Annotated in this window: 48 protein-coding genes, 2 tRNA genes, 1 other RNA gene, 2 riboswitches and 1 other annotated feature; of the genes, 44 read left to right on the top strand and 7 right to left on the bottom strand. The window is 45.1% G+C overall.

Going from position 1 to position 54,231, the window contains the following annotated elements:
- The 6 genes from QVP40_RS11885 to QVP40_RS11910 all read left to right on the top strand — a co-directional run.
- Positions 1-228, top strand: a 228-nt coding sequence (locus tag QVP40_RS11885; RefSeq protein WP_288200547.1) for a hypothetical protein, incomplete at its 5' end; no start/stop codon positions are given.
- Entirely contained in the window at positions 225-2,210 is a 1,986-nt protein-coding gene (locus QVP40_RS11890; protein ID WP_022068612.1) for an ABC transporter permease, read from the top strand. The genes QVP40_RS11885 and QVP40_RS11890, both read left to right, overlap by 4 nt.
- A 98-nt stretch (positions 2,211-2,308) precedes the next feature.
- Positions 2,309-2,537, top strand: a binding site (T-box leader).
- A 54-nt stretch (positions 2,538-2,591) separates the two neighbouring features.
- Positions 2,592-3,617, top strand: a complete 1,026-nt coding sequence (locus QVP40_RS11895) for a bile acid:sodium symporter family protein (protein WP_022068613.1) — start codon at positions 2,592-2,594, stop codon at positions 3,615-3,617.
- A gap of 95 nt (positions 3,618-3,712) precedes the next feature.
- A riboswitch (glycine riboswitch) is annotated at positions 3,713-3,787 on the top strand.
- A gap of 9 nt (positions 3,788-3,796) precedes the next feature.
- A riboswitch (glycine riboswitch) is annotated at positions 3,797-3,898 on the top strand.
- Between the two features lie 106 nt (positions 3,899-4,004).
- Positions 4,005-5,423: an alanine/glycine:cation symporter family protein gene (locus QVP40_RS11900; protein WP_022068614.1), complete on the top strand. Its 1,419-nt coding sequence runs from the start codon at positions 4,005-4,007 to the stop codon at positions 5,421-5,423.
- A 490-nt stretch (positions 5,424-5,913) separates the two neighbouring features.
- Complete coding sequence (locus QVP40_RS11905) at positions 5,914-6,639, top strand: DNA alkylation repair protein (RefSeq protein ID WP_022068615.1); 726 nt, start codon at positions 5,914-5,916, stop codon at positions 6,637-6,639.
- Positions 6,640-6,641: 2 nt separating this feature from the next.
- Positions 6,642-7,469, top strand: coding sequence for a TrmH family RNA methyltransferase (locus tag QVP40_RS11910; protein ID WP_022068616.1), 828 nt, complete (start codon positions 6,642-6,644; stop codon positions 7,467-7,469).
- 102 nt (positions 7,470-7,571) lie between these two features.
- Here QVP40_RS11910 and QVP40_RS11915 read toward each other — a convergent pair whose 3' ends face one another.
- Complete coding sequence (locus tag QVP40_RS11915) at positions 7,572-8,444, bottom strand: phosphoribosylaminoimidazolesuccinocarboxamide synthase (RefSeq protein ID WP_022068617.1); 873 nt, start codon at positions 8,442-8,444, stop codon at positions 7,572-7,574.
- A 206-nt stretch (positions 8,445-8,650) separates the two neighbouring features.
- Here QVP40_RS11915 and QVP40_RS11920 point away from each other — a divergent pair, with 206 nt between their 5' ends.
- From QVP40_RS11920 to QVP40_RS11935, 4 genes are all read left to right on the top strand, one after another.
- Positions 8,651-9,430: a 4Fe-4S binding protein gene (locus QVP40_RS11920; protein WP_022068618.1), complete on the top strand. Its 780-nt coding sequence runs from the start codon at positions 8,651-8,653 to the stop codon at positions 9,428-9,430.
- Positions 9,427-10,185, top strand: coding sequence for a TraX family protein (locus QVP40_RS11925; protein WP_022068619.1), 759 nt, complete (start codon positions 9,427-9,429; stop codon positions 10,183-10,185). Before QVP40_RS11920 ends, QVP40_RS11925 begins: the two co-directional genes overlap by 4 nt.
- Before the next feature lie 117 nt (positions 10,186-10,302).
- Entirely contained in the window at positions 10,303-10,917 is a 615-nt protein-coding gene (locus QVP40_RS11930) for a response regulator transcription factor (RefSeq protein ID WP_288200548.1), read from the top strand.
- Positions 10,914-11,186: a hypothetical protein gene (locus tag QVP40_RS11935; RefSeq protein ID WP_022068621.1), complete on the top strand. Its 273-nt coding sequence runs from the start codon at positions 10,914-10,916 to the stop codon at positions 11,184-11,186. The genes QVP40_RS11930 and QVP40_RS11935 overlap by 4 nt, the downstream gene beginning before the upstream one ends.
- 163 nt (positions 11,187-11,349) lie before the next feature.
- On the opposite strand, the gene QVP40_RS11940 is transcribed toward QVP40_RS11935, so the two are convergent.
- The gene (locus tag QVP40_RS11940; RefSeq protein ID WP_022068622.1) at positions 11,350-11,919 is read right to left on the bottom strand and encodes a TetR/AcrR family transcriptional regulator; all 570 of its coding nucleotides are present in this window, start codon (positions 11,917-11,919) and stop codon (positions 11,350-11,352) included.
- Positions 11,920-12,169: 250 nt separating this feature from the next.
- On the opposite strand from QVP40_RS11940, the gene QVP40_RS11945 reads away from it, so the two are divergent.
- The 5 genes from QVP40_RS11945 to QVP40_RS11965 are packed head-to-tail and all read left to right on the top strand — an operon-like array spanning position 12,170 to position 18,940.
- On the top strand, positions 12,170-13,888 hold the full coding sequence (locus QVP40_RS11945) for an NAD(P)/FAD-dependent oxidoreductase (RefSeq protein ID WP_022068623.1): 1,719 nt from the start codon (positions 12,170-12,172) through the stop codon (positions 13,886-13,888).
- Positions 13,885-15,159: an NAD(P)/FAD-dependent oxidoreductase gene (locus QVP40_RS11950; RefSeq protein WP_022068624.1), complete on the top strand. Its 1,275-nt coding sequence runs from the start codon at positions 13,885-13,887 to the stop codon at positions 15,157-15,159. Before QVP40_RS11945 ends, QVP40_RS11950 begins: the two co-directional genes overlap by 4 nt.
- Complete coding sequence (locus QVP40_RS11955) at positions 15,156-15,635, top strand: DUF1667 domain-containing protein (protein ID WP_022068625.1); 480 nt, start codon at positions 15,156-15,158, stop codon at positions 15,633-15,635. Before QVP40_RS11950 ends, QVP40_RS11955 begins: the two co-directional genes overlap by 4 nt.
- Entirely contained in the window at positions 15,628-17,373 is a 1,746-nt protein-coding gene (locus QVP40_RS11960) for an FAD-binding oxidoreductase (RefSeq protein ID WP_022068626.1), read from the top strand. Before QVP40_RS11955 ends, QVP40_RS11960 begins: the two co-directional genes overlap by 8 nt.
- 22 nt (positions 17,374-17,395) lie before the next feature.
- Positions 17,396-18,940, top strand: coding sequence for an FGGY-family carbohydrate kinase (locus QVP40_RS11965; RefSeq protein WP_022068627.1), 1,545 nt, complete (start codon positions 17,396-17,398; stop codon positions 18,938-18,940).
- A 287-nt stretch (positions 18,941-19,227) separates the two neighbouring features.
- Here the strand turns inward: QVP40_RS11965 and QVP40_RS11970 are convergent, their stop codons facing one another.
- On the bottom strand, positions 19,228-20,106 hold the full coding sequence (locus tag QVP40_RS11970) for an aldose 1-epimerase family protein (RefSeq protein ID WP_022068628.1): 879 nt from the start codon (positions 20,104-20,106) through the stop codon (positions 19,228-19,230).
- A 259-nt stretch (positions 20,107-20,365) separates the two neighbouring features.
- On the opposite strand from QVP40_RS11970, the gene QVP40_RS11975 reads away from it, so the two are divergent.
- Together QVP40_RS11975 and eno are read left to right on the top strand one after the other, a co-directional pair.
- Positions 20,366-20,551 carry a helix-turn-helix domain-containing protein gene (locus QVP40_RS11975; RefSeq protein ID WP_147599087.1) on the top strand — a complete coding sequence of 62 codons (186 nt, stop codon included), beginning with the start codon at positions 20,366-20,368 and terminating at the stop codon, positions 20,549-20,551.
- 701 nt (positions 20,552-21,252) lie between these two features.
- Positions 21,253-22,593: a phosphopyruvate hydratase gene (gene eno / locus QVP40_RS11980; protein ID WP_022068629.1), complete on the top strand. Its 1,341-nt coding sequence runs from the start codon at positions 21,253-21,255 to the stop codon at positions 22,591-22,593.
- 173 nt (positions 22,594-22,766) lie between these two features.
- Here eno and QVP40_RS11985 read toward each other — a convergent pair whose 3' ends face one another.
- Positions 22,767-24,755 carry a hypothetical protein gene (locus QVP40_RS11985; protein WP_022068630.1) on the bottom strand — a complete coding sequence of 663 codons (1,989 nt, stop codon included), beginning with the start codon at positions 24,753-24,755 and terminating at the stop codon, positions 22,767-22,769.
- Positions 24,756-24,920: 165 nt separating this feature from the next.
- On the opposite strand from QVP40_RS11985, the gene secG reads away from it, so the two are divergent.
- From secG to rnpB, 22 genes are all read left to right on the top strand, one after another.
- Positions 24,921-25,157, top strand: a complete 237-nt coding sequence (secG, locus tag QVP40_RS11990) for a preprotein translocase subunit SecG (protein ID WP_022068631.1) — start codon at positions 24,921-24,923, stop codon at positions 25,155-25,157.
- A gap of 118 nt (positions 25,158-25,275) precedes the next feature.
- Positions 25,276-27,306, top strand: a complete 2,031-nt coding sequence (rnr, locus tag QVP40_RS11995; RefSeq protein WP_022068632.1) for a ribonuclease R — start codon at positions 25,276-25,278, stop codon at positions 27,304-27,306.
- A gap of 3 nt (positions 27,307-27,309) precedes the next feature.
- Positions 27,310-27,780 (top strand): SsrA-binding protein SmpB, encoded by a 471-nt coding sequence (gene smpB, locus QVP40_RS12000; RefSeq protein WP_022068633.1) that lies wholly within the window; start codon positions 27,310-27,312, stop codon positions 27,778-27,780.
- Between the two features lie 244 nt (positions 27,781-28,024).
- On the top strand, positions 28,025-28,960 hold the full coding sequence (locus tag QVP40_RS12005) for a hypothetical protein (protein WP_022068635.1): 936 nt from the start codon (positions 28,025-28,027) through the stop codon (positions 28,958-28,960).
- A gap of 39 nt (positions 28,961-28,999) precedes the next feature.
- Complete coding sequence (gene pyrH, locus QVP40_RS12010; protein ID WP_022068636.1) at positions 29,000-29,695, top strand: UMP kinase; 696 nt, start codon at positions 29,000-29,002, stop codon at positions 29,693-29,695.
- 56 nt (positions 29,696-29,751) lie between these two features.
- Positions 29,752-30,303, top strand: a complete 552-nt coding sequence (gene frr / locus QVP40_RS12015) for a ribosome recycling factor (protein ID WP_022068637.1) — start codon at positions 29,752-29,754, stop codon at positions 30,301-30,303.
- Positions 30,304-30,382: 79 nt separating this feature from the next.
- On the top strand, positions 30,383-31,090 hold the full coding sequence (locus tag QVP40_RS12020) for an isoprenyl transferase (protein WP_022068638.1): 708 nt from the start codon (positions 30,383-30,385) through the stop codon (positions 31,088-31,090).
- A 3-nt stretch (positions 31,091-31,093) separates the two neighbouring features.
- Positions 31,094-31,888: a phosphatidate cytidylyltransferase gene (locus QVP40_RS12025; RefSeq protein WP_022068639.1), complete on the top strand. Its 795-nt coding sequence runs from the start codon at positions 31,094-31,096 to the stop codon at positions 31,886-31,888.
- Between the two features lie 34 nt (positions 31,889-31,922).
- Positions 31,923-33,065, top strand: a complete 1,143-nt coding sequence (locus tag QVP40_RS12030; protein WP_022068640.1) for a 1-deoxy-D-xylulose-5-phosphate reductoisomerase — start codon at positions 31,923-31,925, stop codon at positions 33,063-33,065.
- Position 33,066: 1 nt separating this feature from the next.
- Positions 33,067-34,353: an RIP metalloprotease RseP gene (gene rseP / locus QVP40_RS12035; protein WP_022068641.1), complete on the top strand. Its 1,287-nt coding sequence runs from the start codon at positions 33,067-33,069 to the stop codon at positions 34,351-34,353.
- A gap of 56 nt (positions 34,354-34,409) precedes the next feature.
- Positions 34,410-35,762 (top strand): phosphodiester glycosidase family protein, encoded by a 1,353-nt coding sequence (locus tag QVP40_RS12040; RefSeq protein WP_022068642.1) that lies wholly within the window; start codon positions 34,410-34,412, stop codon positions 35,760-35,762.
- A 63-nt stretch (positions 35,763-35,825) separates the two neighbouring features.
- Entirely contained in the window at positions 35,826-37,112 is a 1,287-nt protein-coding gene (locus tag QVP40_RS12045; RefSeq protein ID WP_022068643.1) for a peptidoglycan-binding protein, read from the top strand.
- Positions 37,113-37,248: 136 nt separating this feature from the next.
- Positions 37,249-37,333, top strand: a tRNA-Leu gene (locus tag QVP40_RS12050).
- A 106-nt stretch (positions 37,334-37,439) separates the two neighbouring features.
- Positions 37,440-37,524: transfer RNA gene (locus tag QVP40_RS12055), tRNA-Leu, on the top strand.
- A 310-nt stretch (positions 37,525-37,834) separates the two neighbouring features.
- Positions 37,835-38,341, top strand: coding sequence for a Uma2 family endonuclease (locus QVP40_RS12060; protein WP_022068644.1), 507 nt, complete (start codon positions 37,835-37,837; stop codon positions 38,339-38,341).
- Between the two features lie 240 nt (positions 38,342-38,581).
- A complete protein-coding gene (locus tag QVP40_RS12065; protein WP_022068645.1) occupies positions 38,582-39,589 on the top strand; it encodes a deoxyguanosinetriphosphate triphosphohydrolase in 1,008 nt (335 codons plus the stop codon).
- Between the two features lie 19 nt (positions 39,590-39,608).
- Positions 39,609-41,405 (top strand): DNA primase, encoded by a 1,797-nt coding sequence (gene dnaG / locus QVP40_RS12070; RefSeq protein ID WP_022068646.1) that lies wholly within the window; start codon positions 39,609-39,611, stop codon positions 41,403-41,405.
- Positions 41,406-41,444: 39 nt separating this feature from the next.
- Positions 41,445-42,569: an RNA polymerase sigma factor RpoD gene (gene rpoD, locus QVP40_RS12075; protein WP_022068647.1), complete on the top strand. Its 1,125-nt coding sequence runs from the start codon at positions 41,445-41,447 to the stop codon at positions 42,567-42,569.
- 10 nt (positions 42,570-42,579) lie between these two features.
- Complete coding sequence (locus QVP40_RS12080) at positions 42,580-43,278, top strand: tRNA (adenine(22)-N(1))-methyltransferase (RefSeq protein ID WP_022068648.1); 699 nt, start codon at positions 42,580-42,582, stop codon at positions 43,276-43,278.
- The gene (locus tag QVP40_RS12085; protein WP_022068649.1) at positions 43,268-44,050 is read left to right on the top strand and encodes a Nif3-like dinuclear metal center hexameric protein; all 783 of its coding nucleotides are present in this window, start codon (positions 43,268-43,270) and stop codon (positions 44,048-44,050) included. Before QVP40_RS12080 ends, QVP40_RS12085 begins: the two co-directional genes overlap by 11 nt.
- 60 nt (positions 44,051-44,110) lie before the next feature.
- Positions 44,111-45,778 (top strand): nucleoside kinase, encoded by a 1,668-nt coding sequence (locus QVP40_RS12090; RefSeq protein WP_022068650.1) that lies wholly within the window; start codon positions 44,111-44,113, stop codon positions 45,776-45,778.
- 48 nt (positions 45,779-45,826) lie between these two features.
- Positions 45,827-46,177: RNase P RNA component class A (gene rnpB, locus QVP40_RS12095), an RNA gene on the top strand.
- Positions 46,178-46,293: 116 nt separating this feature from the next.
- On the opposite strand, the gene QVP40_RS12100 is transcribed toward rnpB, so the two are convergent.
- The 3 genes from QVP40_RS12100 to QVP40_RS12110 form a co-directional block, all read right to left on the bottom strand.
- Positions 46,294-46,731 (bottom strand): aspartate carbamoyltransferase regulatory subunit, encoded by a 438-nt coding sequence (locus QVP40_RS12100; RefSeq protein ID WP_022068651.1) that lies wholly within the window; start codon positions 46,729-46,731, stop codon positions 46,294-46,296.
- Positions 46,725-47,648, bottom strand: a complete 924-nt coding sequence (gene pyrB, locus QVP40_RS12105) for an aspartate carbamoyltransferase (RefSeq protein WP_022068652.1) — start codon at positions 47,646-47,648, stop codon at positions 46,725-46,727. The genes QVP40_RS12100 and pyrB overlap by 7 nt, the downstream gene beginning before the upstream one ends.
- 85 nt (positions 47,649-47,733) lie before the next feature.
- Entirely contained in the window at positions 47,734-48,120 is a 387-nt protein-coding gene (locus tag QVP40_RS12110) for a putative ABC transporter permease (RefSeq protein WP_022068653.1), read from the bottom strand.
- A 185-nt stretch (positions 48,121-48,305) separates the two neighbouring features.
- Between QVP40_RS12110 and pheA the strand changes: the two genes are divergently transcribed.
- From pheA to QVP40_RS12135, 5 genes are all read left to right on the top strand, one after another.
- Positions 48,306-49,454, top strand: coding sequence for a prephenate dehydratase (pheA, locus tag QVP40_RS12115; protein ID WP_022068654.1), 1,149 nt, complete (start codon positions 48,306-48,308; stop codon positions 49,452-49,454).
- A complete protein-coding gene (locus tag QVP40_RS12120) occupies positions 49,455-50,765 on the top strand; it encodes an ATP-binding protein (RefSeq protein ID WP_022068655.1) in 1,311 nt (436 codons plus the stop codon).
- Positions 50,762-51,328 carry a Ppx/GppA phosphatase family protein gene (locus QVP40_RS12125; protein WP_022068656.1) on the top strand — a complete coding sequence of 189 codons (567 nt, stop codon included), beginning with the start codon at positions 50,762-50,764 and terminating at the stop codon, positions 51,326-51,328. The genes QVP40_RS12120 and QVP40_RS12125 overlap by 4 nt, the downstream gene beginning before the upstream one ends.
- Before the next feature lie 88 nt (positions 51,329-51,416).
- Complete coding sequence (locus QVP40_RS12130; protein ID WP_022068657.1) at positions 51,417-52,307, top strand: HD domain-containing protein; 891 nt, start codon at positions 51,417-51,419, stop codon at positions 52,305-52,307.
- A 45-nt stretch (positions 52,308-52,352) separates the two neighbouring features.
- The coding region (locus QVP40_RS12135) for an RNA degradosome polyphosphate kinase (protein ID WP_288200550.1) at positions 52,353-54,231 on the top strand (1,879 nt) is incomplete at its 3' end.

Here is a 54,231-nt window from a genome sequence, read left to right on the forward strand (position 1 = left end):
CTATTTTCAAGGCATAAGGGGATAGGGGTACAGTTTACCGACGAGCCTACAGGAAATCTTGACAGCAGATCCGGAAGGGAAGTGATAGAGCTTCTTATGGCTGCCAACCGAAAAGCCGGTCAGACGCTGATCCTGATCACTCACGATGAAAATATTGCGCTGCAGGCAGACCGGATCCTTACGATCAGTGACGGAAGGATCATTAGAGATGAGGTGATCCGGGGATGAATATTTTGTGTGCACTGGCCTACAGCCAGATTAAAAGGAAAAAATCCAGAACTGTGATCACCATTGCCGCAATCAGCCTATCCACAGCTCTTCTTACTGCAGTGATCAATTTTGCAGTAAGCGGAAATACTATGGTCCGGGGATTCCTGGGGGAGGATTATGGAGAGTTTGAAGGAGCCTATACCCTGCTTCTGCTGATTCCGGCGGCGATTCTGGGCGCTTTGATCATTGCAATGTCTGTGATTGTGATCTCCAATGTTTTCCGAATGAGCGCCAATGAACGGGTGGCTCAGTTTGGCACCCTGAAATGTGTGGGGGCAACAAAGGAGCAGATATATAAAACCATCATGTATGAATGTCTGATCTTGTGTACTGTGGCAATTCCTCTGGGAGTTGTGCTGGGATATCTTTTAAGCTTTGTGGGAGTTGGAATTTCAAATCAGTTTATGGAAGAGATGAACACTCTGGTAAGAATAATGATCAAGCAGGTAAATTTCAGCCTGTCCTTTGTTTTTTCTCCGGCAGCTCTTCTGGTATCTGTTCTGATCTCAGGTGTTACGGTGTTTTTTGCGGCTATGCTTCCGGCAAAAAGGGCCATGAAAATCTCTGCTCTTGACTGTCTCAGAAACGGCGGGGAAACAAAAGATAAAATGAATGTTCATACAAAAATACAGATTAACGGAAAAACAAGGATTGAATATCAGCTTGCACATAAAAATGTGGCATCCGATCGAAAACAGATGAAGTCTGCGGTTATGGCCCTGGCTGTCAGTATGATTTTATTTGTTTCCATGAGCGGTCTGAAGGAGATTGCAGACGGGATCCGGGAATATATGACTTTTGATTACGGATATTCAGTGATTGCCGATTATACAGCAAACCGTAAATATACCACCAATCCGAAAACCGGACGGAGGGAAGAACATGCACAGCTGATCAGCTCAGAGCTTGCGGAAGAAATTTCAGCCAGGCTTTCCGAGTATGAAGGGACAGAAGTATATGGAAGCGGAGTGGATTACGCAACCTATGATGCGCCTTTAAGTGCTGAGGATCTCACTTCGGAAATGCAGAAGGCGCTGGAAGAAGAAATTACAGAAGAACACGGAGAGATGCTTCTGGATGTGGAGAGGATCATACTGGATGAAAAACATTACAGAAAACTGTGTAAACAGGCCGGTGTGGAGTATGGCGGAATTTTGCTGCTGAATGATTATAAGTATAATGACCGCGGAACAGAAAAACATATTGAGCCGTTTCCGGCATCCATTACTTCTCTGAAGCTGGAAAAAGCAGACGGAAGCAGTCAGGACATAAAAATTGATGCTGTTTTAAGTTTGAAGGAGATTCCCAAACAGCTTCTTTACCCTAATACAAATCCGGTTCGTATTGTTGTTCCCAGCGGGGAGGTAAGAGGATATACCTGGATGACAACGCCTGAGGATGAAAACGGATATATGGAGTACGCCAGACAGGTTCTGGAAACTTATTTTCCGCAGAATGGCATGGACTACGGGGAAGCGGGATATGTCAGCCGGGTATATGGAGCTGAGGACTATTCAAAATTTATGAACATTGCCATTGTACTGGCATCCTTTTTTTTCTATGCGTTTGTATTCCTGCTGGGACTGATTGGGATTTTGAATGTGATCAGCGCAGTCAGTTTTCAGATCAAAACAAGGGCAAGGGAGCTGGCTGTACTGCAGAGCGTGGGAATGACTTCGGAATCTCTGGAAAAGATGTTAAATACAGAGAGTATTCTCTGTTCAGGAAAGGCGCTGGCTATAGGGCTTCCTGTGGGAATGCTGATCGTCATGGTTATAGGATACTGCGTAAAAATGGTTTTCCCCATCAGGTTTCATATGCCCTGGGGTGCGGTGCTGATTACTGTTGCAGTGTCTTTTGGTGTGATCTGGGGAACGGTGAAGGTTTCACTGAGTACATTAAAAAAACAGAACGTTGTAGAAGTAATACGCACTCTTTAAGGGAATCTTTCCACAGAAATAATAATAAAAAGTTCTTGACTTTTGAAAAAATAGGATTATAATATCTATCATAATAACAAATTAATGTGATAAAGCACCAAAATCCAATGAAGAGAACAAGTCTGTGTTCCGTAATGGTATTTCAGAGAGTCTGCGTCCGGTGAAAGCAGATATACCAGGGAGGATGGATATCATCTCGAAGGAGCTGACTGAAACAACAGTAAGTCATGCCGGAATCCCCCGTTACAGGGAAAACGTATGAAAGTACGTGAGAGCTGCAGTCAATGCAGAAACAGGGTGGTACCGCGGATTCTATTCGTCCCTTCCGGCAGTAGCCGGAGGGGATTTTTTGGTGCTTGCGCAAAGAATGGAGGAAGCATTATGAAAACGTTACAAAAAGCAGGCAAATTTTTATCAGATTATACTTCTGCGGTAGTGATTGCAATCGCAGTAGTTACTTTTCTGGTTCCGCAGCTGATGGGCTGGGTCAATTATCAGCTGTTTACAGATATGGTTGGAAATAAGTTTACCAGTCAGTCTATGATTATCGGTATTATCATGTTCAGCATGGGTCTGACACTGACAGCAGAGGATTTTAAGATCCTGGCGCAGCGTCCTCTTGATATCTGTATCGGTGCGGCAGCGCAGTATCTGATCATGCCGTTTCTTGCTTTTGGGATCAGCAGAGTACTGCAGCTTCCGGATGCCATCGCTCTGGGGCTGATCCTGGTAGGCTGCTGCCCAGGTGGTGTTTCCTCCAACATTATGTCTTATCTCTGCGGAGGAGATGTGGCATTTTCTGTAGGAATGACAACAGTATCCACACTGTTATCCCCGATTATGACTCCGCTTCTTGTTTCTTTCCTTGCAAGCGGAACAAAGATCAACGTAGAAGGTCTTCCCATGTTTGTTTCCATTATTGAGACTGTGATTCTTCCGGTGGGACTGGGATTTCTGTTAAATCGTTTCCTTGGAAAGAAAAAAGCTTTTCAGGAGATTCAGAAGGTAATGCCCGGCGTTGCCGTTCTGGGACTTGCCTGTGTGGTAGGCGGAGTTATTTCTTCTCAGGGCTCCAACTTCTTTACCTCCGGTGTGGTGATCTTTGTGGCAGTTCTTCTTCACAATGGTCTGGGATATCTTCTGGGATATGGAGCAGGTAAGCTTACTGGAATGAATACCTCCAAAAAGAGAACGATTTCTATTGAAGTGGGAATGCAGAATGCAGGTCTTGCTACCAATCTTGCTACTACAACAGCGCAGTTTGCAAGCGCTCCGCAGTCAGCTGTGATCTGTGCTGTATCCTGTGTATGGCATTCGATTTCAGGAACTCTGATCGCAGGATTCTTTGCCAGCTTTGACAGAAAAAAAGAAAAGGTTCAGAGTGAGAATACAGCAGCAGAATGTTAAGCGGAAATCACATTGCGAAGGAATATAAAATAAAAAAACTATTGACGAATCAAAAGATTAACGTTATACTATAGCGCAGCAACAGCAATAACGAGATGAAGTCTGCAGGAAAGAGGCTTTTGGCCCGCCGAAGGAGTAAAACTCTCAGGTACCCGTATTTCGGGCAGAAACTGCAGATGGATCGTTTCTCTGGAGACATCTGTTTCTAAAACAGAGGCCGAAGGTGCAAATGACGCAGAAGACGTCTTGAATCTCTCAGGCAAAAGGACAGAGTATGCTATCTTAAAGCAGAACATTTTTCTATATGTCTTTTTATCTCTTTTCAGAAATGATCTTAATTTTAATCCCAAGGCTGTAAAATTTTATACAGAAGGAGCATTTTTTACCATGTGGAGTATGATGAATCAAATACTTGTAGCTGTAGATGATTTTGTCTGGGGCGTACCTCTGATGATCCTGATCATGTCTGGCGGCGTACTTCTTACTGTCCGTCTGGGCCTTCTTCAGATCCGGCGCCTGCCTCTGGCATTAAAATGGATGTTCAAAAATGAAGAGGGCGGAAGTGGTGAAATATCCAGCTTTGCAGCTCTCTGTACTGCGCTGAGCGCTACCATTGGAACAGGGAATATCGTAGGAGTGGCAACTGCAGTGTGCACGGGAGGCCCGGGAGCCCTTTTCTGGATGATCCTGGCTGCTTTTTTTGGAATGGCAACCAAATACGCAGAAGGACTTCTGGCAGTGAAATACCGGGTTGTGGCGGCAGACGGTCACAGCCTTGGCGGTCCTTTTTACTATATTGAACGGGGAATGGGTGCCAAATGGAAATGGCTTGGAAAGATGTTTGCATTTTTCGGTGTATGTGTAGGCCTTTTCGGAATCGGAACCTTCAGTCAGGTAAATGGTATTTCCAGCGCGATCCAGAACTTTTTTGATCCGGAGAAAGCAAACTGCGTCACCATTCCGTTTCTGGGCGAGTACTCCTGGGCAGTTGTGATTTCTTCACTGATCCTGGCATTTTGTGTGGCTGCGATTCTGATCGGCGGACTTCAGAGAATTGCTACAGTCAGCCAGATTATTGTACCCTTTATGGCAGTTATTTATTTTGGATTCAGTATCGCATTGATTTTATTTCATATCAGAGAAGTTCCGGCAGCAGTTGTGACAGTGGTAAACGGCGCTTTTAATCCGGCAGCGGTAACAGGAGGCGTTGTTGGAAGTATGATCGTGGCAATGCAGAAGGGTGTTGCCAGAGGTATTTTTTCCAATGAGGCGGGACTTGGAAGCGCTCCTATCGCGGCAGCGGCAGCGCAGACAAAAGAGCCGGTGCGTCAGGGACTTGTAAGTATGACAGGTACTTTTATTGATACCATTGTGATCTGCACAATGACAGGACTTTCCATTGTGCTGACAGGAGCCTGGCAGGTAGAAGGTCTGGAAGGCGTACAGGTAACTACCTATGCATTTCAGCATGGACTTCCCATTCACCCGCAGGTGGCTTCCTTTGTACTGATGGTGTGTCTGGTATTCTTTGCGTTTACTACGATTCTGGGATGGGATTATTACAGTGAACGATGCCTGGAATATCTTACAAAGGGAAACAGAAAAACAATCCTTGCATATCGCTGGCTTTATATTTTTGCCGTATTTATCGGCCCTTATATGACGGTAAGCGCGGTATGGACCATTGCGGATATCTTCAATGGTCTGATGGCAATCCCGAATATGATCGCCATGTTTGCTTTAAGCGGCGTAGTGGTAAAGGAAACAAAGAGCTTTTTTAAAGCCCAGAAACATAAGAGAGACTGATACGTCTCTGTGACGGCAGATATAGGAGTTGGACGAGACTGTTCCTGCTTTTATATCTGCCTTTTCTGATACAAAATACTTTGAGCAGGACAAAGAACATGGTATAATAGGAACACTTAATGAATCCGGGACAAAAAATCCAGAGAGAGGATAAGCCTGGAGATTGAACAAGGCTGAGTAATGTGAACATTGAGTCTTATATCCATGGTATGATAAAAACATTCCATGCTCCGGACAGAAAAAGCAGGATGAATCCAGCGAGAGGGCATGCCTGGAGATTGAACAAGGCTGAGTAATGCGAACATTGAGTCTTATATCCATGGTATGATAAAAACATTTCATGCTCCGGGACAGAAAACGCAGGATGAATTCAGTGAAAATCCATAGCCGGATATTTAAGAGTTCTGAATTATGCCATTTTTCGGAACATGAGCAGACGCAGCAGGAAAATCACACTTCAGCTTCAGAAAAGTACAGAAAGAGGGAGATTATGGAGAAACATCTGACAGAAAAGATAAGAAAAGAGCTTCTGGAAATGCAGGACCTTCCTTACCGGGATTTCCACGCAAAGCTGATGCCCACTGTGGATAAGGAAACTGTGATCGGGATCCGGGTTCCGGTTCTGCGAAAATATGCCAGAACACTGGCAAAGGAAGAGGACATCAGCAGCTTTTTTAACGACCTGCCTCATAAGTATTTTGAGGAAAATAATGTTCATGCTTTTCTGATCCAGCAGATAAAGGATTTTGAAAGGTGCGTGGAGGAAGTTGAAAAATTTCTTCCATATATAAATAACTGGGCTACCTGTGATATGATGTCTCCTAAGATATTTAAAAAGCATAAAGAGCAGCTTCTGGTATCGGTGCGGCGCTGGATTTCATCGGATGAAACCTATACGGTCCGCTATGGAATCGGGATGCTGATGCAGCACTTTCTGGATGAAGATTTCAGGGAAGAGTACCTGGAGCTTGCTGCAGGTATCCGCTCTCAGGAGTACTATGTGAATATGATGATCGCCTGGTATTTTGCCACAGCTCTTGCAAAGCAGTATGAAAAAGCGCTGCCCTATATAGAGGCGAAAAGGCTGGATGACTGGACTCACAACAAGGCCATTCAGAAATCCTGCGAAAGTTACCGGATCACGCCGGAACAAAAATCTTATCTGAGAACTCTGAAGGTAAAAAAAGCCCGGTCACAAAAAAATACAGAGGAATAGTTATGAACAGGATAATAGAGATCAAAGATTTTCAGAGCCCGGAGCTGGATGTTTATGCAAGGCTTTCGGAGGTGCAGCTTTTAAGAGCCTGTGAGCCAAAGCCCGGATTTTTTATTGCGGAAAGCCCGAGAGTGATCGAGAGAGCCATTCAGGCAGGATACTGCCCGGTTTCTTTTCTGGCAGAAAAAAGGGAGTTAAAAGGTCCGGCGGGAGAGCTTACAGAAAAATTTCCGGACATTCCGGTTTATACAGCCACACAGGAGCTTCTGACACAGCTGACCGGCTTTGCCCTTACCAGAGGAATGCTGTGCGCCATGAAAAGAAAAGAGCTCCTGTCTCCGGAAACAATCTGCGCAGACGCACAGCGCATTGTCATTCTTGAAGATGTGGTAAATCCCACAAATGTGGGAGCAATCTTCCGGTCAGCGGCAGCCCTGAATATGGATGCGGTTCTTCTGACTGCAGGATGCAGCGATCCCCTGTACCGGAGAGCTGCCAGAGTCAGTATGGGAACTGTGTTTCAGATTCCCTGGACCAGATTTGGAAAAAAGGACTGGCCGGAAAAGGGGATGGGCTGTTTAGCCGGTATGGGATTTAAAACAGTTTCCATGGCTCTTTGCGAGGATTCGGTCAGTATTGATTCTCCGGAACTGCAGGCAGAAAAAAAGCTGGCAGTGATCCTTGGCACAGAGGGAGAGGGTCTGGCTGCCGGTACTATTGCCGGCTGCGATTATACAGTACGTATTCCCATGGCTCATCAGGTGGATTCTCTGAATGTGGCAGCTGCCAGCGCGGTAGCTTTCTGGGAGCTTGGAAAAAGAACAAAATAAAATGCAGCAGGTTTCACAGATCCAGGAGAAGCCTGCATAAGAAAAACACTGTACAGACACTCAGTAAAAGAGCTGCTGCACAGTGTTTTTTCGTCAGAAGATTTATTTCAGTTTTTCGCCTGTAAGCATTTCATATGCCTGAAGATATTTGTCGATAGTCTTGTCAACGATCTCCTGAGGAAGAGTCCAGTCATGGCCGTCATTTTCTTTCAGCCAGTCGCGGGCAAACTGCTTGTCAAAGGAAGGCTGACCGTGTCCCGGTTCATATCCGTCAGCAGGCCAGAAACGGGAGCTGTCCGGTGTAAGCATTTCATCACCGATCACCATGTTTCCGTTTTCGTCAAGACCAAATTCAAATTTTGTATCTGCAATGATGATTCCTTTGCTGAGTGCGTATTCTGCGCATTTTTTGTACAGAGCAATGGTGTTGTCACGAAGCTTTTCAGCAAGCTCGCGGCCTTTTCCGGGGAAGTATTTTTCCAGATGATCAACGCTCTGTTCAAAGGAGATGTTTTCGTCATGATCTCCGATCTCAGCTTTTGTGGATGGTGTGTAGATTGGTTCAGGAAGCTTGTCAGATTCTTTCAGGCCCTCCGGCAGTTTAATGCCGCAGACTGTGCCGTTTTCCTGATAGCTTGCCCAGCCGCTGCCGGTAATGTAGCCGCGGACAATACATTCGATAGGAAGCATGTTCAGCTTTTTGCACATCATGGATTTTCCGTCATATTTTTCATTCTGGAAAAATTCCGGCATATCTTTTACATCTACAGAAATCATGTGGTTTGGCAGAATATCTTCTGTCATATCAAACCAGAATTTAGACATCTGTGTAAGGACAGTGCCTTTTTTGGTAACCTCGTTGTTCAGAATTACGTCAAAGCAGCTGATGCGGTCAGTTGCAACCATGATCAGGCTGTCGCCGTTATCGTAGATCTCGCGTACCTTACCTTCTTTGATCGGTTTTAAATTCTGCATGTGTTCACACCTCATCATTAGATTTTTGTTTTTCGTTTCCCTGTAAAAAGTAGCACTGTTTGACAGTTTCTGTCAAGAGCAATTTCAAAACTTCTTTCGGGTTCTTTTAAAAATACAAAGTGAACAGTCAAATTCAACAGGATTCCGATTGAACGGGGAATTTGTTTGCAGTATAATAATATTCGACAAAAAATAAGGAGGACACCATGATGGCAGTGTATGAGATCACATTCAGCCCCACAGGGGGAACCGATAAAGTAACAGAACTTCTGACGGAAGCAATGGACGGCGAAAAAAGAAGGATAAGTCTTTTGCCGGAAAAGGAAGATTACAGCAGACATGTATTTAAAAGCGGGGATATCTGTTTTATTGCAGTTCCTTCTTTTGGGGGAAGAGTTCCTCAGGAGGCTGCAAAAAGGCTTGGAATGATGAAAGGAAATCAGGCCCGGGCGGTTCTGGTATGCGTTTACGGAAACAGGGCGTATGAGGACACGCTGATTGAATTAAAAGATGTGGCTGATAAGGCAGGATTTGTCCCGGCAGCGGCAGTGGCAGCCATTGCAGAACATTCCATTATGCATAAATTTGCAGCGGGAAGACCAGATGAAACAGATCAGAAAGAACTCCGGGAGTTTGGAAAAAGGGTCAGAGAATATCTGGAACATCAGGAAAAAACAGGAGAGCTCAGTGTTCCGGGAAATCATCCTTACAAAGAGCTGGGGACGATTCCTTTTATTCCGAAGCCGGGAAAAGCATGCAATTCCTGCGGACGGTGCGCGGCGCTCTGTCCGGTGGGCGCTATTGACCTGAATAATGTAAAGAAGGTGGATGAAGAGAAATGTATCTCCTGTATGCGATGTATTGCGGTCTGTCCGAAACATGCACGCAGCCTGAATAAAGTGGTTCTTTTTGCAGCAGAAAAGAAAATGGCAAAGCTGTTTGAAACAAGAAAAGAAAATGAGCTGTTTCTGGGGGAAGCTGAATGACGGACAGCAGAAATCTTACAGAAAAAAGAGAAATGAACCGGGACACGATTAAATATATTGCCATGATCACCATGCTTTTGAACCATGTTTCCTTTATTTTTCTGGAACCAGGGACTGTATTGGCTGAGATATTAACAGCCGTGGGATATTTTACTGCGCCTGTGATGTGTTATTTCCTGGTGGAGGGAATGACTTATACAAGATCTCCGAAAAAATATGGACAGAGGCTGCTCTTGTTTGCTGTGATCTCGGAGATTCCCTATTGTCTGGCCATGACAGAGGAAGGAATCATAGGCTTTGCGGGAATGGATATGCTGTTTACGCTGTTTTTATGTTTTCTGATCATAAAAGCCATGAGAGAGATCATCAATCCTCTAAGCAGAAATCTTGCTCTGGCAGGGCTGATTCTTCTGTCTCTGTTCTGTGACTGGGCAGTTCTTGCGCCTGCGTTTACCATTCTTTTTGTGAATGCAGGCAGGGATCACAGAAAGCTTAAAAGGGCATTCCTGACAGGAACTCTGGTATTCGGGGCATTCAATTTCCTGGGCGGCTTTGGAAGATTTTCTATGGACATAAATATACTCTGTACGATTCTGAGTATGGCAGGACCGGCTACGGCAGGTATCTGTATCCTGCGGTTTTATAACGGTAAAAGGGCAGAAACACACAGGAATTTTTCCAAGTGGTTTTTTTACTGGTTTTATCCGGTACATCTTCTGATACTGGGACTTGTGAGAGTGCTTTTGTTTGTCTGACAAAAATAAGCTGGATCTGGAAGGATTTATATCTGCCGGGTAAGGCTTTGTTTCCGGTTTGATGTAAATAACGGACGGACATAAAATTTGATAAACAGATATTAAAAAGAAAAAGGAATGGACAGAAAAATGAAAATACTTGTAGTGGAGGATGACCTTGCATTAAGCGCAGGCCTGTGCTTTGAGCTGGATGCCGGCGGCTATCTGACTGTAGCGGCATATACAGTCAGAAAGGCAGTCCAGCTTTTGGAAAATGAAGAATTTGCTCTTGTGCTTCTTGATGTAAATCTGCCGGACGGAAATGGATTTGAACTGTGCAGGGAAATCAAAAATAAGAAACCGCAGCTTCCGGTGATCTTTCTGACAGCAAATGATCTGGAGGAAGATGTGCTGAACGGATTTGATCTGGGGGCAGAGGATTATGTGACAAAGCCTTTTAATATGAACATTCTTCTTGACTTTAAGACGCTGACTGCAGTCAGGGGAAAGGAACGGCTGCCTGTTACACCAAATGAATATAAGCTTTTGAAGGTTCTGACAGAAAACGCGGGGAACATTCTGCCACGAAAAAACCTCCTGGAACAGCTCTGGGATGCAGGAGGAAATTTCATTGACGATCATACTCTGACTGTGACCATGAACCGTCTTCGGGGAAAAATTGAGGATGAAGCTCATACTTATATAAAAACTGTGCGCGGTATGGGATATATATGGACAGGAGGGGCGCAATGAAAGAAAAAAAGATCACTGCAGTGCGGGTGGGAGTGCTTCTCCTGGCTGCACTTTTTTTGGTTCTATTATGCAGGGATCACCCTGATCGTGTCTTATGTTCTCAGCTCTTTTGCAGTGGGAGTTGTGATCCGGGCTATGGTGGAGGGCGGTTTTACTACTTTCCGTTTTACCCTTCTGCCTTTACTTATCTGCACGCCTCTGCTTTTGATCTTTGCAGTTCTGATTCCCTGTTGCTGCTTCAGAAATCTGGAAAAACAGAGCATTGTTGAGAGGCTGAGGATGGAATAAGAAAACAAAGGTTTTATATGGAACTGCTGCTGTACAGGAAATATTGTTAAAAGAAAAGAGCGCTTCACATATACCGGTTCCTCAATGGTCGAAACTGAACTCAGACCATTGAGGCTTACAGGAAAAATGTGATCAGCGCTCTTTTTATTTTTTCGGAAAGAACTGTTCAATATAAGCGGCGGTCTGACTGATAAATTTTTCTGTATCAAGGTGATCGTTCTGTATTGTTTGATGCATGGAAAGACCGTCAGAAAGAAGGAGAAGAAGCCAGGAAAAATATTCGCCTGAAACCTTGTCTGTACGCTCTGAAATTTTTTTGGCGATCAGAGAAGCGAAACACTGATAGCGGCGTATCAGATGAGTTCTTATTTCCTCATTGCCGATCATAGCATCATAAAAAAGAGGCAGGCGGAGTTTGACACCGGCTACGTCGCGTTCCAGAACATAACGGACAAGACGGTGAAGGGAAGTATCTTTATCTGCATTATCCGTCCACTGACAAAGCTCTGTCCACTGCTCGTCCAGATATTTGTCTGTGATCGCAAATAACAGTTCATTTTTGTTTTTAAAATGATAGTAGAGAGTTCCCTTGGATATTCCTGCTTCAGATGCAAGCTGAGAAAGAGAAATCTCAGAAAAGGGTTTTTCTTCCAGAAGTTTTTCGGCGGTACTGACGATCAGACTGCGGACATCTTCTTTTCTGGGTGCGGCCATTAAGTTACCTCCTGAAAATAGTTGATTACTGTTCATTTATTGTAACGTGTTTTGGGTGTTTTGTCCATAAACATAAAGGAAAAAGAATGTTCCGGATGCGGATTCAGAGCATTGTTTTATGAAAAAAATGTGGATATATTTTATATTAAAGTGATTAAATGTATCATGTTTTTGTTGACTTTGCATAAAAATGTGATACTATAAAAGAAAAAGTCGTACATACGACCGACTTGTGAAAGAAGGGATATGAGTGGATTGTCAGAAGCTTCAAAAAAAGGTACGGAGCATCTACGGAAACAGTATCCGGGTAACTGAGAAGGATGGAAATATAGTTCTGTCCGGAACTCTGAAAAAATGGGAGGATATTGTAGGAGCCTGCTCTTTATGCGTGGATAAAAGGCGAAGATATCATGTAATCAATAATCTGAAGCTGGAAAATACAGAGCTTCCCAAAATGAAACTTCCCCATATTCAGGATCAGGCCCTGGAAGGCAGAAAACCGGATGTTCTGGTGATCGGCGGCGGAATTTCAGGCGCCAGTATTGCCAGAGAACTGATGAAATGGAAACTGGATGTACTTCTGGCAGAAAAAGAAAGTGATGTTGCCATGCATGCTTCCGGTCGCAATGACGGAGAAGTTCATCCGGGGATCGATCTTGGAAAAGGAACTCTGAAACAGCATTACGTGATTGCCGGAAACCGGATGTATGGAAAAATCTGCAAAGAGCTGGACGTACCTTTTAAAAGATGCGGTCAGTATGTGGGTATGATGCACTGGAGCGAGCTGCTTCCCGCATATCTTTATGCATGTCAGAGAAAATACATGTGCGGTGTTTCCGATACACGGGTGATTTCAGGAAAAACTCTCAGAAAGCGGGAGCCCCATCTGAATCCGGATATGAAATTTGCAATTTATAACAGTATGGCAGGAAGCGTCTGCCCCTATGGTCTTACCATTGCCTATGCAGAAAACGCTGTGCAGAACGGGGCGGAGGTGGCTTTGAATACAGCGGTTTTGTCTATGGATGTAAAAGGCGGAAAAATCAGAAGTGTGCTTACCAACAGAGGACGGATCTATCCGGAGATCGTAATCAATGCTGCCGGAGTTTTTGCAGAAGATGTGGCTGAAATGGCAGGGGACAGATTTTATTCTATTCACCCCAGGCGGGGAACCAATGCCATTCTGGATAAAAAGGCCGGAAAACTTATGGGCGGGATCGCCTCCTGGAAAACTCTTAAAAAAACTTCCGGTCATACAAAAGGCGGAGGGATTGTCCATACGGCTCATGATAATCTTCTGGTCGGTCCGGATGCAGTGGAAACTTATGAAAAGGAAAATTTTGCAACCCAGGCATCCAGCATTGAGAATAATTTTAAAAAACAGCAGGGTACTGTTAAAGAACTGTCCCAGAGAGATATCATTACATATTTCACCGGGGTAAGAGCTCCTACTTTCGAGGAGGATTTTGTAATTGAGCGGGGCAGAAAAACAAAGAATCTGATCCACTGTGCAGGAATTCAGTCGCCGGGGCTTACCACTGCTCCGGCAGTTGCAAAAGATGTGGCGAAAATGGCGGCAAAAATGGTATCAGTTTCACATCCGGTAAAGAAAAATGAGAGCTATAACCCTTACAGAAAAGGTGTTCCGAGACTCCGTGAAATGTCTCCGGAACAGAGAAATAAACTGATTCAGAAACGACCGGATTACGGGGTGATGATATGCCGCTGTGAGGAAATCAGTAAGGGGGAGATTGTGGATGCGCTGTGTTCGCCTCTTCCTGTATATACTGTTGATGGAGTAAAAAAGAGGGTACGTCCGGGAATGGGACGCTGTCAGGGCGGTTTCTGTATGCCTCTTGTGGCGGAAATCATCAGTGAGGTCACAGGCCAACCATTGGAGAAAGTGAAAAAAAGCGGCGGTGACAGTTATCTTTTATTCGGGAAAACAAAGGCAGGTGACGGAAAATGATTTATGATGTGATCGTTATCGGCGGAGGCCCGGCAGGACTTGCGGCTGCAATAGCCGCAAAAAAAGAAGGGGCACAGGTTCTTCTGATCGAAAGAGAAGGACGGCTGGGAGGTATTCTGAAACAATGTATTCATGATGGCTTCGGTTTGCAGCGTTTCAAGGAAAAGCTGTCCGGACCGGAGTATGCAGAACGGTTTATTGAGGAATTTCACAGACTGGAAATTCCTGCGAAGCTGTGGACGTTTGTTACAAAGATCCGGAAATCAGATCAGGATTTTCAGGTGTGGACAGTCAGCAGAAATGGAGTGGAAATGCTGGTATCCAGAACCCTGATTCTGGCTACAGGCTGCCGTGAGCGTACAGCAAAACAGGTTTCCATTCACGGAACAAGACCGGCCGGAGTTTATACGGCAGGGACAGCGCAGCATTTTACCAATCTGCAGGGGGTGATGCCTGCCCGAAGATGTGTGATTCTGGGAAGCGGTGATATCGGCCTTATCATGGCAAGAAGGCTGAAACTGGAAGGGGCAGATGTTCTCGGCGTTTATGAGGTGAAGCCGGAGCCTTCCGGACTTACCAGAAACATGATCCAGTGCCTGGAGGATTTTGATATTCCTCTTCATTTATCGGAAACAGTCACAAGAATATTTGGGGATGACCGGCTGACAGGTGTGGAAATTGCCAAAGTGGATGAACAGATGCAGCCTGTTCCGGGAACAGAAAAGCGAATTGACTGTGATACTCTGATTTTATCGGTTGGACTGATTCCGGAAAATGAAATGGCAGAAAGTCTCCGGGTTACTATGGATCCCCGGACAAAAGGCCCTGTCTGTGATTCATGGGCCATGACGGATGTGCCGGGAGTATTTTCCTGTGGGAATGCTTTTCATGTCAATGATCTTGTAGATTATGTGTCAGAAAGCGGAGAGCTGGCAGGAACTTCTGCGGCCAGATATTCCGGAGAACTGAAAGGAGAGGCTGACAGAACAGCGGAAAACTGGATTTCCGTGGAGACAGAAGGAGGGCTTGCTTATGTGGTTCCCCAGAAGATCCGGAAAAGCGATCTGGACAAAAAGCTTGTTTTTTATTTCCGATGCAGAAGGACTATGGGAGAAAGTATGCTTACAGCGGTTTCAGCAGGAAAAACAGTTTTTGAGAAAAAATATCAGGCAGTAAGGCCTCCGGAAATGGAGCGGGTTGTCATTGATCTGTCAAAAGCAGACATAGTCGGAACGTCCCTTGTTTTTCAGCTTGGGGAGGTGCAGTCATGAAGGAACTTGTTTGTATTACCTGCCCTAACAGCTGCCGTATGCAGGCAGAGTTGGAAAATGGGCAGTGGAAGGTAACTGGAAATAAATGTAAAAGAGGGCAGCAATTTGCGGAAAGTGAAATGACCTGTCCAAAAAGAACTTTTTCTACTACGGTAAAAACTGCCTGGGATTCAGTTCCGGTGATTCCGGTCCGTGTGTCCCGGGAGATACCAAAAGATAAAATTTTTCAGATTATGGAAGAAATCAATCATATGACGGTCAGAAAATCCATGGGAAGGGGCGATGTTCTTATTCCTGACGTACTTGGTCTTCATGCGGATGTGATCGTTACCAGCAGTGTTCTGAAGGAGTATCTGGAGGAAAATAATAAGGAGAATACCTGTATGCACAAAGACTGCGCGCTGGAAGGAGGAACCTCTCAGGAGAGTACCTGTATGCGCAGAAACCGCGCGCAGGAAGGAGGAAATTATGAGTAAGCCATATAAAGGATTTGAGCCGAAATGGGTGAAGGAAGCAGCGCCTACAGACAGCTGGCGTTCTGTATTCAGATGGGGAGATCCGGATTTTGTAAAATATCCAAAAGAATCTCTTTACAAAATGATGAAAGAAAAATTTAAGATGACAGATGACGATTTCCGACATTATGACGGAAGCATCGGAATGGAAAAGATAGAACTTACGAATTGTCCGGTACGTCTGGAGCAGAAGCATATAGATGCTCTGAAAGAGATCGTTGGTGAGAAGTATGTGCGTACAGACGATTATGCGAGGGTGTCTGTAGCCTATGGAAAAACAGCCTATGACGCCATGCGTCTGAGAGAAAAACGTCTGGATTCACTTCCGGATGCAGTGGTTTATCCGGCAAAAACAGAAGAGGTAGAGGCTATTGTGGCTTATTGTACCAAAGAAAAAATCCCTCTTTATGTTTACGGAGGCGGAAGCAGTGTAACCATGGGCGTGGAGCCGGTAAACGGCGGAATCTCTCTGGATATGCGTCTGCGTTTTAATGAGGTTGTTTCTTTTAATGAAACAGATCAGACAATTACTGTTCAGGCTGGAATGTCAGGGCCAAAACTTGAAAAAATATTGAATAACGCTCAGACTGTTTTTGGAGCTAGACGCGCCTATACCTGCGGGCACTTTCCACAGTCCTTTGAGTACAGCAGTGTAGGCGGATGGGTTGTCACAAGAGGAGCCGGCCAGAACAGTACTTACTATGGCTGTATTACAGATATTGTGCTGTCACAAAAATATGCTACCCCTATTGGCAACATACAGACCAGTCACTATCCCAGAGAAGCTACCGGTCCGAATCTGAACCAGATCATGATGGGAAGCGAGGGGGCTTTTGGTGTTCTGACAGAGGTGACCTTAAAGGTATTCCGCTACATGCCGGAAAACAGAAAACGTTTCTCCTATATTTTTAAAAACTGGAAGGTCGCCATGGCGGCAGCCAGAGAGATGATGCAGTGTGAGGCAGGATTTTCTTCCGTATTCCGTCTGTCAGACCCGGAGGAAACAAACCTTATGCTGAGACTGTATAATGTGGATGAGACGCCGCTTTGGAAACTTCTGGATATCAGAGGCTTTCGGGATATGGAGCGCTGTCTGTTCCTTGGATTTACAGACGGCGGAAAGGGCTATTCCAAAAATGTGGCTGCAAATATCAGAAGGATTGCTCATAAATATAAAGCAATGAGCCTTACCTCCTACGTTACAAAAAGCTGGGAAAAAGGACGGTTTAATGATCCGTATCTGAGAGATACCATGATGGATTTTGGTATTGTTACAGATACACTGGAATGTACAGTGAACTGGTCAAATATGGCAAAGGTACACAGGGAAGTGAGAAAAGTCTGCCATAAGCTTCCCAATACCATTGTGACAACTCACATGTCCCACTGTTATCCACAGGGGGCAAACCTGTATTTTATTTTTATTACAAGGATGAGCGGAGCGGATAAATTCCGGGCATATCATACAACGATTCTTGATGCCATTCAGAAGTCCGGAGCAGCGATCAGCCACCACCATGGAATCGGAAAAATGTTTGCGCCGTGGCTTGAGGGAAGCCTGGGACATACAGAGTATGGTGTGGTTAAGGTTCTGAAGGATTATTTTGATAAAGACTATCTGATGAATCCGGGCGGTACTCTTGGACTGGATCTGGATGAGGATAAAAAGAAATACCTGAAAGAAGGGATTACACACTGATCTGCATAGGGAGGGAGTACCTGTGAAAAAAACATCAGTTGTCCTTGTTTTTGATATTGGAACCCAGAGTACAAGAGCTCTTCTTGTTTCCTCGGAAGGGAAAATACTGGCAAAAGCCCAGAAGGGCCATCATCCGGCTTATGTTTCAAGAAAATCCGGATGGGCAGAACAGGATCCTGATTTTTATTACCAGAATCTGTGCCGTGTTTCCAGACAGCTTCGGGAGAGCTTTCCGGATATTTTTGCTCAGATCCGGGCAGTAACGCTTACAACGATCCGTTGTACCAGTGTCTGCCTTGGACGGGACGGGGAACCTTTGCGTCCTGCAATTTTATGGCTGGATCAGAGAAGGGCTTCAGGGACGCCTGCGCTGAAGCCCTGGATTTCTGCAGCGGTAAAAGCAGTGGGAATGACAAAAACCTTAAATCTCCAATACCAGAAATCTCATTGTAACTGGATTCGGGAAAACGAACCTGATATCTGGGCAAAAACAAAGAAATATGTTCTTCTGAGTGCATATCTGAATTACAGGCTTACCGGAAGACTGGCAGATTCTACGGCGTCCATCGTGGGATATGTTCCTTATGATTTTAAAAACCGTTGTTGGAAAAAGAAAAATGATCTGGTTCGACCGGTTTTTGATATTCCGGATGAAATGATGTGCGAGCTGGTGGATCCCGGCGATTATATCGGCTCTCTTACAGAGACTGCTGCAGAAGATCTGGGACTGAATAAGGATCTGAAGCTGATCGCCACTGGTACAGACAAGGCCTGCGAAATTCTGGGTCTTGGCTGTGTCAATAAAAAAAGGGCGGCTTTCAGTTTTGGAACCACAGCTACTGTTACGTTTACCACTTCTGATTATCTGGAACCGGAAACGTTTATACCGCCCTATGATTCTATCCTTCCCGGGCATTATACTCCGGAAATAGAAATCTTCAGAGGATACTGGCTGATTTCCTGGTTTAAAAAAGAGTTTGCCCAGAAAGAAGTTATGGAAGCGCTGGAGTCAGATATTCAGCCGGAGGAGCTTCTGAACAGACGCCTGAAAGAGATTCCTGCAGGCTGCGACGGGCTTTTGCTCCAGCCGTATTTTACACCAAACCTTACCATGCCTGAGGCAAAAGGTTCCGTAATAGGTCTGTCGGATGTTCATACCAGAATCCATCTTTACCGGGCAATCATAGAAGGAATCAATTTTGCCCTGATGGATGGAATGCGTCATATGGAGAAAAAAGGAGGATTTCGTTTTGAAGAGATTCGCGTAGGCGGCGGAGGCGCTCAGAGCAGTGAGATCTGTCAGATCACTGCAGACATGTTCGGTTTGCCGGTAGTAAGAACTCAGACTTATGAAGTGTCGGGGATCGGCAGCGCGATTTCTGCATTTGTGACGCTGGGCGTGTTTGAGGATTACAGAGAAGCATTGAGGTGTATGGTTCATAAAAAAGATGTATTTAAACCAAACCGGCGGCAGCATGCAGTATACCGGAAACTTTATGAGGAGGTATATCAGCAGATATATCCCAGCCTGTCAGGAATTTATGAAAAAATGAGCAGGATCAAATGATGGAGAAAGTCTGTTAAAAGCCGGATGAGCTCCGGGGCTGCCAGGAAAATGCAGGAACTGTAAAAGCAGAATATAAAATCAGAAACAGCGCGTTTCTGTACAGAAAAACTCCGGGGAAGGGGCTGTCGGGAAATAGATAGTTCCAAACAGGAGCAGATTTGGCTCATGGGAGTCAAATCTGCTCCTTCCCCGGAAGTTTTTTGTATTATTTAAAGAAGTATTAGTGATTCAAGTATATAAAAACATAAAGCTTACACGGAACAAAAATCGGATACAGAAGGCTTTTTCTATTTCACAGATATGGTGTAAAACTGTTTAAAGGTCTCTCCGGCCGCCAGGGTGTTGATGTCCTGCTTGGAAGAAAGCTCATCGGCAAAGCCGGTGTTGTCGCAGCGTCCCATCCAGGGTTCCAGGCAGACGAAGGGAGAATCCGGCGCGCTCCAGATACCAAAGTTCGGAAATCCCTTACAGGTGATTTCCACATAAGGAGTTCCGTCCGGAAAGGCGATTCCTGCCCGGGTTACCTGCCCGTTGTCAAATACCAGAGTATCGTTGTCAAAAAGCTTTCTTTTGATATGACAGCGTCCGTGTTCCAGAGCAAGCGGATAGGTTTTTCCCTCAAATACAGTTCCGTGGGAAAGATCCAGGAGACTGCAGGTAAGCTCTGATTCATGGTTAAAAGTAAGATAATACTGATCCTGGAAAGTATCCGGAACCGCAGGCACATTAAAGGCAGGATGTCCTCCGATAGTAAAGTACATGGTCTGAGAATCCTCATTGATCACGGTCCAGCGTACAGTCAGATCTCTTCCGGAAAGCTCATGGGTGATAAGAAGACGGAAATCAAAAGGATAAGTTTCCCTTGTTGAATCAGAAGAGGTCACAAGATGGGTGACAGAGGTCTGTGAGGACTCTGTACAGGTAAATTCCATATCACGGGCAAATCCATGCTGTCCGCAGTGGTAGGTGTTTCCGTTAATAAGACATTTATTTTCATAATAGCGGCCCACATTTGGGAACAGGACAGGGGCATGGCGGTTCCAGTAAGAAGGATCTGCATTCCAGAGTACCTGACGGTCATTTGTTTTGTCATAGATTTCAGTCAGCTCAGCGCCAAGATCATTGATCTGTACCCGAAGCTGATCGTTTTCCAGTGTACGAATCATGATATATCCTCCAATAAAAAATTTGATGTATCAAGTATACCAGATTTCTGAAAAAATAACGAGAAAAACTGCACAAAAATAAGAATAAAAATATGTTGTTTTTTACTTGGTACTCAATTGCAGGATTAAATTCCAATCTTCTGTGGAATTTAATCCTGCAAATCTATCTTCTCTTAACCATGGAATTTAATTTTTCCAAACGTTCTGTTAAAACCATTCTATAAATATGGCTATTCCTCCCGGCAGAAAGGAAGTCCTTATGAATAAACAAAAACATTTAACTCTTGCTTCACGAATTATCATTGAAGCCATGTTAAACAAGGACGAAAGCTTTAACGCGATTGGTCGGTTTTTAAACAAGGATTGCATAACCATCTCCAAAGAAGTGAAAAATCACATTTGTTTTGAAAAAAGTGGAGTCTACGGCAGAACCTTCACTGATTGATGACTGGCTTTTCTGCATCAGTGCTCTGCACGATAACGTATAATTAATTTCGCAAATTCAATTTCATAAAAACAGACATGGTCTATAGCCGTTTGGTAGAATAAAGTTACCACACAAAATTCACCATAGGAGGTACAGAACGATGTCTGATAACTTTATACAACTCAATGAAGATTTAATAAAGCACGATTTAAAGGATCTTGTCCGTAGCAGCGTCGAGGAAACTCTGTCCTTCTTTTTATGCATATGACAACAAAAATAAGAGCCATCAGATTTGATTTTCTGCTGGCTCTTTTTAATGTTCACTGTCCAATGGATTAGTCCTCCTTAAATTTTTATAAAACATTCTGGAATTAAGATTATGTTCTCGGTGGTCTGTACCTTCCTTTCATAGATTATGATGAATTATTTTACGTTTCTGGTGGTCTGTACCTCCTTGTTGGATTTTGAGATTTCGTTTATGTTTTCGGTGGTCTCACTCCTTTTTGATTTATTTTTAAGTTCCTTTTGTTTTATGAGCTTACTATAACAGATAAAATGGGATTTGTCAATAAGAAAATTGATAAAATTAAAATAAATATTGTTTTAACTGCTAAAAATAACTTTATATACATAATTAACTGAAAATATTAATGAATTCCGGTGAATAGAAAAAGGGATTCAGGATAAGATAGGATTATCAAGTCTTAGGAGGTAAAAATATGTTGCGTTATTTACCTGTACGCAGAATTCACGCAAGACAAGTCCTGGACTCCAGGGGAAATCCTACGGTTGAGGTTGAAGTTACAGCAGGAGAAGGGATTGTTGGAATCCATGGATATACAGCAAGAGCCATAGTTCCCTCCGGGGCGTCTACCGGAAGATTTGAGGCAGTGGAGCTCCGGGATGGTGAGAAGGGAAAATACCTTGGGCTCAGTGTGGAAAAAGCTGTAAATAATGTAAATACAAAACTTGCAGAAGCAATTGTGGGAGAAAATGCGCTTGATCAGATGAATATAGACAGACTTCTGGCAGAAGTCGATGGAACAGACAATAAAAGCAGTATAGGAGCCAATGCAGTTCTGGGTGTTTCTCTGGCAGTGGCAAGGGCGGCTGCGGAAGCTCTGAGAATTCCTCTTTATCAATATCTGGGCGGCTGTCATACCAGAAAGCTGCCTGTGCCCATGATGAACATTCTGAATGGAGGACGCCATGCAGATAATACCGTGGATCTTCAGGAATTTATGATCATGCCTGTGGGGGCGGAAGATTTTTCAGAAGGAATCCGCATGTGCGTGGAGATCTATCAGTTTCTGAAGATCATTCTCAAAGAAAAAAATCTGTCTACAGCAGTAGGCGATGAGGGAGGCTTTGCGCCGGATCTTGAGGATTCCAGAGATGCGCTGGCGCTGATCATCCAGGCAGTGGAAAGGGCCGGATACGAACCGGGAAAGCAGATCGCAATTGCCATAGACGCAGCAGCCAGTGAATTGTATGAAGAAGAAAAAGGGGTTTACTATTTTCCCGGAGAAAGCAAAATGAAAGGAAAAGATGTATTCAGAGACTCTTCTGAGATGATTGAATATTATGAGGGATTACTGGAAGAATTTCCTGTGGTATCTCTTGAGGATGGGCTGGAGGAAGACGACTGGGAAGGCTGGAAGAAACTGACAGAGCGGCTGGGAGACAAAATACAGCTGGTAGGAGATGATCTTTTTGTAACAAATAAAAAGAGACTGACCTGCGGGATCCGACTTCAGGCAGCCAATGCAGTGCTTGTAAAAGTAAATCAGATCGGTACTCTGACAGAGGCTATGGATACGGTCCGGCTGGCGCAGGAAAACGGATACCGGGCAGTGATCTCCCACAGATCAGGAGAGACAGAGGATTCCTTTATTGCAGATCTGGCAGTTGCCACAGGTGCAGGCCAGATAAAAACAGGAGCGCCCTGCCGTTCTGACAGAAATGCAAAGTATAACCAGCTTCTCCGTATTGCAGAGCAGCTTGGCGAAAATGGAGAGTATCAGAATCCTTTCAGGGGATTTTCGGAGGAAAATGTATAGCAGCAGGCAGAGGACTGTTATATGACAAAAGCAGAATGTATTTGAAAATAAAAAATCCTCCGCGGCGCTTTGGGCAGAACGGAGGATTTTTTGTTTTGTCAGGAAAGTAATACATTATGTGCCGACCTTCCCGGTAAATAAAAATGCTTTGTTTAAAAACAACGTACACATTATTATTTTAAAGTAAAATACTGAAGTACAGCTCCTTTAAATTCAAATTCCCGGGAAATTTCATAGGTATCCAGAAGCCACTGGCTTTTTTCTCTGGAGCTGTATTTTTCCAGACGGCTGATGGTTCCCTCTCCGGCAAGAAAGGCAGGAATTTTTTTGGCTTTGATATCATCCATGATATAGTCTCCTGCCTCCGGTCTCAGAGAAAGATCGGCCAGATCCAGCGTATAGCATCCGGTATCCCAGCGGAGGATGGAATAAATCTCCGGTACACCGATTCCAAAGGCGTAGGTGTTTTCCGGGATATTTGCAGCGATATGGGCGGCGAAATCATTCAGTTCCTGCTCATTGTGCAGTTCCTCTCTGAGAGCTGTGTTCTGACCGTACTGAATGATGTTTCCGGTAGAGACAGTCATCAGAACAAGCAGGGAAACAGCAGTAAAAGTACCTTTAAAAATCTGCATTCCGCTGAAACTGTTCATGTTTTTAATGCGGAACGTCTGGAAAGTATTCATTCCTTCTTCGGCAAAAATACACAGAAGCAGAATACATGGAATGTGAATGATCTCCAGATTGTGATAAGCCGCTCTGTTGATAAAATATGTGATCTGCCCTAACGAAAGGACTGCGGCAGCAAAAGTGAAGCAGACGCGAAGGAGATGACGGCTGTCTGTTTCATCCTGTGCGCGGACAAACCATATGTGGGAAATACCCCGGGCACAGGCTATAAAAAATAACACAAGGATTACCATATAGGCGCTTGCAAAATCCGGAAGATCCACTCTCAGAAGACCATCCATGTAAGAGGACTGAAGGAGCGGGAAAAGAAATTCCCGGATTCCTGTAATATGACCTCCGCTCATGAGGTTATACAGTTCAACTGCAGCATATGCTCCCATAAAGCTGAGAAGGATTCCTGCAAAGTGCAGAAGACAGGTTTTTAAAACCGGAACCCAGGAGTCTTTTTTGTGGCAGAGGCAGCGGAGGATCCAGAATGCTGCCCAGGAAACTGCACAGAAAAGCCCTGTTTCTGTATTCCACAGGATGCCGAGAAGCGAAAGCCCATAGCCCAGAATACAGATGAGGCGTCCGCTTTTTTTGAAACGCACACAAAAGGCGATCCAGAAAAGCATCAGGCACATAAAAAGAATTCTGTGTGGCCATAGCTGCCAGTAGATTCCGCTTCTCATGGAAAGAACGGGAAAGGTCAGGGCAATGGAGCCCAGAATTCTTAAAAGATCATTTTTTACAATAAAATGAAGGGTCAGAAAAGCTGCAAGGAAGCAAAGGGCGCCGATGATGGTATTCAGAAGAATAAAATCGATCAGATCGCCTCCAAGGATCTTCATGGGAAGCTTGTATAAAATTCCGTAGTGACCGTAAATACTGGTGGTATATTCCGTGTAAGGGCTTCCGTGCAGTACATTATATATGGAATTGAAATATGCATCCATATGAAGACGGTCCGGTTCGTTTCTGAGAAAAACCTCCGGGGTATAAAAGTTATAGGCAACCAGAAGTGTGAGAAGCTCATAGAAAAGGGACATGGCCCAGGCTTTTACAGAAAAGTTATTATTTCTGGCAAAATGAAGAAAAACGAGCCCTTCTGTCACAAGGCAGATCAGTACAAGCCAGAAAGGAATGGAATGCCAGACGTATCTTGCGGAAACAGAACCGTAAACATCTACTTCCAGGCGGTACATGCGGATAAAGAAAAGAATATTTACCGTTATAAGAAGTACTACTGTAAAAAAAGCGTTTCTGGGCGCGTCAAAAAAGCAGGGCTTCTCTGTGCGTGCCAGAAGAATTGAAAAAATAAGATAGGAAACGCAGAATAAAATAACTGTCATTGCATAAGTGAGAAGATTTACATTTCCAATGGAACTGACAGCCGCTGACAGAGCCGGTATTCTGAAACAGCATACTGCAAAGCCGGCAGACAGTATAAGAGAGGCAAAAAAAGCCATAATTCTGTTTGTTGAAGTTTTCATGTTGACCATCCTTTAAATGTAATAAGTTTCATAAAACAGCATAAGCCATTCCTGTATATCATCCCCGAAAGAAGTTCTGTTGTCAAGGTTTTTAGAGAAAAACTGTTGAAATCCCAAAAGCCATATGATACAATGAAAAACAGTTGATTAGGAGGTGTAACCTGAATGGAGATCTTAAGAATTATCCTTACGGTAATTTTTGTCTTAGATTGCATAGGTCTTACAGTCATTGTACTGATGCAGGAAGGTAAGCAGCAGGGACTTGGCTCTATTGCCGGTGTTGCGGATACCTACTGGGGAAGAAACAAAGGACGTTCTATGGAGGGTGGTCTGGTAAAGGCGACTACTGTCATGGCAATCCTGTTTTTTGTTCTGGCTGTCATTTTGAATATGAATTTCTAAGAATCATGGAAGGCAAAATGGAGACACTCTTGTAAATTCGCAAGAGTGTTTTTTTGCCTGAGTACGCAGAAACGGCAGTTCTGACAGGACTGTCTGTGTTTACAGAAAAGGAGTTCAAGTGAGCAGAAAAAAAATATGGGAAAAGAAAAAAAGATTCCCAAAAGAAAATCGCGCATCATTTAAGAAAAAAAATATAAAGAGTCTGAAAAAACAGGGCCTTCTGGCAGAGGGCGTTTTTATCGGAAATGCCAGGGGCTTTGGATTTGTGGAAACAGGAGAGGATGAAGAGGATATTTTTATTCCTGCAGATGCTGTAAATACAGCGCTTCATCAGGATAAGGTACAGGTTCTGCTGAAAAAAGAACAGAAGCCCGGAAAGCGCAGAGAGGGAACGGTTATAAAAATTCTGGAAAGAGGTACCACAGAGGTTGTGGGAACTTTTCAGCGAGAAGGAGATTATGGCTTTGTGCTCTGTGATAACCAGAAAATATCCCGGGACGTTTATATTTCTCCGAAAAATTCTCATGGTATCAGAGATGGAGAAAAGGTAGTTGCCCAGATCCTTGATTATGGCTCTGAGAAGCGTAAGCCTGAGGGAAAGATCACAGAATCCCTGGGAAATATCCATGCTCCGGGAGCGGATATTCTGGCTGTTGTAAAAAGCTATGGCATCCCTTCTGAATTTCCGGTCCGTGTAATGAATCAGGCAATGAGAGTGCCGGATCATGTTCTGGAAGCGGACTGGGACGGAAGAGATGACCTTACCGGACTTATGACAGTTACCATTGACGGCGAGGATGCAAAGGATCTGGATGATGCAGTTTCTCTTACAAAGGAGGGGAATCTTTATCATCTGGGTGTGCACATTGCAGATGTAAGCAATTATGTTCAGGGCGGAAGCGCAATTGACAGAGAAGCCCTGAAAAGAGGAACCAGCGTTTATCTGGCAGACCGGGTGATCCCCATGCTTCCGGAGCGTCTGAGCAACGGAATCTGTTCGCTTAATCAGGGTGTGGAGCGTCTGGTTCTCAGCTGTCTGATGGATATTGATGAAAACGGAACCGTAGTATCCCATAAAATTACAGAAAGCGTCATACGTGTAGACCGCCGTATGAGCTATGAACAGGTGCGGTGTATTCTGGAAGACGGAGAAACAGAGACCAGCAGAGAATATCAGGAATTTGTTCCCATGTTTTTCCTGATGAAAGAGCTGTCCGGAATCCTCAGAGGATGCCGCCATAACAGAGGCTCCATTGATTTTGATTTTCCGGAGAGCAAGATCATTCTCAACGGGGCAGGCCGCGCCATTGATGTAAAACCCTATGAAACCAGTGTGGCGACAGAGATAATTGAAGACTTTATGCTTCTGGCAAATGAAACAGTGGCCAGAGAATACTGTAAGGGCGAATATCCTTTTGTTTACAGAACCCATGAAAATCCGGATCCGGACAAGGTGGAGGAGCTTCTGATGCTTCTTCACAATCAGGGGATCGACGTGCGGAAATCCGGACAGGAGATCACGCCCAAAGAGATTCAGGAAATTCTGGAAAGCATTCAGGATCTTCCGAATGAGACAATGATCAGCCGGCTTACACTTCGCACCATGAAGCAGGCAAAATATACCACGGAATGCAGCGGACATTTTGGTCTGGCGGCCAGATATTACTGTCATTTTACTTCTCCTATCAGACGGTATCCGGATCTTCAGATACATCGGATCATCAGAGATAATCTCAGAGGAAGGCTGACCCGGGAAGGAAAGACAGAGCATTATCGGGAGATTCTGGAAGAGGTGGCCCGTCAGTCAAGTGTGTGCGAGAGAAGAGCCCAGGAAGCGGAACGGGAATCTGACAAAATGAAAAAGGCAGAATATATGTCCTATCATCTGGGAGAGGAATTTGACGGGATCATTTCCGGGGTGACCGGATATGGCCTGTATGTGGAACTTGGCAATACAGTAGAAGGACTGGTTCATATTACTGCCTTGAAGGATGATTATTATACCTTTGATCAGGAGACTCATGAACTGAGAGGCGAACTGACGAAAAAAGTATATCATCTGGGACAGAAAATCCGCGTCCGTGTGGCAGATGCGGATGCGGTAAAAAGGTCTGTGGATTTTACGATCGCGGAAGAGCAGGAGGAATAAGCTATGGCGAAGAAACAGGGAATCAGACTGATTGCAAATAATAAAAAGACTTTTCACGATTATTTTATAGAGGATACCTTTGAGACAGGGATTTCGCTGGCAGGAACTGAGGTGAAATCTCTCCGTATGGGCAAATGCAGCATAAAAGAGGCTTTTGTCAGAATTGAAAAGGGCGAGGTCTATATTTACGGCATGCACATCAGTCCCTACGAAAAAGGAAATATTTTTAACAAGGATCCTCTTCGTGTAAGAAAGCTTCTGCTTCACAGATATGAGATCAATAAGCTGGAAGGTAAATTAAAGGAAAAGGGCCTGACGCTGGTTCCCCTTAAGGTGTATTTTAAGGACAGCCTTGTCAAGGTGGAAATCGGTCTTGCCCGGGGCAAAAAGCTTTATGACAAGCGTCAGGATATTGCAAAAAAAGACCAGAGGCGTGAAGCGGAACGGGATTTTAAGGTAAAAAATCTTTACTGATATATTATATAAAGAAGTGCTGTTGTCAGACAGGTACAAGATCAGGACGGACATGGGGCTGGCTGTTTTGCTTACAGAACCGGAAACTGTTTCTGCGAATGAAGTGAAACTGAACAGAATCGAAAGTCTTAAAATTGTGTGAATTTACCTGACATTTAGTTGACAAGAAAAAGATACTAAGTATAATTATAGTAATGAAACTATGTTCAGAGATTTCCATTAATACGAATGGGAGGTTTATAATATGAAAAAAAGATATCTTGCAATAGCCGGATTGCTGGTACTTGCAGTTGCAGCGGCCGGCTGTGGAAAAGAGAAGGATAAACCGGCCGAACAGCAGGTTCAGGCAACTCCGACAGTTACGCCGCAGGTGACAGAGGCTGCAGATCTTGTAGATATGGAAGTATCCGATGAAAAAAATGTGATCGGAGAAAAAAGCGCCACAGCATCTAAAGTCGCGATCATCAACAGGACAGGCTCCGAGATAGGCGCTATTTATATTCGTCAGCATCCGCAGGATGAGGAAGAAACAGACGATGATGAGTGGGGCGATGATCTGGTAGACGGAATGTTTACTCTGAAAAACGGAGAGCAGGCAGTATATTATTATAAGAAACCGTCCTCCGCGGGAATCACCTATGATATCCGGATCACCTATACAGACGAGGATAAGAATGAGTGCTTTTTCCGGGATCTTCCCCTTGCATCCATGAAGCAGATCACTCTTCGCATGAGCGGAACCGGTGAGGACAGCATTCCTTATGCTACTTATATGACCGCTACAGGCAAAAAAGAAATTTCCACTCTTAAGGATGTAAAGGAGCGCCTGGGACTGACAGAGGATGAGGAGGATGACGATACAGAGAATCCGGAGCCCACATCTGCGCCGGAGCCTACTGACGCACCGGAGCCCACATCTGCGCCGGAGCCTACTGATACACCGGATGACCCGGATTATGATCCGGATGACACCCAGCCTACTGACGATACCATTGACAAGGCAACCGGATATATCGGACAATCCATGGATGATCTGATCGCAGCCATCGGTTCTCCCCAGTATGATGAATATGAGGATGAGCCGGACACAGGAAAAACCGGTTACCACTATTATTCAAACTTTACGGTATCAACTACGGTAGATGAGGACGGCAATGAGATTGTTACCGGTATCTGGTAAAAGTCTTTTGTACGAAAAGAAACAGGAGAGGATAAGATTATGAAGCGTATTTTACTGAAATTAAGCGGAGAAGCTCTGGCAGGAGCAAAAAAGACCGGTTTTGACGAGGAAACAGTCATTGCTGTGTCCCGGCAGATCCGTACCATTGCAGAAGAGGGAACTCAGGTGGGAATCGTGATCGGAGGCGGAAATTTCTGGAGAGGACGTACAAGCGAGACCATCAACCGTAATAAAGCAGATCAGATCGGTATGCTTGCCACAGTGATGAACTGTATTTATGTTTCTGATATCTGCAGATATCTGGGACTTGAAACAGAAATTTTTACTCCGTTTGTATGCGGAGCATTTACGAAACTGTACTCCAAGGATGCAGTGGAGGAAGCGTTTAAGGCCAGCAAGATCCTGTTCTTTGCAGGCGGAACCGGACATCCGTATTTCTCCACAGATACAGCCACTGTACTTCGTGCAGTAGAGATCGAGGCAGAAGCCATTCTTCTTGCAAAAGCTGTAGACGGAATTTATGACAGCGATCCAAAGGTAAATCCGGAGGCAGTAAAATACGATGAGATTTCCATTGAAGAGGTTGTAGACAAGAAACTGGCTGCAATGGATCTTACAGCGTCTATTATGTGTCTTGAGCAGAAAATGCCTATGCTGGTGTTTGGTCTTGAGGAAGAGAACAGCATTGTCAATGCTGTTCACGGTAAGTTTTCCGGTACAAAAGTAACGGTTTAAGCTGCCGTATATGATGCAGCAAAGCTGCAAAAAACAAGGAGAGGGAGATTAGACAAATGGATGAAAGAGTTCAGAAGTATGACAGCAAAATGACAAAAACTTTAAACGGATTTGAGGCAGAGCTTTCTACAATCCGTGCAGGACGTGCAAATCCGCATATCCTTGACAAGATCACCGTAGATTATTACGGAAGCCCTACACCTTTACAGCAGGTGGCAAATGTTACTGTGCCTGAAGCACGCATGATCCAGATCCAGCCATGGGAGTCAAGCCTTATTAAGGAGATCGAAAAAGCAATTCTGACATCTGATCTGGGACTGAATCCAAACAATGACGGAAAGATCATCCGCCTTGTTCTTCCGGAGCTTACAGAGGAGCGCCGTAAGGAACTGGTAAAGGATGTTAAGAAAAAGGGAGAAGCAGCCAAGGTTGCTGTCCGCAATGTCCGCCGTGACGCCAACGACGCATTTAAGAAGCTTACCAAGCAGGATGTGTCTGAGGATGAAGTAAAGGATCTGGAAGATGAAGTTCAGAAGCTGACAGATAAGTATATCAAAGATATCGAGGCAGCAGTAGATAAAAAAGCAAAAGAGATCCTGACTGTATAATTCAGCGGGAAAGAGAAAGGAGAGCTGAAAAAATGGCTCTCCTTTTGCCATAACATAAAAATTACCGGGAGGAGCAGCAATGAGAGTACCGAATCATATAGCGATCATTCTGGATGGCAACGGGCGCTGGGCAAAGGCAAAGGGAATGCCCAGAAGCTATGGCCACGTAAAAGGATGTGCAAATCTGGAAACGATCTGTGATGACATGAAGGAGCTTGGAGTCAGGTATCTGACAGTGTATGCGTTTTCAACAGAAAACTGGAAGCGTTCCAAAGAAGAAGTGGATTCACTGATGAACCTGTTTCGTAATTATCTGAAAAAATGCATCAAGATTTCCAGAAAAAATAAAATGCGTGTGCGCGTTCTGGGAGATATTTCTGCTTTTGATGAAGATATCCAGCAGAAGGTCAGAGAGCTTGAAGAATTTTCAAAGGATTATGATGAACTGTTTTTTCAGATTGCATTGAACTACGGCGGACGTGACGAGATCGTCAGAGGCATCAGGAAGCTTGCGCAGGATGCAGTGGACGGAAAGGTCAGTCCTGGGGAGATCACGGAAGAAGTTTTTGAAGGATATCTGGATACGGCAGGTATTCCTGACCCGGATTTTCTGATTCGTACAAGCGGGGAGCAGAGACTTTCCAATTATCTTCTGTGGCAGCTTGCATATACAGAATTTTATTTTACAGATGTGGCATGGCCGGATTTTCATAAGCCGGAGCTGATAAAGGCCATAGAAAAATACAATGAGCGCGACCGGAGATACGGCGGAGTGAAGGAGGAATAGACAATGTTTAAAACAAGACTTTTAAGCGGCATTGTTCTGGTGGCAATCGCTCTTCTGACCATCATGAGCGGAGGATATGTTCTGCTTCTGACGCTGCTGTGTGTTTCTCTGATCGGCATGAGAGAGCTGTACAACGCCATGGGCGTGCATAAAAGCGGAATGGACCTTCTGGAACTGGCCGGTTATCTGGGGGCAGTTCTTTATTATGGCACAGTTTTTCTGGGATTTGAAAAATATGGAATGATGGCAGTGATTCTTTCTCTTGTGCTTCTGATGTTCGTCTATGTATTTACATATCCCAAATATCAGGCAGAGCAGGTAATGTCCGCATTTTTCGGGCTGGTCTATGTGGCAGTGATGCTGTCCTTTATTCTCCTGACAAGAAATCTGGAAAATGGTCATCTTCTTGTATGGCTAATCTTTTTCTGCTCCTGGGGCTGCGATACCTGCGCATACTGCGTAGGAGTGCTGATCGGAAAGCATAAAATGGCGCCTGTACTGAGCCCTAAAAAGTCCATTGAGGGAGCAGTAGGAGGAGTTGCAGGAGCTGCCGGCCTGGGAGCTGCCTACGCGGCCATCATCCATGCCCCGGTAGTGGAATATGCAGTGATCTGCGCAGTGGGCGCCCTGATTTCCATGGTGGGCGATCTGGCTGCATCTGCCATTAAAAGAAACAGAGGAATTAAAGATTATGGAAAGCTGATTCCGGGACATGGAGGTATTCTTGACCGTTTTGACAGTGTGATCTTTACTGCTCCTGTTATCTATTACATGGCAAAATTTATTCTGGGTATATAAAAACAGATTACAAAATACCCTATAAGGAGTCAATATGAAAAAAATTGCAATTTTAGGTTCTACAGGCTCTATCGGAACACAGACACTGGAGGTTGTCCGTGCCAATGGAGATATTCAGGTTCTGGGAATCAGCGCCGGAAGAAACATAAAAAAGCTGGAGGAGCAGGCAAGAGAATTTTGTCCCAGGCTTGTTGCCGTGTGGGAGGAAGACGCGGCCAGGGAACTGAGGGTAAAGCTTCAGGATACAGATGTAAAAGTTGTTTCAGGAATGGAAGGACTTCTGGAACTGGCTTCTATGGAAGAAACAGAAATCCTGGTAACTGCTATCGTGGGAATGCTGGGCATCCGCCCTACCATTGAGGCGATCCGGGCAGGCAAGGATATTGCGCTTGCCAATAAGGAGACTCTTGTTACGGCAGGCCATCTGATCATGCCTATGGCGGAAAAATACGGTGTCAGGATCCTTCCTGTTGACAGTGAACACAGCGCAGTGTTCCAGTGCCTGAACGGAGAACGGCGGGAAGAAATACATAAGCTTCTGATCACAGCGTCCGGCGGTCCTTTCCGCGGCAGAAAAAGAAAAGATCTGGAACAGGTGACTCTGGCAGATACTTTAAAGCATCCTAACTGGGTAATGGGGCAGAAGATCACAGTAGATTCTGCAACTCTTGTGAACAAGGGACTGGAAGTGATGGAAGCAAAATGGCTTTTTGATGTGGAGCTTGATCAGATCCAGGTAGTGGTACAGCCTCAGAGTGTCATTCATTCCATGGTGGAATTTAAGGACGGAGGTATTATGGCGCAGCTGGGAACACCGGATATGCGTCTGCCCATTCAGTATGCTCTTTATTATCCGGAAAGAAGATATCTGGACGGAGAGAGACTTGATTTTGCGAAGCTTGGACAGATTACCTTTGAAGAGCCTGATATGGAGACCTTCCTGGGACTTCCAATGGCGGTTCAGGCAGCCCGGGAGGGCGGTTCCATGCCAACTGTTTTTAATGCGGCAAACGAGCTTGCAGTAAAAAAATTCCTTCATGAGGAAATCCGTTTTCTGGATATTTATGATATTATCGGGCAGTCTATGGAAAGGCATAAAAAAACAGAGTCTCCTGATCTGGATGAAATCCTGGCAGTAGAAAACGAGACGTATCAGTGGATTGAAAGCAGGTGGTAAATTGAAGATTCTGATTGCTGTTATTATATTCAGCGTGATTATTATCATACATGAGCTGGGACATTTCCTTCTGGCAAAGAAAAACGGAATTGTGGTCACTGAGTTTTCCCTTGGCATGGGGCCACGGCTTTTCAGTACTCAAAAGGGAGAGACGCGGTATTCCATTAAGCTTTTTCCTATTGGCGGTTCCTGCGCCATGCTGGGAGAGGATACAGGGGAAGAGGAACTTCCCGGAACTTTTAATGCTGCCCCGGTGTGGGGAAGGATTTCTGTTGTAGCGGCAGGCCCGATATTTAACTTTATTCTGGCATTTCTTTTATCTGTGATCATTACCGGCTTTGTGGGATATGATCCGGCAGAGATCATGGAAGTGGAAAAGGGCTCTCCTGCGGCAGAAGCCGGGCTTCGGAAAGGAGATGTTGTTACAGAGTTTGACGGCTATACGATAGATGTTGCCCGTGATCTGTATGTGTATTCTTATCTGAATGAACTTCAGGAAGAGCCGGTTACCATGAAGGTGCGCCGTAACGGGGAAGAAAAAACATTTACCTATACCCCGGATGTGTCGGTTCGCTATCTTCTGGGCTTCAATCGTTCTGATACAGATTCCATGGAGGTTCTTTCTCTGATCGAGGGAATGCCTCTGGAGGCTGCGGGACTTCAGGAGGGGGATGTGATCACTTCCATTGACGGAACCAGGATTCCTGACGGAAAAGCGTACGAAAACTATATTGCAGAGCATCCCCTTTCTGACAAAGAGGTTGAGATTACTTATGAACGTGACGGACTGGAATATTCCGCAGAGATTACTCCAAAGGAATACAGAACCCCAATCCCCGGATTTTCCTACAATATGGGATATACTAGGGCAGAAGGATTCCAGGTTCTGAAGTATGCGGCTCTGGATATCAAATATATGATCCGCACCACGCTTCTGAGTCTTAAAGAACTGGTGACAGGAGGACTTGGAGTGAAGGATCTCAGCGGCCCTGTGGGAGTTGTGGATGCCATTGGAACTACCTATGAAGAAAGTAAAAGTGCGGGAACTCTGATGCTTTGGATGAATATGCTGAATATGGCCGTGCTTCTTTCAGCAAACCTTGGCGTTATGAATCTTCTGCCCCTTCCTGCTCTGGATGGAGGGCGTCTTGTATTTCTTTTTATAGAGGCAGTGCGCAAAAAGCCCATTAACCGTGAAGTGGAAGGTATGGTTCATTTTGCGGGCCTGATGCTTTTGATGGCGCTGATGGTTGTTGTTATGTATAACGATATTCTTAAAATATTCTGATCGTATAAAAGCCGGGGAATCCGGCTTTTGTGCTTTTTATTTCATGGAGGAGCAGATTGAAAAAAAGATATGGAAAGGGTGTGTTTGTCCTTCTGATAGCAGCTCTGGTGTCTGCGGGAGGCATTGGAGCTGCCTGCTTTTTTACACAGCAGGCAGGGGAGAAAAAGCTTCAGAAAGAGGAAACGGAAATGCTGAAAGCAGAGAGCGGATATCTGGAGTCAGGAGCACCGGAAAAGGCCGGCCCCTATCCGGAAGAGCAGAGTAAATCCGGGAAAAAGGAAAAGAGAGAAAACCTGCAGAATCCGCAGGATACAGAAACTGCAGGAGAGAAAGAACAAAAGGCAGAGGAAGAACGAAAAAAGAAAGAAGAAGAGAAAAAACAGAGAGAAGAGGCAGAGCTCCGGGTAAAGAATGTGGGGGAAATGCTGGCAAAGCTGTATGATCCGGATTCTGATTCTGTTGCAATGAATACGTCAAAAAACAGTAAAATTTTTCAGGATGCACAGACAGAAATGTGGAAGCTTCCTCTGTCTTATGACCGGAAACGTCAGGAATTTCAAAAAATCGTAGACCGTATATCAGATGAATGGGATTACATAAATGACGATCTGCATTATGAGACAGAAACATTAAAAATATCTGTGCAGGAAAAAGATACCGGCTATACAAAATACTGGGTCTGTCATGTGGAAACCTTCAGTCCCCGGCAGCTGTGCTCGGCTCTTTGCGGAGGAACCTATGGAAATCCACGTAAACCGGTTTCAGAGGAGCTTGCGGCTCATAATGGAGTGATCGGTGTAAATGGAAGCGGGTTTTCTTATGGAACAGGGATACCTGCTCCTGGAAAAACCATGATCAAAAACGGAAAGATCTATAATGATGTGTACTCCAACGGGAACATTTTCTGTGTGACCCAGGATGGCGGTATGTTTACTGCAGCAGCAGGAATGACGGCTGAGGATATGCTGAACCGGGGTGTAAAGGATACCTACTGTTTTGGTCCCACTCTGGTAGAAAATGGAAAAGCATCAGAAATATCCGGTCAGTTTACGCAGACTGCCCGGTATCAGAGAACCGCAGTGGGAATGGTACATCCGGGAGAATACTATCTTGTGGCAGTTGACGGAAAAGGCGCAGGAGGGTCCGAGGGTATGACCTATCAGGAGCTTCAGCAGGTATTTCTGGATCTGGGGTGTGAGTATGCCTATCATCTTGACGGGGGAGGCTCCACCACCCTTGTATTTAAAGGAAGAGTTCTGAACATGCTTACAGATGGAGGAAAGGAACGTCCCTGTGGTGACATTCTGTATTTTATTGATGTGGGTAACGGAGCAGAGGGGGAAGAGATTGTAATCCATGAGGACGAGGCAATGATCCGGCCTTCCAGCGGAGAGAGCAGTCTGAAATAAGTCTGTGTATAAATAAAGAATGAAAAGCATAAAATGCTGTAAAACTGTTGTTTGGAGAGCTGAATGAATCAGTTATATTCCCACAGAAAACGCAGCGGACTGAGAATGCAGCAGGAAGACACTTCCAGAGGCGGTCTGCAGGTAACGGTTCTTACAGAAGACGGAACAAGACCGGTAGAGGATGCGGTGGTAAGGATTTCCTATACAGGAGAACCGGACCGTACCGTGGAGGAGGTAAAAACAGATTCTTCAGGTCAGACGCCGGTTCTGGAGCTTAAGTCCCCTCCTCTGGAATACAGTATGGAGCCTTCAGAAGAACAGCCTTATGCCGAATATACCATTCAGATACAGGCAGAAGGATTTGAGAGAGAAGAGATCGCCGGAACAGAAGTTCTGCCGGATGTTCTTGCCCAGCAGCCTGTCAGACTGAGATTTCAGTCACGGCAAAGCTTTGACAGGATCGTGATCGGCCCCCATACGCTGTTTGCGGAATATCCGCCCAAAAATCCGGAAGCGGAGATCAAACCTGTCAATGAAACGGGAGAGATCGTTTTAAGCAAGGTTGTGATTCCGGAATATGTAATTGTCCATAACGGTCCGGTAGGAGATCAGTCGGCAGGAAATTATTATGTGCGTTATAAAGATTATATAAAAAATGTGGCAAGCAGTGAAATTTATGCCACCTGGCCGGACGATACCATACGGGCCAATGTTCTGGCTATTATGTCGTTTACTTTGAACAGGGTGTATACAGAATGGTACCGGAATAAAGGCTATGATTTTACCATTACCTCGTCAACCGCCTATGATCATAAATGGATTTACGGAAGAAATGTGTTTGACAGCATTTCCAGAATCGTAGATGAGCTGTTTGAAAATTATCTGTCCCGTCCGGATGTGCGTCAGCCGATTCTTACTCAGTACTGTGACGGACAGCGTGTACAGTGCAGGGACAGAGGCTGGATGACCCAGTGGGGCAGCAAGACCCTTGGAGATCAGGGCTATTCTCCCATAGAGATCCTTCGGTATTTTTACGGGGATGATATGTATATTAATGTGGCAGAAGAAGTTTCCGGAGTTCCGGCTTCCTGGCCCGGATATGATCTGGATATTGGGGCTACCGGGGCAAAGGTTCGGCAGCTTCAGGAGCAGATCAACACAATTTCCCAATCCTATCCGGCGGTTCCCTCTGTGAATGCAGACGGTATTTACGGACAGAGGACAGCAGATGCAGTACGGCGTTTTCAGGGGGTATTTGGTTTGCCTGAGACAGGGATCACCGATTATCCCACCTGGTATAAAATACAGGAGATCTATGTGGCGGTCAGCCGGATCGCGGAGCTGAACTGAGATAAATATTGTGAAAAAGCAAAACATTTGCGAAAAATAAAAAAATATAAAAAAGGTATTGACTTTGTCTGCTGGTTTTGATATACTACAATTCGTCGCGAGGGAGAAACAAAATAATCCCAAAGAAATGCGATATGCGGAAGTGTCGGAACTGGCAGACGAGCAAGACTAAGGATCTTGTAAGCATTGCGCTTGTGTGGGTTCAAGTCCCATCTTCCGCATTCACAGTAAAAACTGTGAAAAAAGTTATTGACAAATTTGTTGATGACTGATATACTAAAATCTGTCGCGAGGGAGAAACAAAATAATCCCGAAGAAATGCGATATGCGGAAGTGTCGGAACTGGCAGACGAGCAAGACTAAGGATCTTGTAAGCATTGCGCTTGTGTGGGTTCAAGTCCCATCTTCCGCATTCTGATTTAGAACTCTTGATATCACAGAGATTGATGTGATGTTAAGAGTTTTTTGCATACTGACAAGATCTTTTTAATAAGTCTGAGAGTTTACGAAGAACACGCAACAGCTAAATTTCCGCATAGTGGATTGATCCGACTCATACTTGTACTGGCGTAACCTTTCAGAATATTTCTGTTAACCACGAAGTAAATTTGTTATCCCACTAAACTTCTGGAAGTTTAAGGGGGTGATTCCGTTGGCAGGTACTAGGCATATAGTTTGAATTATGCTATAATTTTACCATATCAGATTCGGAGGTGAACTGCATGGACATTTTACCAGTAGAGAGTTTCAGTAAAACATACCTGGAACATTCTATTGTGATTCACAACTTTGTCATAAAAGTCGGATCGCAGATAAAAGACAGTTTATGTCGTGTGTTTGGAGATACCGTTCAATATGAATGGCGTGAAAACGACTACAAGGTTATTGTTCCGGATGTGTCTATAATCTGTAATATGAGAGACAGAAAGAACATTTCATTTACAGGGATACCACGTTTTGTTATGGAAGTGTTATCGGATTCCACAGAAAAATATGACCGTGGAGAAAAAATGCAGATATATGCCAAGGCAGGGATAGGAGAATACTGGATCGTAGACTGGCGTAAAAAGCAAGTGGAAATTTATTTGTTTGACTTTGATGAAAATGACATGGTATATCCATATTTGTATAAAACAGTTACAAGAGAAAATGCAGAAGAACTGGGAATTGTTATGTTTCCGAACCTTCAGATTACTTTTGATGAGCTGTTTGATATACCGGAGTTCTAATTTAAAAGTGAAATCCAAAGTATAAAAAATAATCTTTAAAGAACAGGATGAGGCCTGTTCTTTTTGCATACTGACAAGATCTTTTTAATAAGTCTGAGAGTTTATATAGTCTTGCCTGTTTAATAAACCCGTGTCGGGAAAAATCCATATGCTTATTTTTTTGAAAAAAAGAGGAATTTGAAGCTTTGTGTAGAATATAATTAATAAGAGGTATTTTGTCATTCTGTGGAGGAATTGCCTATGAATATAAGAGAAAGCATGGAAAAAAGGGAACTGGAGCTTTTAAGTCCCCATGCTTCCTTCAGTGTCCGGTCCAGGGGGCGGGAGAGGGAGGAAGAGGAATGTGATGTGCGCACGGTATTTCAGCGGGACAGAGACAGGATTCTTCACAGCAAGGCTTTTCGCAGGCTGAAGGATAAGACTCAGGTTTTTCTGGCGCCTCAGGGAGATCATTACAGAAACCGTCTCACTCATACACTGGAGGTTTCTCAGATTGCCCGTACCATTGCCAAGGCTCTCAGACTGAATGAGGATCTGGTGGAGGCCATTGCGCTGGGCCATGATCTGGGACATACACCTTTTGGTCACGCCGGAGAAAAGGCTCTGAATGAGATCAGTCCGGGCGGCTTTGCCCACTATAAGCAGAGCGCACGGGTGGTGCAGGTTCTGGAGAAGGACGGCGAAGGGCTGAACCTGACCTGGGAGGTCATTGACGGCATCCTGAATCACCGTACCAGCGGAAATCCTTCTACTCTGGAAGGTCAGGTGGTAAGGTTTTCTGATAAGATCGCCTATCTGCATCATGACATGGACGACGCGCAGAGAGCAGGAATTATTACAGAGGATGATATCCCTGTAACCATGAGAATGCTTCTGGGTTATACCACAAGAGAGCGGCTGAATACCTTTGTACATGACATTATAGAAAACAGTATGGACAGAGACCGGATCCAGATGTCAGAGGAGATACAGGAAGCCTTTATGGATCTCAGGGAGCTGATGTTCCGGAGCGTTTATGATCACCGGGAGGCTAAGCGCGAGGAAAAAAAGGCGATCAATATGCTGAAGGAGCTGTATCGGTATTATATAGAGCATCCGGAGGCAATGTCCAGAGAGTACCGGGAGCTGCTTTTAAAAGGAGAGTCCACAGACAGAGCGGTCTGTGATTATCTCTCCGGAATGACAGACCAGTATTCTATGGCAAAGTTCCGGGAAATTTACATACCTCAGTCATGGGACAGCTATTAAATAACAGAGGAGGATGTCTATGCGCTATTCAGACGATATCATTGAAGAAGTACGAAGCAAAAATGATATTGTAGACGTAGTATCCCAATATGTAAGACTTACAAAAAAGGGAAATTCCTATTTTGGCCTGTGCCCTTTTCATAACGAAAAAACCCCCTCGTTTTCCGTAACGCCAGGCAAGCAGATGTATTACTGCTTTGGCTGCGGAGCAGGAGGAAATGTATTTAATTTTATTATGGAGTATGAGAATTATACCTTTGGAGAGGCGCTGAAGCATCTGGCAGACAGGGCGGGGGTGGAGCTTCCGAAGATCGAATACTCCAGAGAGGTGAGACAGAAGGCTCAGGAAAAAGCAGAGCTTCTGGAGATCAATAAACAGGCGGCGCAGTATTTTTATTATCAGCTTCGCACAGAAAAAGGTCAGACAGGCCTTGATTATCTGAAAAACCGGGGACTCAGCGAGGAGACTATGAGAAAGTTTGGACTGGGATATTCGGACCGGATAGGCGGAGGCCTGTACCGTTATCTGAAAGCCAAAGGCTATCCGGATGACCGGCTGAGAGAGTCTGGGCTTTTTAATGTGGACGAGCGGCACGGAATGTATGATAAATTCTGGAACCGGGTGATCTTTCCGATCATGGATGTAAATAACAGGGTCATTGGCTTTGGCGGACGTGTTATGGGAGATGCGAAGCCCAAATATCTCAACTCTCCGGAAACAAAGATTTTTGATAAAAGCAGGAATCTTTACGGACTGAACATTGCCCGGACCACAAGGAAAAAATATCTGATCCTCTGCGAGGGCTATATGGATGTGATCTCCATGCACCAGGCTGGCTTTACCAATGCGGTGGCATCTCTGGGAACAGCGCTTACTTCAGGACATGCAAGTCTTCTGAAGCGCTATACTCAGGAAGTGCTGCTTTTATATGACAGTGATGAAGCGGGAATCCGGGCGGCGCTCAGGGGAATTCCGATCCTTCGGGAGGCAGGAGTAAATTCCAGAGTTGTCAGTCTGAAGCCCTATAAGGACCCGGATGAATTTATCCGGAATATGGGACCGGAGGCTTTTGAACAGCGACTTGAAGAGGCAAGGGACAGCTTTCTGTTCCGGGTTGAGGTGGCGGAAAACGAATTTTCCATGAATGATCCTCAGGGTCAGAATCAGTTTTTTGAGCGGTGTGCACAGATGCTTCTGGAACTGAAGGATGAGCTGGAACGAAATCTTTACATCGACGCTGTCGTTAAAATATACAGAGGACGTTATGGAATCAGCAGTGAGGATCTGAGAAAGCGTGTGAATACACTGGCTTTAAAGGGGACTCCTGCAGAGCATCGGACTCAGCCGAAATCCGGTTCACCGGAAAAAAAGAAAAAGGAGTCGGCGTCAGACACTTCCCAGAAGCTTATGCTTACCTGGCTTGTCACTTATCCGAAGATATTTGACAAGGTAGCCCAATATCTGACTCCGGAGGATTTTGTTGTTCCCCTTTACCGGGAGGTGGCTCAGATGCTGTTTCAGCAGAGAGAAGAGGGCGAAATAAATCCTGCAAGACTTCTGAACAGCTTCCCGGACAGCGAGGAACAGAGAGAGGTGGCTTCTTTATTTAACGCCACGATTCATCTGGAAACGCAGCAGGAACAGGATCAGGCATTTGCGGACACGCTTCTCCGAATCAAGCAGGAAAGTCTTGCGGAAAAGAACAGAAACTGGGATCCGTCCGATCTTCAGGGTCTGCAGAAGCTTGTAAAAGCAAAAAAAGAACTGGAGGATCTTGGCAGAAAACGCCGGGAACTGCATATTTCTTTTGAATAAGGATAAAATATAAACACTATATGGAGGGATTAAGCACCTATGGAAATGAATATGGGTAAATTCAGTGAGAAACTGGTAGAACTTCTGGAGCTTGCCAAAAAGAAAAAAAATGTGCTGGAATATCAGGAGATCAATGACTTTTTTAAGGATCAGAATCTGGAAGTGGACCAGATGGAAAAGGTGTTTGACTTTCTTGAAGCAAGTGGGGTAGATGTGCTCCGCATTACAGGAAATGACGAGGAACTGATCCTGGATGATGACATGGACATTGACAAGCTGGACGACGAGGAAGAGGTGGAGCTTGACAAGATCGATCTTTCTGTTCCGGAAGGCGTCAGCATAGAGGATCCTGTCCGCATGTATCTGAAGGAGATCGGTAAGGTCAGTCTTCTGACTGCGGACGAGGAGATCGAGCTTGCGCAGCGAATGGAAAAAGGCGATGAAAACGCAAAGAAACGTCTTGCAGAAGCAAACCTTCGTCTTGTTGTCAGCATTGCAAAGCGCTATGTGGGAAGAGGAATGCTTTTCCTTGATCTTATTCAGGAAGGAAACCTGGGTCTTATCAAGGCGGTAGAAAAGTTTGATTACCGTAAAGGATATAAATTCAGTACTTATGCTACCTGGTGGATCCGCCAGGCTATCACAAGAGCCATTGCAGACCAGGCCAGAACCATTCGTATTCCGGTTCATATGGTAGAGACCATCAATAAGCTTATCCGCGTTTCCCGTCAGCTGCTTCAGGAGCTTGGACGCGAACCAAGTCCGGAGGAGATCGCAGAAGAAATGGATATGTCTGTGGACCGTGTACGCGAGATCCTGAAGATCTCCCAGGAGCCGGTTTCTCTGGAAACACCGATCGGTGAGGAAGAGGACAGCCATCTTGGCGACTTTATCCAGGATGATAATGTCCCGGTTCCGGCAGATGCTGCAGCCTTTACTCTTTTAAAGGAGCAGCTGATCGAAGTTCTTGGAACCCTGACAGAAAGAGAGCAGAAGGTTCTTCGTCTCAGATTCGGTCTTGATGACGGACGCGCCCGCACTCTGGAAGAGGTGGGAAAAGAATTTAATGTTACCAGAGAGCGTATCCGCCAGATTGAGGCAAAGGCGCTGCGCAAGCTCCGCCATCCAAGCCGCAGCCGCAAGCTGAAGGATTATCTGGATTAAGGAGCAGGACATGCAGTTATCATTGAGACTGTCTGCCATTGCAGAGATGGTGACAGAAGGAAACCGGCTGGTAGATGTGGGATGCGATCATGGATATCTGCCGGTATACCTGATACTTGAAAAAAAGATTCCCCGGGCGATCGCTGCAGATGTGGGGAAAGGACCTTTGTCCAGAGCCAGGGAGCACATTCATCAGTACGGACTGGATAACTACATAGAAACAAGACTTTCTGACGGTCTGAAGGAGATTGGCAAAGAAGAAGGGGACACTCTTGTGATTGCCGGAATGGGAGGCCCTCTGATGGAAAAAATCCTGACAGAGGGAGAGGAAACCCGAAAGGGCTTCCGGGAGCTGATCCTTCAGCCCCAGTCAGACATTCCTCATGTAAGGAAATTTCTTTTTGAAAACGGATACCATATTGTAAATGAAGAAATGGTTCTTGAAGAGGGAAAATTTTATCCGTTGATGAAGGCTGTTCCCGGAAAAGCAGACAGAGAGTGGACAGAAGAAGAGCTGGAATTCGGAAAGTTTCTTCTGGAAAAATGTCATTCGGTTCTGAGACAGTATCTGGAACGGGAACTCAGGATCCGAAAGGAGATCCTTGAGCGTCTGAAGGATGCTCCGGGAGCTTCGGCAGGACAGCGCAGACAGGAAGTAGAGGAGGAAAAGCGGAAGATCCTTACCGCTTTAAAACGATATGAAGGTTAGAGAACTGACAGACTGGCTGGAGGGAGAATATCCCGGAAACATGGCAGAAGACTGGGACAATGTAGGACTTCTGGTAGGAGATGACGGGCAGGAGGTACATCATGTGTTTCTTGCTCTGGATCTTACGGAGGCTGTGCTGGAGGAAGCTGTGAAAGCGCAGGCGGATATGATCATTACTCATCATCCAATGATTTTCCGTGGCATGAAAAAGATCAATAATCACGATTTTACAGGCAGAAAGGTGCTGTCACTGATCCGCCATAATATTTCGTATTTTGCCATGCACACCAATTATGATGTAATGGGAATGGCAGAACTCAGCGCGGATTATCTGAAACTGAAAGAACGTCAGGTTCTTTCTGTGACAGCAGAAACAGAGCAGGGGCCGCAGGGGTTCGGACGCGTGGGAAAGCTTCCTGAACCAATGAGCCTTAAAGAATGTGCTCTTTATGTAAAGGAGGCGCTGTCCCTGAATGACGTAAGGCTTTATGGTGAGCCGGAACAGATAGTAGAAACAGCTGCGGTATGTACGGGCAGCGGAAAAAGCATGATTCCGGATGCGCTGAAAAAGGGCGTCCAGGTCTATATTACAGGTGACATTGATCACCATACAGGCATTGACGCCACAGCGCAGGGGCTGGCAGTGATCGATGCCGGACATTACGGAACAGAATATATTTTTATGGAAGCAGTAAGCAGGAAGCTTTCATCACAATTTCCGGAGCTGAAGGTTTCATGCGCCCGTATAGTAAGCCCATATACTTTATTATAACCTAAAATTCACAGAGCCTGAAAGGCTGCAGAGAGCGAAGGACAGGAGGCGTGAGGCTTTATGGAACAGAATATGCGAAAGGTCGAAATCGGCGGGACAGTAAAAGAGTATCCACAGGGAACTGCGTATGGAGAGATTGTAAAAGACTTCCGGGAACTCTGGGATGCTCCGGTGATCCTTGTGACAGTCAACGGGAAGCTGGAAGAACTGCACAAGAAGCTGAAGAAGGACTGCAGGTTGGAGCTTGTGACAACAAAGGACAGTATTGGACATGAGACCTATAAAAGAAGTGTGTGCATGCTTCTTTTAAAAGCTATTTATGATGTTGCGGGCAAGGATGGCGCAGACAATGTGGTGATCCATTATTCGGTAGGCTCCGGATATTATTTTACCATAAAGCAAAGTTCAGCCCCTGATCAGGAGTTTCTGGACCGGGTAAAGGCCAGGATGCATGAGCTTGCAGAGGCAAACCTTCCCATCCAAAAGCGTTCTGTCAGTACCCATGAAGCGGTTGAGCTTTTCCATAAACACGGGATGTATGACAAAGAGCAGCTTTTTCGCTATCGGAGAGTATCCAGGGTAAACCTTTACAGTATTGGGAATTATGAGGATTACTTTTACGGATATATGGCAAGCCATACCGGTTATCTCAGATACTTTGATCTGAAGCCTTATGACGAAGGCTTTGTACTGGAACTTCCGGAAAGGAACAGACCGGATGAGATCCCGCCTTTTGCGCCTGAGGAAAAAATCTTTCAGGTTCAGAAAGAATCTCAGGAGTGGGTGGAAAAACTGGATATTTCCTGTGTGGGAGATCTGAATGACAGGATCACAGGCGAGGGGATCCAGAATATCCTTCTGGTTCAGGAGGCTCTTCAGGAGGCAAAGATTTCCGGGATCGCAGAAAGGATCGCAGAAGCCGGCAATAAAAAATTCGTAATGATCGCCGGTCCTTCTTCTTCAGGAAAAACAACGTTTTCTCACAGACTGAGTATTCAGCTGAGAGCCCATGGCATGCGGCCTCATCCCATTGCCGTGGATAATTATTTTGTGAACAGAGAGAACACCCCTCTGGATGAGTTTGGAGAAAAGAACTACGAATGTCTGGAAGCCATTGACGTAGAACAGTTTAATAAAGACATGCTGGCGCTTTTAAGCGGCGAGAGAGTGGAGCTTCCGGTATACAATTTCAAAACCGGCATGAGGGAATACAGAGGAGATTTTCTTCAGCTGGGGAAGGAAGACGTGCTTGTGATCGAGGGTATCCACGGGCTGAACGACAGATTAAGCTATGGGCTTCCGATGGAAAACAAGTTTAAAATCTACATCAGCGCTTTGACGCAGCTGAATATTGACGAGCATAACCGGATCCCTACCACAGACGGACGACTGATCCGCAGGATCGTCAGGGACGCCCGGACAAGAGGAATCTCCGCAAAGGAAACCATTGCCCGCTGGCCTTCTGTGCGCAGAGGTGAGGAGGCGAATATTTTTCCGTTCCAGGAACAGGCGGATGTAATGTTTAATTCAGCTCTGGTATATGAGCTGGCATGTCTGAAGCTTTATGCAGAACCTCTCCTGTTTGGAATTGATCAGAAGGAGCCGGAATATGTGGAGGCAAAACGTCTCCTGAAGTTCCTGGACTATTTTGTAGCAGTTCCAAGCGAGGCGGTTCCCCATAATTCCATTTTAAGAGAATTTGTAGGAGGAAGCTGTTTTGATGTATAGAAATCTTTCTTTACATCTTGAGTAAACCGTGTTAAAATAGCTTTTGCGCAAGCAGGCCAGGTGATCGCGGCTGTACAGACGAAAGGGTGCAGACGAGGAAAGTCCGGGCTTCACAGGGCAGGATGCCGGATAACGTCCGGTGGAGGTGACTCCCAGACCAGTGCAACAGAAATAAACCGCCTTCTCTATGAAGGTAAGGGTGGAAAGGCAGTGTAAGAGACTACCGCCGTTGTGGTAACAGAACGGGCACATGTAAACTCCATTTGAAGCAAGACCGAGAAGAAAGCGATACGGCTGCCCGTCGTGCTTTCAGGTGGGTCGCTTGAGCCGTCCGGTAACGGCCGGCCTAGACAGATGATCACTCAACGACATAACCCGGCTTATCGGTCTGCTTGTGCATATATTACGATAAAATAAAAATATGGATGGAAATAAAAAGAGACAGATGTTTGATCAGAGGCCTGCAGCAGGCTGATCTTCATCTGTCTCTTGTTTTGCCGTCTATAAATGGAATTTTATTTGTTGCGTTTTCCCCTGTATTTTTCTTCGCAGTACTGGCAGCGGTAAATCTCTTTTTCTTCGTCTGCCAGGAAGAATACATGATCCAGTCCCTGCTCAATGGAAGTAATACATCTGGGGTTTTTGCATTTGATCACATTGGTGATCTTTTTTGGAAGCTTCAGCTCTTTTTTGTCAACAATCTTTTCGTCCTTGATGATATTGACAGTGATATTGTGGTCAATAAAGCCAAGGATATCCAGATCCAGCTTTTCGATAGGACATTCAACTTTGATGATATCCTTAACACCCATTTTGTTGCTGCGGGCGTTTTTGATAATGGCAACTGTGCAGTCAAGCTTGTCCAGCTTCAGGTCATGATAGATCGTCATGGCTTTGCCTGCCTTGATATGGTCAAGAACATAGCCCTCGCGGAGTGCTCCTACGTTTAACATGTTACATCCACCTCCAGTAATGTGAGAATCAGGGCCATACGGACATAAACGCTGTACTGTGCCTGTTTAAAATAAGCGGCTCTCGGGTCGTCATCCACCTCAACAGCGATTTCGTTTACACGGGGAAGAGGATGCAGGATATACATATCCTCCTTTGCAAGCTCCATCTTTTGCCTGTCCAGTATGTAGAAGTCTTTCATGCGGACATAGTCCTCTTCATTGAAGAAACGTTCCTTCTGAACACGTGTCATGTAAAGAATGTCAAGTTTCGGAAGGGCATCCTCAAGTCTTTCTACCTCTTCAAATTCAATATTGTGTTTAGTCAGCACATCCTCGCGGATATAGCTTGGAACACGGAGCTCTTCCGGAGAGATCAGAACAAATTTTACGTTGTTGTAGCGTACAAGAGCCTCGATGAGAGAATGTACAGTACGTCCGAATTTCAGGTCTCCGCACAGACCGATGGTAAGGTTGTCCAGTCTTCCTTTCAGAGAACGGATAGTCAGAAGATCGGTAAGTGTCTGAGTGGGATGCTGATGACCTCCGTCTCCGGCATTGATCACAGGAATAGAAGAAGCCATGGAAGCTACCAGAGGAGCACCCTCCTTGGGATGACGCATGGCACAGATATCTGCATAGCAGGATGTGACACGGATGGTATCTGCAACACTTTCGCCTTTTGCAGCAGAGCTTGAGTCAGCAGAGGAAAATCCCAGTACCTTGCCGCCCAGATTCATCATGGCAGCTTCAAAGCTTAAACGGGTACGGGTACTTGGCTCGTAGAACAAAGTGGCAAGTTTTTTTCCGTCACAGACATGGGCATATTTTTCCGGGTTCTTTTCAATGTCGTTGGCCAGGGTAAGAAGCTTGTCAAGCTCTTCCACAGAAAAGTCCAACGGGCTCATTAAATGTCTCATTTGTTACCTCCCTAATTGGAATCAGATTCAGAACTGTTATATCTGAAATTATCATATTCAATGATATAATAGAAAAAGTGTTTTTTCAAGATGATTTTGAAAGTATTTTCTCAAAAAGAAGCCCGGTTACAAACCATACCGGCGCATAGTCCAGACGTATGACTCCTTTGTAGTGAAATGGAGTGCTGCTGTAGTCCCAGGGACAGATTCCAAGGGCTTTCAGAATGCTGCCGCTGAAGAATTCTGTAATAAATATTCCCACTGTATAAAGGCAGCCCCGGACGGCTGTGGGAATGGATGATAATCTCCGGTAAAGAGGCGCGATCACTGCAGCGCAGCCGTAAATGGGAAACATCAGAAGAGAGGTCTGGCCCATCATGGTGGGATGTCCGTCAAGAAGAGAGTGAAGACCTGTCCAGAATACCTCCAGGCACCAGCCTAAAGAGCCGCAGAGCACAAAATTTCGTTTCATATACAGGGATCCTTTCCTGGTAATTTTTACATAAATTTAACTTTCTTATAGTATGCCCCGTCTTGAAAAAACAATACGCAGATGCTACACTTACTGTAAAAGTTCCGGGAACAGAAGCGGGACATTGCTGTTCGCCAGGGATACTGCCCTGTGGACGGCAGCAGTTTTATCAGGGAGGAATACAGATGACAGATTTGCAGGAATGCAGAAGACAGATAGATGAGATAGACAGTGAGATCCTCAGACTTTTTGAAAAAAGAATGAAGGTCAGTGAAGATGTGGCAAACTATAAAATCCGTACCGGAAAAACGGTATTTGACGCAGTAAGGGAAAGAGAAAAACTGAAATCACTGGGAGAGCAGGCCCATGGAGAGTTTAATGCTTTGGGAATCCAGGAAGTTTTCCAGCAGATCATGGCCATCAGCCGCAAACGTCAGTATCAGCTTCTCACTTCAAACGGAAAAGAGGAGAACAGAGATTATGAAATGGTAGACACCCTGCCTCTCAGAAATGTTACGGTTGTTTTCCAGGGAGTGGAGGGCGCATACAGCTATGCAGCCATGAGAGCGTATTTTCCGGAGGAGATTAAAAGCTATCATGCGGAAACCTTCCGCAACGCAATGGAAGAGGTTGTGTCAGGAAGGGCGGATTATGCGGTTCTTCCTATTGAGAACTCCACTCAGGGCATTGTGACAGATATTTATGATCTTCTTACAGAATACCAGCTTCATATTGTAGGAGAGCAGGTGATACGGGTGGATCATGTTCTTCTTGGGCTTCCGGGAAGCTCCCTGGAGGATATCAGAACAGTATATTCTCATCCTCAGGCTCTTGCCCAGTGCAGACGTTTTCTGGAAGAGAATCCCGGATGGAAAACAGTAAAAACGGAAAACACAGCAGCCTCGGCAAAAAAAGTCAGTGAAAAGCGGGATCCGTCCTGTGCAGCCATTGCAAGCAGAGAAGCAGGGCAGCTGTTCGGGCTTCAACTCCTTGCAGAAAATATCTGCCATAATGAGCAGAACGTCACAAGATTTATCATTGTCAGCAACAGAGCAGTCTATGAAAAAAAATCCCAGAAGGTCAGTGTCTGCTTTGAGCTTCCCCATGAGAGACGGACTCTTTATAATATGCTTTCCCATATTATATATAACGGACTGAATATGTCAAAGATCGAGTCCAGACCTATTCCGGGAAAAACCTGGGAATATCGTTTCTTTGTGGACTTCCAGGGAAATCTGGAGGATCCGGCAGTAAAAAACGCTATCCGGGGACTTGAGGCGGAAGCCAATCGGGTAAGAGTTCTGGGAAATTATGGATTACAGGAGGAAGTCTGAATGTCAGAAATACAGGAATGTGTTCTGTACAGAGATATGGAACACGGTGAGATTTTACTGGAAATGGCAAAACTGATGGATGCGCTGTCTGATGACAGGAAAGATCCGGACAGTCTGAAGCCTGTATTTTTCCGGTGTGTAGGAGAACTGGTGGAGATGGCGGGAGCTTACGGCTTTTCGGGAAATCTCTGGCATGATTATCTGACGCTTCTTTTGGTAAATCACGAAAATGCATTCAGTACAGCCTGTGAGATCAGGGGAGCTGTGGGAGGAAGCATTCAGGAGCTTGCCCTTCATGATTTTGAGATATTCAGGAACCTGTATGCCTTTGACCTTACCGCTTTTGACAGACTGTTTCATACATCGTGCTGCAGGATCATCTGCAGCTATCAGGCGGCAGAGAACACCGGGAAAATGTTTAACAGGCGCGTCAGAGACCGGATCTGTGATATGAGCAGAACCCTGGCGCAGACAGAAAACAGTACAGAATTTATGGAGGATATGGTCCGGTTCTATAAGGATTTCGGAGTTGGCAAGCTGGGACTTCACAAAGCCTTCCGGATCGAGCATGACGAAAAAGGAAATGTGGTGATCGCCCCCATAAAAAGAATTGCCCATGTAGCGCTGGATGATCTGGTAGGCTATGAAATTCCCAAACAGAAGCTGATCGAGAATACAGAGGCTTTTGTAAGAGGAAGAAAAGCAAATAACTGTCTCCTGTTCGGAGATGCGGGAACCGGAAAGTCTTCCAGCATAAAAGGGATTCTGAACCGGTATTATGACGAGGGGTTAAGGATCATCGAGGTTTACAAGCATCAGTTTAAGGATCTGAATCAGGTAATCTCTCAGGTCAAGGACAGAAACTACAAATTTATCATTTATATGGACGATCTTTCGTTTGAGGAATTTGAGATTGAATATAAATATCTGAAGGCAGTGATCGAAGGCGGACTGGAGCGGAAGCCGGATAATATTCTGATCTATGCAACAAGCAACCGGCGGCATCTGGTACGGGAACGCTCCGGAGACAAGCTGGAGTTAAATGATGAGGATGATCTTCATTCTTCCGATACCGTTCAGGAGAAGCTGTCCCTTGTATATCGTTTTGGGGTTCGCATTTATTTTGGGGCTCCGGGTAGAAAGGAATTTCAGAATATTGTAAAAGTGCTGGCAGAGAGAAATGGAATTAAAATGCCGGAGGAAAAACTGCTTCTTGAGGCAGGGCAGTGGGAGCTTTCCCACGGAGGACTGACAGGCCGCACAGCCCAGCAGTTTATTGACCATCTTTTGGGAAAGGAGAGTGAATCATGACAGTAACAACCTTTGCAGCAATTGATATCGGATCCTATGAGGTCTGTATGAAGATTTTTGAGCTTTCCAGAAAAAACGGATTTCGCGAGCTGAACCATGTAAGATATCGTCTGGAAATCGGAAAAGGCGCATATTCTTCCGGGCGTCTGGAACAGGGAATGGTGGACGCTATCTGCGAAAGGCTGAAAGATTTCCGGAATATGATGCTGGAGTTTGGCGTAACGGAATATCGCGCCTGTTCCACAAGTGCTTTTCGCGAAATGGTAAATCCTGTGATCATTCTGGAACAGATCTATCAGAGAACCGGAATCCGGGTGGAGATATTAAGCAATGCGGAGCAGCATTTTCTGGGGTACAAATCCATTGCGGCCATTGAATCAGGCTTTAAAAAGATCATACAAAAGGGAACCGCAATCCTTGACGTAGGAGGCGGCGGTCTTCAGGTTTCTCTTTTTGACAAAGATACGCTTGTGACTACTCAGAGCCTTAAAATGGGAAGTATGCGTATCAGGGAACGTCTGAAAGAGCTGGAAAAAGCTGGAAAAAGCCAATACTCATTATGACCAGCTGATCCGGGAGTTTATCCGGAACGATCTGACGGCCTTTCAGCGGCTTTATCTGAAGGACAGAGACATCAAAAATGTGATTCTGATGGGAGATTTTCTTACGGATACGATTTTCCGGGAAGAAATTTATGACCATATTATCACAATGTCAGAATTTACCGCACGTTATGAGGATACTGTTTATAAGACGGATCAGATGCTTGCAGCAGAAATGGATATTGATCCGGAATATGCTTCCCTTGTTGTGCCTACCATGGTTATCTGCAAAAGCTTTCTGGATGTATTTCAGGCAGAGGCTGTTTGGGTTCCCGGTGTGTCGCTTCTGGACGGTATTGCGTATGATTTCTGCGAAAAGAAAAAATATATAAAAAGTGCCCATAATTTTGAAAATGACATTCTGGTCGCTTCCAGAAATATTGCCAAAAGATATTCCAGCAGTAAAAATCATATTCAGGGGACAACGAAGCTGGCTCTGACTATTTTTGACAGCATGAAAAAAGTCCACGGAATGGGAGCAAGAGAACGGCTTCTTCTTCAGATCGCTGTCCAGCTTCATGACTGCGGAAAATACATAAGTATGGCAGATGTGGCAGAATGCTCTTACCGCATTATCATGGCAACAGAGATCATAGGTCTTTCCACAGAGGAACGTCAGGTGATCGCAAGCGCAGTCCGGTATAATACAACGGAATTTGTGTATTACGAAAACTTTGACGACGGAGCGGGAATGGACAGAAACCGTTATCTTCTGGTTGCAAAACTCACGGCCATTCTCCGGCTTGCCAACGCCATGGACAGAAGCCACTATCAGAAGGTAGAAGGTCTCAGAGCAGTGCTGAAGGACCGGGAACTTCATCTGATCATTGATTCCAGCCGCGATATTTCTCTGGAGCTGGGACTTTTAAAAGACAAGGTGGAATTTTTTGAAGAAGTATTTGGCATTCACCTGATCCTTAGAAGAAAGAGAAGAGTATAAAAGGAGCGGGAAATCTGATACAGAATCCAGGGAGGATATTGCAGAATGGATACAAAAAAATTTGAAAAACCGGAATATTATGTGAACAGAGAATTAAGCTGGCTGAAATTTAATGAAAGGGTGCTCAGCGAGGCAAGGGATAAGTCTCTTCCGCTTTTTGAAAGGCTGAAATTTCTGAGCATCACTTCTTCAAACCTTGACGAATTTTTTATGGTCCGGGTGGCATCCTTAAAGGATCAGGTTCATGCAGGGTATGAAAAAACAGATATTTCAGGTCTGACCCCGAAAGAGCAGCTTCGGGAGATCAGTGAGCAGACTCATGAGTTGGTACGTGTCCAGTACAGTACCTTTACACGTTCGGTCATGCCTGCGCTTGAAAAGGCAGGACTTCACCTGATCCTTGCCCATGAGGAGCTGACAGAAAAGCAGAAAGAATTTGCAGACCGTTATTTTGAGGACAATGTGTATCCGGTGCTTACTCCGATGGCAATGGATTCATCCAGGCCGTTTCCTCTGATCCGGAACAAAACGCTGAATATCGGAGCGCTGATCTCCAAGAAGGACAAAAAGAAAGGGAAAGAGGTTCTGGAATTTGCTACAGTTCAGGTTCCCTCTGTACTGCCAAGAGTGATCGAGATCCCTTCCGGTAAACAGGGAGTCAGAACTGTGATCCTTCTGGAAGAGATTATTGAGAGAAATATCGGCAAGCTGTTTCTCAGCAATGATGTGGTATGCGCCCATCCTTACCGGATCATGAGAAACGCAGATCTTTCTATTGATGAGGACGAGGCGGAGGATCTTCTGGTGGAAATCCAGAAACAGCTGAAGAAACGTCAGTGGGGAGAGGTTATCCGTCTGGAAGCAGAAGAAAAAATGGATAAGCGTCTTCTTAAGATCCTGAAAACAGAGTTTGATATCAGAAACGAGGATATTTTCAGCATAGCGGGACCGCTGGATCTTACTGTGCTTATGAAGGTCTATGGGCTGGAAGGCTTTGAAAAATATAAATCCGGCAAGTATGTACCTGCACCGGTTCCTCAGTTCCAGACCGACAAAAATATTTTTGAAGTGATCCGTGAAGGCGATGTTTTCCTGCATCATCCTTACATGAGCTTTGATCCGGTGGTGAACTTTGTACGGCAGGCTGCAAAAGATCCGGGAGTCCTTGCCATCAAGCAGACGCTTTATCGTGTCAGCGGAAATTCTCCTATCATTGCGGCTCTGGCGCAGGCGGCGGAAAACGGCAAGCAGGTTACTGTTCTGGTGGAGCTGAAGGCCCGGTTTGATGAGGAAAATAATATTGTATGGGCAAAAATGCTGGAAAAGGCCGGCTGTCACGTAATCTATGGCCTGGTAGGTCTGAAAACTCACAGTAAAATCACCCTTGTAGTAAGAAGAGAGGAGACAGGAATCCGCCGTTATGTTCATCTTGCGACTGGAAACTACAACGATTCTACTGCGAAGCTTTATACAGACTGTGGGATTTTTACCTGCGACGAGCGCTACGGAGAGGATGCTACGGCAGTATTTAACATGCTGTCAGGTTATTCTGAGCCTAAACGCTGGAATCGGCTGATCGTTGCTCCGATCTGGATGAAAACACGATTCCTGGAAATGATCGAACGGGAGGCAGAAAATGCCAGAAAAGGAATTCCCGGCCATATTATGGCAAAAATGAATTCTCTCTGCGATCCTGTGATCATGCAGGCGCTTTATTATGCATCCTCCTGCGGAGTTAAGGTGGAGCTGGTGATCCGTGGGATCTGCTGTCTGAAGACCGGTATTCCGGGAGTCAGCGAAAATATCCATGTGCGTTCTATTGTAGGCGATTTCCTGGAACACAGCCGTATCTTTTATTTTTATAATGGCGGAATTGAAGAGTTTTATATGGGAAGCGCAGACTGGATGCCGAGAAATCTGGACC

Source organism: Blautia sp. CAG:257, from assembly GCF_000433815.1.
Classification (GTDB): Bacteria; Bacillota; Clostridia; order Lachnospirales; family Lachnospiraceae; genus Blautia_A; species Blautia_A caecimuris.

What these genes read in the sequence shown, in the direction of transcription:
- QVP40_RS11890 (WP_022068612.1), top strand. Translation starts at nt 225, where the DNA reads ATGAATATTTTGTGTGCACTGGCCTACAGCCAGATTAAAAGGAAAAAA.
- QVP40_RS11895 (WP_022068613.1), top strand. Translation starts at nt 2,592, where the DNA reads ATGAAAACGTTACAAAAAGCAGGCAAATTTTTATCAGATTATACTTCT.
- QVP40_RS11900 (WP_022068614.1), top strand. Translation starts at nt 4,005, where the DNA reads ATGTGGAGTATGATGAATCAAATACTTGTAGCTGTAGATGATTTTGTC.
- QVP40_RS11905 (WP_022068615.1), top strand. Translation starts at nt 5,914, where the DNA reads ATGGAGAAACATCTGACAGAAAAGATAAGAAAAGAGCTTCTGGAAATG.
- QVP40_RS11910 (WP_022068616.1), top strand. Translation starts at nt 6,642, where the DNA reads ATGAACAGGATAATAGAGATCAAAGATTTTCAGAGCCCGGAGCTGGAT.
- QVP40_RS11915 (WP_022068617.1), bottom strand. Translation starts at nt 8,444, where the DNA reads ATGCAGAATTTAAAACCGATCAAAGAAGGTAAGGTACGCGAGATCTAC.
- QVP40_RS11920 (WP_022068618.1), top strand. Translation starts at nt 8,651, where the DNA reads ATGATGGCAGTGTATGAGATCACATTCAGCCCCACAGGGGGAACCGAT.
- QVP40_RS11925 (WP_022068619.1), top strand. Translation starts at nt 9,427, where the DNA reads ATGACGGACAGCAGAAATCTTACAGAAAAAAGAGAAATGAACCGGGAC.
- QVP40_RS11930 (WP_288200548.1), top strand. Translation starts at nt 10,303, where the DNA reads ATGGACAGAAAAATGAAAATACTTGTAGTGGAGGATGACCTTGCATTA.
- QVP40_RS11935 (WP_022068621.1), top strand. Translation starts at nt 10,914, where the DNA reads ATGAAAGAAAAAAAGATCACTGCAGTGCGGGTGGGAGTGCTTCTCCTG.
- QVP40_RS11940 (WP_022068622.1), bottom strand. Translation starts at nt 11,919, where the DNA reads ATGGCCGCACCCAGAAAAGAAGATGTCCGCAGTCTGATCGTCAGTACC.
- QVP40_RS11950 (WP_022068624.1), top strand. Translation starts at nt 13,885, where the DNA reads ATGATTTATGATGTGATCGTTATCGGCGGAGGCCCGGCAGGACTTGCG.
- QVP40_RS11955 (WP_022068625.1), top strand. Translation starts at nt 15,156, where the DNA reads ATGAAGGAACTTGTTTGTATTACCTGCCCTAACAGCTGCCGTATGCAG.
- QVP40_RS11960 (WP_022068626.1), top strand. Translation starts at nt 15,628, where the DNA reads ATGAGTAAGCCATATAAAGGATTTGAGCCGAAATGGGTGAAGGAAGCA.
- QVP40_RS11970 (WP_022068628.1), bottom strand. Translation starts at nt 20,106, where the DNA reads ATGATTCGTACACTGGAAAACGATCAGCTTCGGGTACAGATCAATGAT.
- QVP40_RS11975 (WP_147599087.1), top strand. Translation starts at nt 20,366, where the DNA reads ATGAATAAACAAAAACATTTAACTCTTGCTTCACGAATTATCATTGAA.
- eno (WP_022068629.1), top strand. Translation starts at nt 21,253, where the DNA reads ATGTTGCGTTATTTACCTGTACGCAGAATTCACGCAAGACAAGTCCTG.
- QVP40_RS11985 (WP_022068630.1), bottom strand. Translation starts at nt 24,755, where the DNA reads ATGAAAACTTCAACAAACAGAATTATGGCTTTTTTTGCCTCTCTTATA.
- secG (WP_022068631.1), top strand. Translation starts at nt 24,921, where the DNA reads ATGGAGATCTTAAGAATTATCCTTACGGTAATTTTTGTCTTAGATTGC.
- smpB (WP_022068633.1), top strand. Translation starts at nt 27,310, where the DNA reads ATGGCGAAGAAACAGGGAATCAGACTGATTGCAAATAATAAAAAGACT.
- QVP40_RS12005 (WP_022068635.1), top strand. Translation starts at nt 28,025, where the DNA reads ATGAAAAAAAGATATCTTGCAATAGCCGGATTGCTGGTACTTGCAGTT.
- pyrH (WP_022068636.1), top strand. Translation starts at nt 29,000, where the DNA reads ATGAAGCGTATTTTACTGAAATTAAGCGGAGAAGCTCTGGCAGGAGCA.
- frr (WP_022068637.1), top strand. Translation starts at nt 29,752, where the DNA reads ATGGATGAAAGAGTTCAGAAGTATGACAGCAAAATGACAAAAACTTTA.
- QVP40_RS12020 (WP_022068638.1), top strand. Translation starts at nt 30,383, where the DNA reads ATGAGAGTACCGAATCATATAGCGATCATTCTGGATGGCAACGGGCGC.
- QVP40_RS12025 (WP_022068639.1), top strand. Translation starts at nt 31,094, where the DNA reads ATGTTTAAAACAAGACTTTTAAGCGGCATTGTTCTGGTGGCAATCGCT.
- QVP40_RS12030 (WP_022068640.1), top strand. Translation starts at nt 31,923, where the DNA reads ATGAAAAAAATTGCAATTTTAGGTTCTACAGGCTCTATCGGAACACAG.
- QVP40_RS12045 (WP_022068643.1), top strand. Translation starts at nt 35,826, where the DNA reads ATGAATCAGTTATATTCCCACAGAAAACGCAGCGGACTGAGAATGCAG.
- QVP40_RS12060 (WP_022068644.1), top strand. Translation starts at nt 37,835, where the DNA reads ATGGACATTTTACCAGTAGAGAGTTTCAGTAAAACATACCTGGAACAT.
- QVP40_RS12065 (WP_022068645.1), top strand. Translation starts at nt 38,582, where the DNA reads ATGAATATAAGAGAAAGCATGGAAAAAAGGGAACTGGAGCTTTTAAGT.
- dnaG (WP_022068646.1), top strand. Translation starts at nt 39,609, where the DNA reads ATGCGCTATTCAGACGATATCATTGAAGAAGTACGAAGCAAAAATGAT.
- rpoD (WP_022068647.1), top strand. Translation starts at nt 41,445, where the DNA reads ATGGAAATGAATATGGGTAAATTCAGTGAGAAACTGGTAGAACTTCTG.
- QVP40_RS12080 (WP_022068648.1), top strand. Translation starts at nt 42,580, where the DNA reads ATGCAGTTATCATTGAGACTGTCTGCCATTGCAGAGATGGTGACAGAA.
- QVP40_RS12085 (WP_022068649.1), top strand. Translation starts at nt 43,268, where the DNA reads ATGAAGGTTAGAGAACTGACAGACTGGCTGGAGGGAGAATATCCCGGA.
- QVP40_RS12090 (WP_022068650.1), top strand. Translation starts at nt 44,111, where the DNA reads ATGGAACAGAATATGCGAAAGGTCGAAATCGGCGGGACAGTAAAAGAG.
- QVP40_RS12100 (WP_022068651.1), bottom strand. Translation starts at nt 46,731, where the DNA reads ATGTTAAACGTAGGAGCACTCCGCGAGGGCTATGTTCTTGACCATATC.
- pyrB (WP_022068652.1), bottom strand. Translation starts at nt 47,648, where the DNA reads ATGAGACATTTAATGAGCCCGTTGGACTTTTCTGTGGAAGAGCTTGAC.
- QVP40_RS12110 (WP_022068653.1), bottom strand. Translation starts at nt 48,120, where the DNA reads ATGAAACGAAATTTTGTGCTCTGCGGCTCTTTAGGCTGGTGCCTGGAG.
- pheA (WP_022068654.1), top strand. Translation starts at nt 48,306, where the DNA reads ATGACAGATTTGCAGGAATGCAGAAGACAGATAGATGAGATAGACAGT.
- QVP40_RS12120 (WP_022068655.1), top strand. Translation starts at nt 49,455, where the DNA reads ATGTCAGAAATACAGGAATGTGTTCTGTACAGAGATATGGAACACGGT.
- QVP40_RS12125 (WP_022068656.1), top strand. Translation starts at nt 50,762, where the DNA reads ATGACAGTAACAACCTTTGCAGCAATTGATATCGGATCCTATGAGGTC.
- QVP40_RS12130 (WP_022068657.1), top strand. Translation starts at nt 51,417, where the DNA reads ATGGGAGATTTTCTTACGGATACGATTTTCCGGGAAGAAATTTATGAC.